The organism is Geodermatophilus sp. SYSU D00697 (genome assembly GCF_054050175.1).
The window spans coordinates 1-57,671 of record NZ_JBJGYV010000024.1 but is presented as its reverse complement, the minus strand read 5'-3'; the positions used below and the strand labels follow the sequence as shown (position 1 = coordinate 57,671).

Sequence of the window (57,671 nt, the reverse complement as noted above, 5' to 3'; positions counted from 1 at the left end):
TGCACTGGGACGACGTCCGGGACACGCTCTACCCGGACACCGCCGCCGCCGAGGACTTCTCCTACGAGCGGGTCTCCCGGCTGCTGCGGCTGGTCGCGGGCGAGCGGGCCAGCACCTTCTCCGGGCGCGAGGGCGTGGTCGAGGAGTTCTCCGCCCGGGTGCAGCCGCACTCCCCCGGGCTGCGCGCGCGGATGTGGTACGGCGGCGGCAGCCTGGCCTCGGCCCGCTGGGCCGGGGAGCAGGGGATGAACTTCCTGACCTCCAGCGTGGTCAAGGCCGAGGAGTCGGCAGACTTCGCCGCGATCCAGGCCGCGCACGTCCGCGCCTTCCGCGCCGCCAACCCCGGCGGGCGGGTCTCGCAGGGGCTGGTGGTCATCCCGACCGACAGCGCGACCGCCGCCCAGCGCGAGCGGTACGCCGAGTACGTGGCGGCCCGCACCCCGCGGACGGCGACCCCGCAGGGGCCGGCGCGGCTGCTGTTCGCCCGCGACCTGCTGGGCTCCTCCGAGCAGATCGCCGAGGCGCTGTACGCGCACGCCGGCTTCCGGGAGGTCAGCGAGGTGGTCTTCGCGCTGCCGTTCAGCTTCACCGACGAGGACTACGAGCAGATCCTCACCGACCTGGCCGCGCACCTGGGCCCGGCGCTTGGCTGGCGGCCGGCGACGCCCTAGTCGACGGGACCCGGGCCGGGGGCCACGGGTACGTCGAGCGCCACCTCGCCGGCCCGGTCGAAGGTGAAGGTCACCTGCACCGTGTCGGTGGGTGCGATCGACCCGGTCACGCCCTCCAGCTGCATCCGCACCGGGCCGGTGACCGCCTCGACCTGGCCTCCCGCCGGCAGCTCGACGCCGTCCGGGCTGGCCTGCCCGGACTCGTCGAGCAGCTGCACCGACTCCGCCGCCGGGGTGGTGACGCCGACGAGCCGGTCGGCCTCCTCGGCGTCGTTGGTGAGCACCCCCCGCAGCGGCACGGAGGCCCCCGCAGCGACGGTGTCCTCGGCGTCGAGGAAGACGTCGTCGAGCGAGACCTGGCCCACCGTGCTGTCGACACCGGCGACGTCCGGCGTCTCCTCCACGGTCTCGGCGTCGTTGCCCGCGTCGCAGCCGGCCACCGCCAGGACACCGGCGGCCCCCGCAGCCACCCAGCGGGCGCGGCGGGACGGGCGGGTGGGTCGGGGCTCTCGCACGGGGCTCTCCCTCCGCGGTCTCCGGCGGTCGACGGGACTGTCCCGCCGACGGCGCCCGGACGCCAGGGGCGGCGGTCCCTCGGTCAGCGGCCTCTGGCCCCGCTCCGGCCGGACCTGCACGATCGGGGGTCGGGCGCGGAGAGGGCGGGTGACGGCGTGGGCATCGAGGTGGAGCTCGTCCCGGTGCTGACCGGCCGCCGGGTCGTGGTCGCCTGGATGCTGGGCGCGTTCCTGATGACCTTCCTGGTCACGCGGTTCGTCACGAGGGCCATCCGGACCGGCCGTGGCCCGTTCCGCGACGCCAGCGTCGGTGGCGTCCACGTGCACCACGAGGTGTACGGCATCTTCCTGCTGCTGGGCACCGGCCTGGTCGAGCTCACCTACCGGCCCGACGGCGCGTGGCAGCACCTGCTCGCCGTCCTCTTCGGGATCGGCGCGGCGCTGACCCTCGACGAGTTCGCCCTGTGGCTGCACCTCGAGGACGTCTACTGGTCCCAGCAGGGGCGCAGCTCCATCGACGCGGTGCTCATCGCCGTGGTGGTGGGCCTGCTGCTGCTCGTCGGCGCGAACCCCTTCGACACCCAGGACGTCTCCGGCGAGCTGCCGATCGCGGTGACCGTCGTCCTGAACCTCGCCTTCGCCCTCGTCGCGATCCTCAAGGGCCGGACGGTGCTGGGCGTCGTGGGGGTCTTCGTGCCGGTCGTGGCCGCGGTGGCCGCGGTCCGGCTGGCACGCCCGCTCTCGTTCTGGGGTCGACGGTGGTACCCGGCCGGGTCGTCCCGGCGGCGGCGGGCGGAGGCCCGGTTCCCCCCGGGCCGGCGCACCCGCTGGGACGCGCTGGTCGACCTGTTCGCCGACGTGCCGCACGCGCAGGGGCACCGGGCCGTGGTCGGCGCGCCGCACGCGGAGCGATGAGCGCCCACCGAGCGCAGCGACCCACCGGGCTGCCGCGGGGGCCTTGCACCCCCGGTGCAGGCACGGCTCGCCTGTCTCCGGCCCGTCCCCATCATGGCCGCCATGGTTCCCGAGGCCGACGTCGCGGGCCGACGCGCCGACCAGCGGGCGCACCGCCTGGCGAAGCTCGAGGCGCTGCAGGCGCGGGGCGTGGCGGCCTACCCCTACCGCTATCCCACCGACGCCACCGTCGCGGACATCCGTGCGGCCCACCCCGGCCTCGGCCCCGACGTGCGGACGACCGACCGCGTGCGGATCGCCGGCCGGGTGGAGCTGATCCGCCGCCAGGGCTTCCTGACCTTCGCCACGCTGCGCGACCGCACCGGCGCCGTCCAGCTCTTCGTCGACAGCTCCGTGCTCGGCGCCGCCCGCCACGCCGAGTTCGACGACGTCGACCGCGGCGACTGGGTCGGCGCCGAGGGCACGGTGATGACCACCCGTCGCGGCGAGCTGTCGGTGTGCGTGGAGGACTTCGCCGTCCTCGGCAAGGCGCTGCTCGAGCCGCCCGACAAGCACCGCGGCCTGCCCGACGTCGAGACCCGCTACCGGCAGCGCTACGCCGACCTGGAGGTCAACGAGCGGACCCGGGAGGTCTTCCGGATCCGGCACACCGCGGTGCGGGCCATCCGCCGGCACCTGGAGGACCGCGGCTTCACCGAGGTCGAGGGGCCGGTGCTGCAGACCATCCAGGGCGGGGCCAGCGCGCGGCCCTTCGTCACCCACCACAACGCGCTCGACCTGGACCTGTACCTGCGGATCGCGCTCGAGCTGCACCTCAAGCGGCTGATCGTGGGCGGGCTGGAGCGGGTGTTCGAGATCGGCCGGGTGTTCCGCAACGAGGGCATCGACACCCGGCACAACCCCGAGTTCACGATGCTGGAGGCCTACGAGGCCTTCGCCGACTACACCGACATGATGGACCTGACCGAGGGCCTGGTCACCGCCGCGGCGCGGGCGGCGCTCGGGGACCGGCTCACCGTGCACCACGGCGGGCACGCCATCGACCTGGCCGCGACGCCGTGGCCGCGCACGCGCTTCGCGGACATGATCGCCGAGGCCACCGGCGCGACCATGCACCCGGACATGCCGGTCGCCGAGGCCCGGGCGGTGCTCGACCGGCTGGGGATCCCCTACGAGGCCGGCTGGGGCTCCGGGCGGCTGATGAAGGAGGTCTACGACGAGCGGGTCCAGCACTCGGTCGTCGGGCCGGTGTTCTGCGTGGACCACCCGCGCGAGGTGTCCCCGCTGGCCCGGGTGCACCGCGACGACCCCGCCTACGTCGAGCGCTTCGAGCTGATCGTCGCCGGCTTCGAGCTGTGCAACGCCTACTCGGAGCAGAACGACCCGGTCGCGCAGCTGGCCGCCTTCGAGGCCGAGGCCCGCGCCAAGGCCCACGGCGACCCCGAGGCCGGCGACGTCGACCTGGACTACGTGCGCGCGCTGGAGCGCGGGATGCCGTGCACCGGCGGGCTGGGCATCGGCATCGACCGGCTGGTCATGCTGCTGGCCAGCGTCGACTCCATCCGCGAGGTCATCCTGTTCCCGACCCTGCGACCGGAGACCCCCGCGCTCCCCGGCACCGGCCCCGGCGGCGCCGTCCGCCCGCTGGTGGCGCCCACGCCGATCCCCGCCGGCAGCGTGGCCGGGACCGGCACCCCCGTCCCCGACGACGGCGGCTCGGTCGTCGCGCTGCCCCGCATGGCGCCCTCGACCGGCCCGGTCCCGGCACCTCCCCCGGCGGCGGGCAGGCACCCGCTGGCCGTGCGGGGTGCTGCCGCGCTGACCGCGCTCAGCGGCGTCCTGCAGCTGCTGAGCGCGCTGCCGGTGGTGCACGACCGGCTGGGCCTGCCGGCGGCGGTCGGCCCGCTGTGGGTCCCGGTGACCGGCTGGGTCGGGTCGGTGGTGGTGGGGCTGCTGCTCCTGCTGCTGGCCGGCCAGCTCGCCCGCCGCAAGGTGCTGGCCTGGCGGCTGGCGGTCGTGCTGTTCGCCCTGGGGGCGGTGCTGCACGTGGTCAAGGGGCCGCACCCGGTGGCCGTGGCGATCTGCGTCGTCGGGCTGGGGGTGCTGGTCCGGTACCGGTCGGCGTTCCGCGCGCCGGCCGACCCGCCCTCGCTGCTGCGGCTGGCGCGCGTCGTCCCCCTGTACCTGGCAGCCGTGCTGCTGTTCGGGCTGGCCGCGCTCTGGGCCGAGCGCTCCCACATCGAGCCCGGACTCACCGTCGGCGGCGCACTGGAGACCGTCCTCGGCGGCCTGGTGGGGCTCGACGGGCCGTACACGTACTCGTCGCGCTCCTTCGCGGTCGCCTTCCCCGCCGCCCTCCTCGCGCTGGGCGTCACCGGGCTGGTCGTGCTCGCCGTGCTCCTCTTCCGGCCCCTGGTCGCCCGGCGTCCGCACACGGAGGACGACTGGGCCCACGCCGAGCGCCTGGTGCACACCTACGGCTGGGACACGCTGGCCTACTTCGCGCTGCGCGACGACAAGAGCTTCTTCTTCTCCGGCGACGGCGAGGCCTTCCTCGCCTACACCTACCTCGACGGCTACGCGCTGGTCTCCGGCGACCCGGTCGGCGCGCGGGAGTCGGTGGTGCGGGTCCTCGACGAGTTCCTCGCGATGTGCGACGAGCGCGCCTGGACCCCAGCCCTCCTCGCGGTGCGGGAGGCGAGCATGCCGCTGTACTCCTCGCGCGGCTTCACCGCGTTCTACCTCGGCGACGAGGCGATCATCGACTGCCGCCGGTTCACCCTGGAGGGCCCGGCGAAGAAGGGCCTGCGCGCCGCCGTCCGCCGAGTGGGGCGCACGCACCGCTTCCGGCTGCTCGCCGAGTCCGACGCGCCACCGGCCCTGGTCGACCAGCTCAACGCCATCAGCGCGCGCTGGCGCGGCAAGCACCCCGAGCGCGGTTTCACCATGGCGCTGTCCCAGGACGTCCGCGGCGCCGGCGCCAACCCGGAGTTCCTGCTCTGCGTCGCGCTGGACGCCGACGGCCGGCCCGGCGGCTTCCTGCGCCTGGTGCCCGCCTACGGCCCCTCGTTCGGCTACACGCTGGACCTGATGCGCCACGACCCCGACGCACCCAACGGGATGACCGAGTTCCTCATCGCGTCCGCCGCGAGCGCGCTGGGCGCCCGCGGCGTGGCCCGGCTGTCGATGAACTTCGCGATGTGGGGGCGGCTGTTCGCCGACGACGTCCCCTTCACCCCGGCGCAGCGCGCGGCCCGCTGGGCGGTCGGCCTGCTCAACCCGTTCTTCCAGATCCGCTCGCTGCGCGACTTCAACGCCCGGTTCGACCCCGAGTGGCTGCCGCGCGTGCTGGCCTACCGGCGCCGGTCCGACCTGCCCCGGGTGGGGCTGCGCTACGCCGGGGCGGAGGGGTTCCTGGCCCTGCCGGGCATCGGCGAGCTGCTGGTGCCCAAGGCGGTCGGGGGCGTCCCCTCCCCGTCGGCGCCGGAGGAACGGGCCGCGGCGTGAGGGAGGCGGGGCGGGCGGCCCTGGCCAGAGCCGTCGTCCTCGCCGCGCTGCTCGCCGTCCTCGGCCTCACACAGTGGGCCGGCCGGGAACGGGCACCGTTCGGGGACGCGGGCTTCCCGGAGGTGGAGGACGCCGTCGCCGGGGTGGGCCTGCAGGTCTGCGCGGTCGCCGACGAGCCCGACGGGCTGGCGGTCGGGGCGGTGGCCAGCCGCGCCTACGAGGTCGCGGTCGACTGCGGGGACGGCGCGGTCACCGTCGTGGTCGACCGGTTCGCCACGGCCGCCGACCGGGACGCCGCCGCCCGCCGCTTCGAGTCGCTGGTCCGCCCCCGGGGCAGCGGAGCGGTCACCACCCTCGGCAGCGCGACGGTGTTCCTCTGCGGCGGGGCCGACCCCGAGGCCGCCGGCCGGCTCGAGGCCGCGCTGCGCGCCGCCGGTGCGCGGTGACCGGCCCGGCGCGGACCGCCCGGCTGGGGGTCCTGGCGCTGGCGATGGTCAACGTCGCCTCGATCGTCAGCGCCCGCAACCTGCCGGTCATGGCCGAGTACGGCTGGTCGATGCTGGTGCTGTTCGCGCTGTCCATCGTGGTCTTCCTGGTGCCGATCTCCATGGCGGCGGCCGAGCTCGGCACCGCCTGGCCGCGGGACGGCGGGGTGTACGCCTGGGTGAAGGAGGCCTTCGGCGGGCGCACCGGAGCGCTGGCGGTGTGGTGCGACTACGCCGAGAACGTCGCCTGGTTCCCCACCGTGCTGTCGTTCATCGCGGCGTCCCTGGCCTATGCGATCGACCCCGCGCTGGCCAACGACAAGCTCTTCCTCGTCACGGTCATGCTGGTGTTCTTCTGGGGCACCACGGCGGCCGCGCTGCGCGGCGTGCGGACGTCGTCGCTGATCGGCTCGATCGGCACGGTGGCGGGTTCGATCCTGCCGGCGCTGCTGGTCGTCGTCCTCGGCGCGGCGTTCCTGCTGCGGGGTGACCCGTCGCAGATCCCGTTCTCCGCCGGCGCGCTGGTCCCCGACGTGCACCTGGACGACGTGGCCTTCCTCGGCGGCATCATCCTGCTGTTCACCGGCATGGAGATGGCCGGCTTCCACGCCCGGGAGACGCGCGACCCCGGCCGGACCGTGCCCCGCGCGATCGCGCTGGCCGTGGCGATCACGGTCGCGTTCTCCGTGCTCGGCTCGCTGTTCCTGGCCTTCGTGCTGCCGCGGCACGAGATCAGCCTGGTCTCGGGGACCATGGAGCTGTTCTCCAGCGTCCTCGACACCCTCTCCATGGGCTGGCTGCTGGCCCCGCTGGCGGTCGTGGTGGCGCTCGGCGGCGTCGCACACCTGACGCCGTGGGTGCTCGGTCCGGCCACGGGTGTCGCCGCCGTCGCGCGGGAGGGGCTCGCCCCGGAGCGGCTGGGCCGGGCCAACCGCCACGACGTCCCGGTCGGGTTGCTGCTCGTGCAGGGCGTCGCCGGCTCGCTGTTCGCCCTGCTGTTCGTGTTCGTGCCCAGCGTGAGCACGTCGTACTGGATGCTCTCGGCGGTCACCGCGCAGGTCATCGTGGTGATGTACGCGCTGGTGTTCGCCTCGGTGATCCGGCTGCGGCACACCCGGCCCGACGTCCCCCGGCCCTACCGGATCCCCGGCGGGCTGCCGGGCGTCTGGCTGGTCGGCGGGGTGGGGCTGGCCGGCTGCGCGGTGTCGTTCCTGCTCGGGTTCGTGCCGCCCAGCCAGCTGCAGACCGGCGACCCGGTCGTCTACGTGCTGCTGCTGGCGCTGGCCACGGTGGTGCTGTCCCTGCCGCCGTTCGTGTTCGCCCTGCTCTCCCGGCGCCGCGCCGCCCGGGAGCCGGTCCCCGCGCCGGCGGGCTGACCGCTCATCCCGCGACCTCGGCCGGTGTCCCGGACCGGGCCGACGAGCGCGCGAGCGCCGCGGTGCTCACCACCAGGACGACCACCAGCACCGCGATGAGCGCCCACTCGGCCCCGTCCGCCTGCAGCCGCTCCCCCAGCACGACCACGCCGAGCACCCCGGCCACCAGCGGCTCGCCGACGGTCACCGCCGGCAGCGAGGCCCCCAGCGCGCCGGCCTGGAAGGCCGACTGCTGCGCCAGCGTGCCCCCGGCCAGGGTCCCGGCGAGCAGGTAGGTCTCCCAGCTGCCGAGCAGGGCACCGATGCCGTCGTCGAGCAGGCTGACGACGCCCTTGGTCAGCACCGCCGCGACGCCGTAGGCCACGCCCGCGGTCACCGCCAGCAGGAGCGCCCGGGTCGTCCCCCGGCGGACCGCCGCACCCACCAGGCAGCCGGCGACCAGGAGGGCGAGCACGGCCCCGGTCGGCAGCCACGGCCGCCAACCGGCGCGGTCGGTACCGGCGGTCGGCTCGCCGGCCACGACGAAGACGGCCAGCGCGAGCACCAGCAGGGCCGCCCAGGTCCAGTCCGACCGGCTCAGCCGGCGGCCGGCCCACCGGGCGCCGAGCGGGAGGGCGAACAGCACGGTGGTGACCAGCAGCGGCTGCACCAGCAGCAGCGACCCGAGCCCGAGCGCCGCAGCCTGGGCGGCGTACCCGGCGGTGTCGCTGAGCGTCCCGCCCCACCACTGGGGACGGCGGACCAGGGAGCGCACCAGCAGCAGGCCGCGGGCCTCGTCGTCGGGGACCTCCGCCGCCGACTGCTGCTGCACGACCGAGGCGAGGGCGAACAGGACGGCCGCCACCAGCGCGAGCACCCCGGCCAGGCCGTCCACCGCGCCATGATGCTCGCGACGTCCCGGCCGGGGGACCCCACCTGCCCGGGGACCCACCGCCGTCGGGAGGACGAGGACGTTGGACGCCTACCGGCCCGAGGCCTGGTCGGACTTCGCCGTGGCCACCGTGGGCGCCTGCGCAGCGCTCGCCGGGCTGATCTTCGTGGCCGTCTCGCTCAACCTCGCGCGCATCCTCGAGTTCCCCCACCTCCCGGGCCGGGCCGCGCAGACCCTCGGCCTGCTCGTCGCCCTCCTGGCGGCCGGCGTGCTGGTGCTCGCCCCCGGTCAGCCCGGAGCGGCGCTCGGCGTCGAGATCGGCGCGATCGGGCTGCTGCTGGCCGCCGGCACGCTGCCGCCCCTGCTGCGGGTCCGCCCGGACGCCGCGTTCCCGGAGCGGCGCGTGGTCGGGGCCGCGGTCATCGTCCTGGTGCCGGCCGCGGCGCTGGTCGCCTGCGGGGCGACGCTGCTCGCGGGCAGCGGTGGCGGGCTGTACTGGCTGGCCGGCGCCGTGGTCCTCGGGATGGCCGGCGCCACGGCCAACGCGTGGGTGCTGCTCGTGGAGATCAACCGCTGAGCTCCCCTCACCCAGCCGGTCTCCGCGCTCGCTCGCTGCGGCGACGTGCGGGGGCCGGAGCCGGGAGGGGTGCTGCGCGGGCCGGGGGGACGGCATCGTCGTCCCCCCGGCACGAGGAGGCGGTCGCGGTGCGCGCGCTGTTCAAGGACGAGGACTTCGACTTCGCGACCCGCAACGTCCTCGGCGGGGTGTACGCCCGCGCCGCCGACGTCGGCGAGGTGCTCGGCACCGTGGCACGGATCTCCGACGGCCACGCCCGGTCCTGGGTGGACGAGTGGACCGCCACCGCCGACCGGCTCGCCGACGAGGCCCACAGCGCACGGCCGCACTCGGCGGCGGCCCGCTCCCTGCGCGCCGCCGCCTACTACGCCGCCGCCACGGAGATGGCCGACCGCACCGACGACGCCGGCCTGTTCGCCCGCCTCTGGGAGCGGCACCGCGAGGCCTGGGACGCGTTCGTCGACGCCACCGGCGAGGCCACCGGCGCCGCCACGGACATGGCCGTCGAGCGCCTGGAGATCCCCTACGAGGGGACCACGCTGCCCGGCTACCTGTTCCGCTCCGGGCCGGCCGGCGAGCCGCGGCGCACGCTGGTCTACAACAACGGCAGCGACGGCTCGGTGGTCGGCGCGTGGGTGCGCGGCATCGCCGACGCGCTGGCCCGCGGCTGGAACGCGATGACCTTCGACGGCCCCGGCCAGAACGCCGCCCTCGTCCGCCAGGGGCTGCACTTCCGGCCCGACTGGGAGCACGTCGTCACCCCGGTCGTCGACGCCCTCGCGGCCCGGCCGGACGTCGACCCGCGCCGGCTGGCGCTGGTCGGCGTCAGCCAGGGCGGCTACTGGGTGCCGCGAGCCGTCGCCTTCGAGCACCGGATCGCCGCCGCGGTGGCCGACCCCGGCGTCGTGGACGTCTCCGCCGCGATGCTCGCCCACCTGCCGCACCACCTGGTGGACCTGCTCGACACCGGCAACCGCGAGGTGTTCGACAAGGAGATGGCCTGGGGCTTGAAGGTCTCCCCGCGCACCCGGGCGCTCATGACCTGGCGGATGCGGCCCTACGGCACCACCTCCCCGTTCGACTTCTTCACCGCCGCCCGGGAGTACACGCTCGCCGAGGACGTCGTCGGCGCGATCACGTGTCCGCTGCTGGTCACCGACCCCGAGCACGAGCAGTTCTGGCCGGGCCAGTCTCAGCGGCTGTACGACCTGCTGCCCGGGCCGAAGGAGCTGGTCCGGTTCACCGCCGAGGAGGGCGCCGACGGGCACTGCGAGCCGGTCGCCGTCGGGCTGCGCGGCGAGCGGGTCCTCGACTGGCTCGACGAGCAGGTCCCGGCCTGACCCCGACGCCGCGGCCGACCCCTAGCCTCCCGACGGTGGCGACCGAACGCGGGCTCGACCGGCTGATCACCTTCCTCGACGCGGTGGTGGCGATCGCCATCACCCTGCTGGTGCTGCCGCTGGTCGAGGTCCTGGCCGACGCGTCCCCGGGGGACGACCTGGCCGAGGTCCTGCTCGCCGATGTCGGGCAGTTCGGCGCGTTCGTGCTGAGCTTCGTCGTCATCGCCCGGCTGTGGCTGGTGCACCACCGGCTGGTCGAGCAGGTCGGCGGCTACGACCGGCCGTTCATCGGGGTGAACCTCCTCTGGATCCTCACCGTCGTGCTGCTGCCCTTCGCCACGCAGGTCGTCGCCGTCTACGGGGCCGACCCGCTGGCGGTCGCGCTCTACATCGGCACGATGGCGGTCAGCTCGGCCTGTCTGACGGGGCTGAGCGTGCTGGTCTGGCGCCGCCCGTCACTGCGCCGTCCCGGGACCCGACCGGCGCCGCCCGTGGCGGGCCTGGTCACCACCGGGACCATCCTCGTGGCCCTCGTCCTCGGCCTGCTGTTCCCACGGGTCAACTACCTCGGGCTGTTCCTGCTGTTCCTCACCGACCCGCTGGAGCGCGCCCTGCTCGGCCGGCGCGCGCCGTCCTCCCGCTGACCGGGCCGGCCGGTCGAGGGCGACGGCGAGCGCCGGGAGCAGCAGGACGGTGAGCACGCCGGCCCCCACCAGCGCGGCCGCGTTCTCGCGGAGCATGGTCCCGTTGCGCAGGCCGATCTCGGCCAGCGCCACCAGGACCGGCAGCGCGGTCGCGGTGATCAGCGCGGTCTGGACGCGCTGCCGTCCGGTCAGCACGCCGCGGTAGACCACGAGCGCGGGCAGCCCCCGGACGGCGATCATCAGCGCGAGGAACAGCAGCACCCGCAGCGGCGCCCCGGCGATGGCCGACAGGTCCAGGCTCATCCCCGAGTACACGAAGAAGATCGGGATGAAGAACCCGTAGCCGACGGCGTCGAGCTTGGACTCCAGCGCCGGCGCCCCACCCCCGACCCAGTGCCGCAGGACGACGCCGGCGAGGAAGGCCCCGAGCACGGCGTCGAGGTGGAACTCGTCGGTGACGGCGATGAGCGCGATCAGCAGCAGGATCGTCGCCCGCAGGGTGATCTGGGCGGTCTCGTGCTGGCCGAGCAGCACCACGGTCGCCAGCCGTCCCCCCTCCCGCACCCCGCGGCGGGCCAGGGCCAGCAGCACCGCGAGCACGCCGACGGCGGCCAGCGAGGCCAGCGCCGTCCAGCGGTTCTGGCTGCCGAGGAACAGGGCGATCGCCAGCACCGGGAGCAACTCGCCCACCCCACCGGCCGCGAGCAGGTACCGCCCCAGCCGGCCGCTCAGCAGGCCGTGCTCGCGCAGCACGGGCAGCAGTGTGCCGAGCGCGGTCGTGGTCAGCCCCAGCGCCACCGGCACGAACGCGCGGACCAGGCCCGCGGCCGCGAGCAGGCCCACCACGCCGACGGCGAGGACGAGTGAGACCGACCAGGCGAGCACCGCCCGCCGCCCGGCGTCGGCCCGGAACAGCCGCAGGTCGACCTCGTAGCCGGCCAGGAGGAAGACGAACCCGAGGCCGACGTCGGCGAGCACCTGCACCCCGCCCGGCGTGCTCAGGCCGAGGACGTCGGGGCCGACCAGGATCCCCCCGGCCAGCAGGAGCACCACCTGCGGCACGGGCAGCCGCGGAAGCAGCCCGACGACGACCGGTGCGAGCAGTGCCACGACGAAGACGGCCACCAGGTCGTCGACGAGGAGGACAGCGTCCACGCGGGGGCCCTCCCGTCCAGCGCCCGGCCGGCGCCGCCCGGATCATGCCGCAGGCAGGTCCTCGACGGGGTTGTCGGCGCCCGCTCCCACCCAGGAGCTGCCCGGGGCGTCGTCACGGGCGAAGCCACGCCCCGGGCGGATCACCTCGACGGTCGCACCCCCGTCCACGACCCGGGCGGCCACCCGGCGTTCCCAGCGGCGTCCGGGCCGGTCGCCGTCCGCGGAGCCGCGCAGGTCCAGGCCCACCGCCAGCTCAGCGGGGGGCGCACCGGCGGGCAGCCGCACCGCGTCCGGCCCCGCCGCCGCCGCGGGTGCGGCCACGGTCCACGCCACCTCGTAGCTGCGGCCCCGCGACGAGTCGCGGTCGAGGACCTGTGCCCGCACCGTCTCCCCGTCGTCGAGGTAGGCCACGACGACCGGGCGGTCGGTGGGGTTGGTCAGCCGGGTCCGCAGGGTGACCGTCGGCCCGGACTCCACGGTGAGCCGCTCGATCGCCAGGTCCCCGCCGGTGAGCTCGCCGGGCGGCAGGTCCTCCACCAGCCGGGAGAAGGTCCGGTCTGGGAACCGGTCCAGCAGCGCGAAGACGCCGGGCCCCTGCTCCTCGGCGTAGAGCACCGGCTGGTCGAGCGCGGGGTCGTTCTCCAGGAACGGCGTGGTGCTGAGGAACCCCTGGTCCCCACGCCGGGGCAGCAGCAGGACGGCGTCGTGCAGGTCCTGCGCCGCCACGAACCGCTGCACCGCCCGGAGGTCGTCGCGCACCGCGGCGTTGGCGGCCACCTTGTCCGGGACGGCCAGGGCGGTCAGGGCCGCCATGGCCGCCACCGCCCCCGCGGTCAGCGCGCGCGGAGCCGCACCGGCCCGGCGTCCCAGCCAGGTGAGCCCCGCGGCGCCGAGCACGACCAGCGGCACCACGACCGGCAGGTGGTAGTACGGCCCGAACAGCTGCACGCCCTGCCACAGCACGCTCATCGCGTAGGGACCCCAGAACGGCAGGTAGCCCAGCGGGACGACGACGGCCAGCGCCGCCACCGGCCAGCGCTCCGGCCCCCTCGTGCGGGCCAGCCCGAGGACGGCGGCGGCGACCAGCACGATCCCGCCGAAGAGCCAGCTCGGCGTCCACCGCAGGTTCTCCACCAGGCCGGACAGGCCGTCGGCGGGCGTGAAGGGGACCGTCGACCCCGGGAAGACCCCGCGCTGCCCGAAGCCGAAGCCGTCCTGGGCCCCGGTGACGGTGAACGGCAGCCGGAGCGGCCCGCCAACGACGAGGGCGTTGTAGGCCAGCGACAGCGCCAGCAGCGGCGCGGCGCCGGCCCCGAGGCGGACGGCGCAGCCGATCCAGGTCCAGCCACCCTCGCCCGCGCGGCGCGCGCGCCCGGCGTCGACCAGGGCGTACAGCACGAACGGCACCGCGACCAGCAGCGCGTCGAAGGGCCGGGCGAACGCAGCCAGCCCCCACACCGCGCCCGCCGCGACCAGCCGGCCGGTCGACCGCCGGCGGACCCCGCTGAGCAGCAGGGCCGCGAAGCCCAGGCCGAGCGCGAGCTGGAACAGGTAGGGCAGGAACGTCCCGGCCTGCACGAGGAACACCGGCGACAGGAGCAGGAGCACCCCCGCCACCACCCCGGCGACCCGGTCCCGGAGCACCTGCGCGGCGAGGACCGCGGTGAGCACCACGGTGGCCGCGGCGGTCAGCGCCAGGGCCGCGCGCGGCGTGCCGGTGAGCAGGTCGGCGACCGCGATCACGGCGGGCCACGGCGGGCTGTACTTGAGGACGACCCGGTCCCCGAGCACGGCCGACGCCCAGGGCCGGAAGGGGTCGTCGGCGGCCGGGAGGGTGACCGAGCCGGACTCCAGCAGCCGGGCCATCGCGACGTAGACGGAGTCGTCGCGGTTGAGCGAGTACAGCGGGAACAGCTCGAGGTTGGTCAGGACGGCCGCGGCGCCGGCCAGGACGGCGAGGACGGCCAGCGCGGCGCGCCACCTCGCGTTCCCCATCCCGCCGGAGTCTAGGAGCGCGGGGACCGCTCCCCCACTCGGCCGCGGTCGCCGGTCAACGCCCCGGCGGGGTCAGCGGCCGCAGCAGGGCCCGCAGCCGCTCCACCCCCGCCTGGGCGGCGGCGGGGTCGTCGAGACAGACCTGCTGGAACACCAGCCCGTCGACGGCCGCGAAGACCAGGTGGACGAGGGCGTCGTCCGCGTCGATGCCGGCGGACTCCAGCTCGGCGCGCAGCGCTCCCCGGTAGGTCGCATAGACCTGCTCGACCTGCGGGCGCAGCTCCGGCCGCCGGCGCGCCTCGAGGATCAGCTCGTACTGGAAGGCCTGGTCATCGGGATTGGCCTCGACCATCTCCACGACCCCGGCGAACAGCGCATCGAGGTCGCCGCTGCCCGGCTCGGCACTGATGGAGCCCACGCTGTTGGCCAGGGAGAACTCCAGGGCCGCCTGCAGGAGCGCGTCACGGGTGCCGAAGTGGTGGGCCACCAGGCCGTGGGCGACGCCGGCCTCCTGGGCGACCGCGCGGTAGGTCAGGTGCCGCAGACCGCGGGTGGCCACCACGTGAACGGCGGCGGCCAGCAGCGCCCGCCGCCCCTCGCCGTAGCCCGGCGCCTGTCGCGCGCCGGCGGTCACGGTCACCGTCTCCGTCGCCGTCATGCTGCTCCGTTCCTCGATGGTCCGACCGTACGCAGGCCCCGGCCGGCGGACGGGGCCCCTCGCCGACCGAGCAGTGCAGTCGACCCCGGCACCTCCAGGATCCCGCAGAACTGACCACTTGACCAGTTTGCGCCGATGCGGCACCCTCTGTGCCGACGGTCACAATTGTCCACTTGACCAGTTCTCCCGGGCCGCGATCCGGTCCGCACTCCCCCGCCGTCGGTCTCCCACCGGCGGCGACCTCGCCGCACCGCCTCGCACGGACCCTCTGCCGCCGTCCCCCGGAGCGACCATGTCCCACGCCACGTCCGCCGCCGCGCCTCCCGTCGAGGAGCGGGGCGGCAACCGCCAGCTCAAGCGCGGCGCCATCGGCGTCGTCGGCATCCTGTTCTTCGTCCTGTCGGCACAGGCACCGCTGACCGGCATCGGCGGCGCCCTCCCGCTGGCCGTGGCGCTCGGCAACGGCGCCGGCGCCCCGGCGGCGTACCTCGTCGTCGGGCTGGTGATCGCGCTGTTCGCGGTGGGGTTCATCGCGATGAGCCGGCACGTCACGGCCGAGGGCGCCTTCTACGCCTACATCGGCGCGGGGCTCGGGCGCCGCCTGGGCACCGGGTCGGCGCTGCTGGCGCTGTGGTCCTACAACACGGTGCAGGCCTGCATGTACGGCCTCTACGGCGTGATCGTGTCCTCCCTGGCCGGCACGTACCTGGGGGTCGCTCCGCCGTGGTGGGCCTGCGCGCTGGTCACGATGGCGCTGGTCCAGGTGCTGGGGTCGATGGACATCGACCTGGGTGCCCGCTTCCTCGGCCTGCTGGTGGCCGCGGAGATGTCGATCCTGCTGGCCTTCGCGCTGGTCACCCTCGTCACCGGCGGCGGGCCCCAGGGGCTCGATGCCGGCGCCAGCTTCGCGCCGTCGGCACTCCTGGCCGGCGCCCCCGGCGTCGCGCTCACCTTCGGCATCGCATCGATGTTCGGCTTCGAGTCCACCGCGATCTACTCCGCCGAGGCGAAGGACCCCGCCCGCACCGTGCCGCGGGCCACCTACCTGGCCGTCGCGGTCATCGCGCTGTTCTTCGCCTTCGTCTCCTGGATGGTCGTCAGCTCCTACGGCGCCGACCGGGTCGTCGCCGCCGCCGGCAGCGCGCTGGAGTCCGGGGACGGCACCGTGCTGCTGTTCGCGGCCATCTCCGACGCCCTGGGCCCGTGGGCGGCCGAGGTCGGCGGCGTCCTGCTGGCGACGTCCCTGCTGGCCGGGATCCTCGCCTTCCACAACGCCTCCAACCGCTACGTGCACTCGCTCGGCGAGGGCGGGGCGCTGCCGCGGGTGGTCGCCCGGACCACCCGGCAGGGGGCCCCGTTCGTCGCCAGCGCCCTGCAGACCGCGCTCGCCCTCGTGCTGGTCATGCCGTTCGCCGTGCTGGGTCTGGACCCGGTGCTGACCCTGTTCGCCTGGTTCAGCGGCGTGGCGGTCCTGGGCCTGGTGGTCCTGTACTTCCTCACGTCGATCGCCGTGGTCGTCTTCTTCCGCCGCACCCGGCTGGACTCCCGACCGTGGCAGACGCTGGTCGCGCCGGTGTTGGCCGCCGTGCTGATCGCCGCGCTGGCCGCGCTGGTGCTGACCAACTTCACCCTGCTCATCGGTGGCTCGGTCGGCACCGCCGTCCCGCTGGTGCTCTCCGTCCCGCTGGTGCTGCTCCTCGGCGTCGCCCTGGACTCGCTCCGCCGGCGCCCGGCCTCCCCCCGCACCCCGGCCGCGCCCACGCCCACGCCCGGGCTCTCGCCCACCGCCTGACCGACTCCCCCGGATCCCACGAGGAGCTCCCATGCCCACCCCCCACGACACCGACGTGATCGTCGTCGGCGCCGGCTTCGCCGGCGTCACCGCCGCCCGCGAGCTGCGCCGGCAGGGACACCGCGTCCTGGTCCTCGAGGCACGCGACCGCATCGGCGGACGCACCTGGACCGACACCCGGCTCGGCCGCGACCTGGAGATGGGCGGGACCTGGGTCCACTGGATCCAGCCGCACACCTGGGCCGAGTTGAGCCGCTACGGCATCGGCGTCGTCCCCTCCCCGACGCCGGTCCGCGGGTACTGGATCGCGGGCGGCACGCGGCACAGCGGCACGGCCGAGGACCTGCTCGGCCTCCTCGACCGCGGCATGGCCGCCAGCACGGCCGAGGCGCTCGACCTCTTCCCCCAGCCCCACCAGCCGCTGCTGGCCGGGGACCGGCTCGCCGAGGTCGACGGCCTCACCGTCCGGCAGAAGCTGGAGCACAGCGGCCTGACCGAGGAGGAGTTCGACGCCGCCGAGGGCATGTGGGCGACCAACTTCAGCGGCCGGACCGAGGACGGCGCCTACACCCAGGCCCTGCGCTGGTGCGCCCTCGCGGGCGGCAGCTGGCAGCTGATGTTCGAGGCCTGCGCCACCTACAAGGTCGTCGGTGGCACCCGGAGCCTCGTCGAGGCGATCGCCGCGGACGCCGGCGTCGAGATCTGCCTGGACGCCCGGGTCGTCTCGGTGACGCAGGACGACGCCGCCGCCACCGTCGGGCTGGCCGACGGCTCGAGCCTGACGGCCGCAGCGGTCGTCGTGACCCTGCCGCTGAACGTGCTCGACTCGGTGACCTTCGACCCGCCGCTGTCGGAGGGCAAGCGCCGGGCCGCCCACCAGGGCCAGGCGTCCCAGGGGGTCAAGGTGTGGGCGCGGCTGCGCGGGGAGCACGAGCCGTTCGTCGCGCTCGCCCCCGGTTCGGCGCCCCTGACCCTGTGCCAGGTCGAGCACGTCGGGGACGGCGAGACGCTCGTCGTGGCGTTCGGCTCGGTGAGCGGGCGACTCGACGGGACCGACCGGGCCGCCGTCCAGGAGGCGCTGCGCGTCTGGCTGCCCGACGTCGAGGTCCTGGAGGTCGCCAGCCACGACTGGGTGGCCGACGAGCTCGCCGGCGAGACCTGGCCCATGCAGCGGGCCGGCCAGCTCACCGGAGCCCTCGCCGAACTGCAGCGCCCCGAGGGCCGCGTGGTGCTGGCCGGCTCGGACTACGCCAACGGCTGGGCCGGCTTCATCGACGGCGCCATCGAGAGCGGCCTGCGCGCCGGCCGCGACGTGCACGCGCTGCTGACCTCGGTCGACCCCCTCCCCGCCGTGGACCGCACCGCCCTCGCCCAGTCCTGACCGACCCACCATCGAGAGGAACCACCATGGAGCAGCACCTCGTCGAGTTCGTCCGCATCCGCGTGCACGACGGCCAGGAGGAGGAGTTCCTGGCCAGCCGTCCCGGCGCCGTCGCCGCCGTCGCCGCCGCCATCCCCGGCTTCGTCGCCGCGCCCGTCATCGCGAGGGGCGCGGACGGCCTGTGGACCGACGTCTGGGTCTACGACAGCGTCGAGCAGGCCGAGGCCGCCAACGCGAAGGCCGGCGACATGCCCGAGTTCGGGCGCATGGCCGCCGTGAGCGAGGTCGTCTCCATCGACATGGCCTGGATGCCCGTCGGCTGAACCGCGGCACACCCCGGCGCCCGGGCTCTCGACACGACCTCTCGGAGCCCGGGCGCCGGCACGTCCGGGTGCCACCTGCGCCAGCATGCGGGGGTGGCACGCACTCCGCTCCCCCGTCGGCTGCTCGGCGCGACGGGGATCGCCGCGTGCGCCGCCGGGGTGGCGGTCTCCGGCGAGTTGTCGACGGGTGCGCTGGTCGCGGTGGGCACCGCCGGCCTCGCCGTCTGCGCGCTGGCCGTGACGCGCCGGGCGGGGTCGGGCGCCGTCCCCGTCGGCCGGCGCGGGCTGCCGTGGCTGGCGTGGCTGGCCGCGGCCCTCGCGTGGGAGGCGGTCGCGCTCGCCGACGACGACCTGCCGACGGTCAGCGACCTGGCCGACCCGGTGCTGGCCCACCCGGGGGTCCGGGCCGCCGCGACCGCGGCCTGGCTGGTCGCCGGCCTCTGGCTGGCCCGCCGTCCGCGACGGCGCGCGTGACCGGGACCGCGGCCGGGGTCCTCGGCGTCGCCGTCCTGCTGGGTGCCGCGCTCGCGCTCGAGGTCGCCGGACGCCGGGGCCGGGTCGCGACCCCCGCCGCCGCGGCGGTCGGTGCGGCCATGCGGACGACGCCGGGGCGGGTCGCGGTCCTGCTGGTCTGGCTGTGGCTGGGCGTGCACTTCCTCGCCCGCTGACCCGCGAGGGCCGGCCGGTCGGGTGCGGCACCGGGAGGCCGGGGTACGGGCGGGACCGGACGCGGTCGCCCCGGCCGTCCCCCACGAAGCGAGGAGGGCCGACATGGCCAACCCCACGGTCGCCGCCCAGCTGGTGCAGATGCTCCGGGACGCCGGGGTGGAGCGGGTCTACGGGGTGGTGGGCGACAGCCTCAACCCCGTCGTCGACGCCGTCCGCCACACCCCCGGCATCGAGTGGGTGCACGTCAGCAACGAGGAGGGCGGGGCCTTCGCCGCCGCGGCCGAGGCCCAGGTGACCGGCCGGCTGGCCGCCTGCGCCGGCTCCTGCGGGCCGGGCAACACCCACCTGCTGCAGGGCCTGTACGACGCCCACCGCAGCGGTGCCCCGGTGCTCGCGATCGCCTCGCACATCCAGTCCCAGGAGATCGGGATGGCCTTCTTCCAGGAGACCCACCCCGAGCGCACCTTCCAGGACTGCTCCCACTGGTGCGAGGTGGTCACGCCCAAGCAGATGCCGCACACCCTCCGGGTGGCGATCCAGACCGCCGTCGGGAAGCGCGGGGTCGCCGTCGTCGTCCTGCCCGGCGACCTGGCGGCCGAGGAGTCCGGCGGCCCGACCGTGCCCACCGCGATGGTGTCGGAGCCCTCGCCGGTGGTGCCGGCCCCCGAGCAGGTGCAGCAGCTCGCCGACGCGCTCAACCGCGCCCGGACGGTGACCCTCTTCTGCGGCGCCGGCTGCCGCGGCGCCCACGGCGAGGTGATGGAGCTGGCGCAGCGGGTGCTGGCCCCGGTCGGGCACGCGCTGGGCGGCAAGGAGTGGATCCAGTACGACAACCCGTACGACGTCGGCATGAACGGCCTGCTGGGCTACGGAGCGGCGCACAAGGCGACCCACGAGGCCGACCTGCTCCTGCTGCTGGGCACCGACTTCCCCTACACCAACTTCCTGCCGCAGCGGCACACCGCCCAGGTCGACGCGGAGGCGGCGCACCTGGGCCGGCGCACCCCGCTGGAGGTCGCCGTCCACGGGGACGTCGGCGCGACGATCCGGGCGGTGCTCCCGCTGCTGGAGCAGAAGAGCGACCGCCGGTTCCTCGACTCGATGCTGCGGGCCCACGCCGAGGCGCTCGAGGAGGTCGTCGACGCCTACACGCACCGGGTCGAGCGGATGCGGCCCATCCACCCGGAGTACGTCGCCGCCCAGCTCGACGGACTCGCCGACGACGACGCGGTCTTCACCGTCGACACCGGCATGTGCAACGTGTGGGCCGCCCGGTACCTGACGCCCAACGGCCGGCGCCGGGTGATCGGCTCCTTCCGGCACGGCTCGATGGCCAACGCGCTCCCCCACGCCGTCGGGGCGTCGCTGGCCGCACCGGGCCGGCAGGTGGTGTCCATGTCCGGCGACGGCGGGCTGGCCATGCTGCTCGGCGAGCTGATCACCGTCCGGCTGCACCGCCTGCCGGTGAAGGTGGTGCTGTTCAACAACGCCTCGCTCGGCATGGTGAAGCTGGAGATGATGGTCGACGGCATCCCTGACTTCGAGACCGACCACGAGCCGACGGACTTCGCCGCGATCGCCGAGGGCGTCGGGATCCCCGCGCTGCGGGTGGAGGACCCGAAGGAGGTCCGGGACGCGCTGGCCGAGGGCCTCGCGCGGCCGGGCCCGGTGCTCATGGAGTTCGTGACCGACCCCAACGCCCTGTCCATCCCGCCGGCGATCACCGGGGAACAGGTCCGCGGTTTCGCGCTGTCGGCCAGCCGGATGGTGCTCGGCGGGAGCGTGGGCAAGATGGTCGACCTCGCCCGCAGCAACCTGCGGAACATCCCGCGGCCCTGACCGCCGCCCCGGCCGGCTGTGGGCGGACGCACACTTCCTCGTCCGTCGGGCACCCGCGATCCTGGGACCCCGCGCTACCGTCGGCGTGGAGAGTGACCCAGATCACACGGAGGTGCTCGTGGCCACCACCCACCCTGAGCGGACCGGCTCTCCCGGCGCCCGGCGCACCGAGGCCGGGCCACCCGTGCCCCGCACCGAGTCCGAGGCCCTCGGCTCGGTGGAGGGCGCCGAGGACGTCGGCCTGCCCTCGCCCCGCGGGATGGCCCGCAGCGTCCTGTCCGTGCTGACCCAGCCCGGACCGGTCGCCCGCGAGGCCGCCACCCTCGGCAAGGACGCGATCCGCATCCTCGCGGGGACCGACGCGATCACGCCGGCGCCGCGGGACAAGCGCTTCGCCGACCCCGCCTGGAGCGGCAACCCGGGCTACCGGCGGCTGGCGCAGGGCTACCTGGCCGCGACCGGGGCGCTCACCCGGCTGGTCGAGGCCTACGAGTCCGGGGGCGCGGACTGGCGCCAGGTGGAGCAGGCCCGGTTCGCCCTCACCGCGGTCACCAGCGCCATGGCGCCGACCAACACACTGCTGGGCAACCCCGCCGCCCTCAAGCGCGCCTTCGACACCGGCGGCCGCAGCGTGCTGCGCGGGATGCGGAACATGCTCACCGACCTGCGGCACAACGGCGGCCTGCCCCGGCAGGTGGACCGGGACGCCTACGTGGTCGGCAAGGACCTCGGGATCACGCCGGGCGCGGTCGTCCACCGCGACGAGGTGGTCGAGGTGATCCAGTACTCGCCGTCGACCGACCGGGTGCGGACGCGCCCACTGGTGATCGTCCCGCCGCCCATCGGCCGGTTCTACTTCCTGGACCTGCGGCCCGGGCGCAGCCTGGTCGAGTACGCGGTGAGCCGCGGCCTGCAGGTCTTCATGATCAGCTGGCGCAACCCCACGCCGGAGCAGGCCGACTGGGACCTGGACACCTACGCCGGCGCCGTCGTCCGCGCCGTCGACGTCGCCCGCGAGGTCACCGGCTCCCCGGACGTCACCACGCTGGGCCTCTGCGCCGGCGGGCAGGTCATGACCACGGCGCTGAACCACCTGGCCGCGGTCGGGGACGACCGCGTCTCCGCCGCCGGCTACGCGGTCACGCTGCTGGACTTCTCCCGCCGGGCCCCGCTCGGCGCGTTCTCCGGCCCGAAGCTGATCGAGCGGGCCCGGCGCGCCTCCCGCCGGCGCGGCGTGATCAGCGCCCGTGACATGGGGACGGTCTTCAGCTGGATGCGCCCGGACGACCTGATCTTCAACTACCTGGTCTCCGAGTGGCTGATGGGCGAGGACCCGCCGGCCTTCGACATCCTCTCGTGGAACGCCGACGGCACGAACCTGCCGGCGCGGCTGCACGAGCAGTTCCTCGAGGTCTTCGGGGACAACGCGCTGGTGCGGCCGGGCGCGCTGCGGGTGCTCGGCACCCCCGTGCACCTGAGCCGGATCACCATCCCGACGTTCGTCCAGGGTGCCCTGACCGACCACCTCACCCCGTGGGTCGGCTGCTACCGCACCACCCAGCTGCTCTCCGGGCCGAGCACGTTCGTGCTCAGCTACAGCGGCCACATCCAGAGCCTGGTCAACCCGCCCGGCAACCCCAAGGCCCACTACTGGACCGGGGGGGAACCCGGCCCGGACCCGCACGCCTGGCGGTCCACGGCGCAGCAGCACACCGGCAGCTGGTGGGAGGCCTGGGCCGACTGGGCGCTCGAGCGCTCCGGCGAGGAGACGCCCGCGCCGGAGGCCCTGGGCAGCGCGGCGCACCCGCCGCTGGAGCCCGCGCCCGGCTCCTACGTCCGCGACCGCCGTCCCGGCCCGGGCTGAGGCACCCCGGCCCGGGGCTCACGGCACGTCGATGGTGATGCCGGCGGGCCGGCCGTCAGCGCCGGCCAGCCCGCCGGTGCGCGCGCTGACGACCCGGGAGACGCAGCACTGCAGCCGGTCGCCGGCCTGGTGCTGGGCCTCGCTGAGGAACACGTCCCGGTGGTCGATGACCCCGTCGACCTCGAGCACCTTGACCTGACACAGTCCACACTCGCCGCGCCGGCAGTCGAACATCATGTCCGCGCCGCAGGCCTCCAGCGCCTCGAGCATGGACACGTCGTGCGGCACGACCGTCTCCAGGCCGAGCCGCGGGATCCGCACCGTGAACGCCTCGGGGGCGAAGCGGCCGCTGCTGCCGAAGGTCTCGAAGCGCAGGTCGGCCGGTCGCCGGCCGGCGGTGGCCCAGGCCGCCTTGATCGCGTCGAGCATCGGCGTGGGACCGCAGACGTAGAGCTCTCCCCCCGCGGGCACGCTCGCCACGAGCGCGTCGACGTCCAGGCCGGTGCCTTCGTCGTCGACGCGCAGCTCCAGCCGGTCGCCGTGCTCGGCCGCCAACTCGTCGGCGAAGGCCATGAGCCCGCGCGCACGGGCGCCGTAGACGAAGCGGTAGTCGGCGCCGCGGGTCCGGAGCGCCGTGCCCATCGCCACCAGGGCGGTGATGCCGATGCCGCCGGCGGCCAGCACGTAGCCGGGCTTGCCGTAGTTGAGCGGGAAGTTCTGCAGCGGCTGGGTGATCGACACCTCCTGGCCGCGGCGGAGCGCGTGCATGTACGCCGACCCGCCCCGGCTCTGCCGGGCCAGCTGCACCCCCAGGACGATCTCGGTGCCGTAGGCGCCCATCCCGACGACGGAGTAGGAGCGGACGTCGGCCCGCCCGTTGACGTACACGCCGATGTCGATGTGGCTGCCCGGCGGGGCCGGTGCCTCCAGGTGCTCGGGCTCCAGCACCACCTGGCGGACGTGCTGGGCGACCTCGCAGACGTCGAGCACCCGTGCCCTGCGCCACTTCTTGTGGCTGGTGGCGGCCATCGCGCGCGGCCGGCTACAGCCCGCGGCCCATGAGGCCCACGGTCGGCTGCTCCCGGTGTCCGGCGATCCCGCCGGCCACCTCGGCGGCCAACCCGGTGCCCTCCTCGCGATGGGCCTCACCGGCGTTGGCCGCACCGCTGACCGCGCCCATGGCCACCGCGGCGTCACCGGCGGTCTCGCTCGGCGGCTGCGCGTCCGAGCCGAGCTCGGCGTCGATCATGCGCTGGACGATCCGGCGGGTCCACATGCTGCCCGCGTCGATGTTGAGGTTGTAGAAGTCGTAACCGGGGTTGGCCTCGATGCCGCGTTGCTGCGCCTCGAGCATGACCTCGTCCTCGAAGAACACCCCGGAGACCCCCTCGCGCAGCCGCGTGGTGATGACCTGCTTGTCCAGGCACCAGTCGCGGGCGAAGGCCCACAGGTAGAAGCAGGTGCGGTCGGTCTCCGGCGTCATCGTGTTGATCACCGTGCCGGTGACCCCCTGGCTGCGGTCGCCCTCCGGGGCGCCGGTGCCGGCCTTGGCCACCCCCACGTCGATGGCCACGGTGGAGGGGGCCGTGTAGTGGATGATCTGCCACCGGTCGACGGGGCCCTCGTAGTCGGGGAAGCGGTCCTGCAGGTTGCGCTTCCAGAACGGCGGCGGGTCGATCCCCAGCATCCACTTGGTCACCGTGACCGTTCGGTCGTCGTGCGTGACCTCGAAGTCGGACTCCGACAGCGCGTCGTGGCCGATGCTCGACCCGTGCACGAACTGCTCGTGCGTGAGGTCCATGAGGTTGTCGACGATCAGCTGGTAGCTGCAGTTGACGTGGATCGTCTTGCCGTCCCCGGCCCAGTCGGGGTGGTCGTTCATGTGCAGGTCGGGGACGAGGTCCGGGTCGGCCAGCGCGGGGTCACCCGGCCAGACCCACACGTAGCGGTGCCGCTCGACCACCGGGTAGGAGTGCACCGTCGCGCTGGGGTTGATCGTCTCCTGCGCCGGCATGAACGTGGCGCGGCCGTCGGCGTCGTAGCAGATGCCGTGGTAGCCGCACATGATCTCGTCGTCGCCGCGCAGCTTCCCCATCGACAACGGTGCCAGCCGGTGCCAGCAGGCGTCGGCGAGGGCGACGGCGCGGCCGCCGGTGGTGCGGTAGAAGACGATCGGGCGGTTGGCGACGGTCTTGGCCAGCAGGTTCCGGCCGACCTCGTGGTCCCACGCCGCGGCGTACCAGGCGTTGGACGGGAAGTGCCGGAACTCGGCGTGGGCGGTCGCTGCTCCGGTCCGAGCGGGTTGCGACATCGGGTCCTCCGGGGAAGGGGGCCGGTCAGGCCGGGATGGGGTCCTCGTGGCGGGCCGGCGCCTCGCGCACCAGCGCGTACAGGAAGAAGCTGACGATCATGATCCCGGCGGCGACGTACACGCCGGCGGCCCAGCTGCCGGTCGCGTCGCGCAGGATGCCACTGACCACCGGGCTGAGCACCGCGCCGATCTCCGAGACCAGGTTGAGCATCCCGAAGGCCGCCCCGCGCTCGGCGGCAGGCACCATGTCGCCGGTCATGCCCTGCACGATCGGCTGCAGTGCGTTGAAGAAGACCCCGGAGGAGAAGAGGAGCAGGCCCAGCAGGAGCAGCGACGGTTCCCGCCCGCCGGAGATGCTCCAGCCGAAGACCAGGACGAGCACCGAGTAGACACCGGTGCACACCAGCGCCAGCGGCTTGCGCCCGCGGCCGGTGCGGACGGCCCGGTCGGCCAGCCAACCGCCGACGGGGAAGCCGAGGATCCCCGCGCCGGCGTTGAAGGCCGCGGTCAGCGCCGCTGCCACCAGGCTGCTCTGCGCCGCCTCCCGGACGATCTGCACCGACCAGAAACTGAAGAACCAGAGGTTCCACAGGATCGCGATGTAGGCGACGTAGATCAGCCACATGTCCCGGTTGAGCAGCGCCGCCCCTCGGCCGGACCGCTGGACGCCCCGCACGATGACGGCGATGTACACCAGCGCGATCACCGAGGCGATGGCCGCCGTGAGCCACTCGGGCCAGCCGAAGGTCTCCGCGAGCAGGAACAGCGCCACGATGACGACGAACGTCGGCGCGGAGAACAGCACCAGGCGCACGAACGGCGCCCCCAGCCGCAGCGCCCCGCCCAGCCGCGCCCTGAAGAACGCGAAGGCGATCGTGACCACCACGAACGTGGCGCTGGCGAAGACGAAGAACGGCATCCGCCAGGCGCCGTCCCCCATGCCGAGGGAGCTCCCCCAGTTGATGAGGACCGGCGTGAGGATGATGCCCAGGGTCAGGCCGATCGACAGGCCGGTGATCACGACCCCGAGGCCGAGCGTGCGCTGGGCCACCGGGGTGTGGTTGATGATCAGCGTGCGGTCGTTGGAGTAGAAGACGCCCTCGCCCAGACCGGTCAGCACGCGGGCGGCGACGAAGGCCACCAGGCCGGCCACCAGCCCGGACACCACCGTGAGCACGGCGGCGGCCAGCAGCGAGACGACGATCATCTCCCGGTGCCCGTACCGGTCCCCCAGCCGCCCGCCGGGGTACTGGGTCAGCATGTAGCCGAGGAAGAACATCGATCCGACGAGCCCGCCGACGGTCGCCGGGTTGCTCGCGTCCCCGATGAACCCGGACTCCGTCTCGATCATCCAGGCGATGACCGGGCCGGTGACCGTACGGTCGGCGTAGCTGACCACCCAGCCCAGCAGCAGGACCGCCCACAGCGCCCGGTAGGGCGCCCCGGGGTGGCCGTCCCGGTGCCCGTCCAGCAGCAGTTCGTTGTCGGCGGTGTCGCCCTCGGGGACGCGATCGTTCATGGTGTGCCCACCCGCTCGGCAGGACGGGCTCAGCCGAAGGCCTGCTGCACCTCGTCGGACCCCTGCGTCGCCTCACCCTGCGACGGCGCGGGGGTCTCCATGGTCCCCTCGTGGGCGACCGGCGGGCCCTGGACGGCGACGACCGCGGGGTCGACCCGCATGACCGCGTACCCCGCGACGGCCCCCGCACCGAACCCGGGGGCGAAGACCCGCAGCGGCTCGGTGATCACGCCGTCCCGGACCGCGTCGTGGATGGCCAGCGGGATGCTCGCCGACGACGTGTTGCCCACCTGCTCGATGTTGAAGTAGAGCTGGTCGGCGGAGAGCCCGGCCCGCTCGGCGAGCTGGATGACCATCGTCTTGTTCGCCTGGTGCGGCACGATGAGGTCGATGCTCTCCAGCAGGGACCCGGCCTTCCCGGTCGGGTCGGGCAGCTGGCCGATCTCCTCGATCATCTGCGACAGGTAGCGGCCGGCCAGCGCCTTCACCTGCGGGCCGAACACCGTGATGTTGTTGTCGAACTCGGGGTTGGGCCACAGGATCGAGTTGACCTCGCTGGCCGGCCCGCTGGCGTAGGTCTTCATGTGGTCGATGTCGGGGTCGGCGCCCTCCGGTGCCGGACCGATGACCAGTGCTGACGCCCCGTCGCCGAAGATCATCCGCGAGGTGCGCACGTTGCCGATCTTGTCGGAGAACTTCTCCACGCAGACGACCAGGACCGGCCGCTCCACCTCCTGCAGGAGGCGGGTGGCGTCGGCGACGCCGTAGGGCATGCCGGCGCAGGCGGCGATGAGGTCGTAGGCCGCGTACACCTGGTGCATGCCCAGCTGGCCGCACAGGTAGGTGGCCAGCGACGGGATCAGCCGCGAGCTGGTGCAGGTGCAGACCAGCACGCCGCCGATCTCCTCCGGCTCCCGCCCGGCCTTGGCCAGCGCCGCCTCGGCCGCCTGCAGCGCGAGGTCCTCGACGGGCAGCGAGGAGTACCGGCGCTGCTCGATGCCGGTCTTGGTCGAGATCTCCTCGGCGCTCATCGGCGACCAGTTGTAGGCGGTGTTGCGGATCAGGTCGTCGTTGCTGCAGACCTGGTCGCCGTGCACGGCCGCCAGCGCCTCGATCCGGGGCATCACCGTGAACCGGCTGCGCACGTCGATCGCGGGGTAGGGCCGCACCGGCGGCCGCGACTCCCGGGGCGGGGCCACCGCCCGGGCCGGCTCGGGGTCGCGCAGCCGGCGCAGGAACGCCCGCACCTCCTTGTCCCGCGGGTGGAAGGCCACGACGTAGTCGTCGTCCCGGAGGTCGCCGGCCTCGGCGAGCTCCAGCTTGGTCCGGTCCCAGGGGTACTGGTTGTGCAGCACCATGGCCCACCGGTGCAGCGCCTCGAGCTCGGGCACGTCCTCGGAGACGTCGAGGATGTCGGCGTAGTCGTAGACCGGGTAGTCCGGGTCGTAGTCGGGCAGCCGGAAGGTGAGGGCACCCGGCTGCTGGAGGAACTCCGCGACGGTCGGCTTGATCGCCGGCAGCGTGGTCGCGTGGTGCCTCCGGTTGGCGAAGACGTCGAACAGGATCCCGAAGATCCGGTCCTCGCAGGCGTCGTCCCACCGGGCCGGGAGGGTCGGGTAGGCCTCCTGGACGGCGGCGACCTTGGTCTCGCCCTCCTCCCACGGCTCCAGCACCGGCAGGAAGACGTCGGGGCGGTTGCGCGGGACGTCGGCCCAGCGGGTCGGCCGCTTGTCGTACATGGTGATGGAGAAGCGGTTGGCCCAGAACAGGTTCAGCGCGAGGTCGCGCATGAGCTCGTAGCGGCTGCCGTAGGCCCCGGTGCGGACCCGGTCGAGGATGTCGGTGCCGCTGGGGGCCTTCGTCTCGAAGTCGCGCCGGATGACGCTGTCGAGCTGCTCCAGCGACTCCACGGTCGAGAAGTCGAGCTCGGGCATGACGTTCGAGGGGAACACCATGCGACCGTGCCGGTTCAGGACGAAGGAGTTCATGCTGGTCCTCTCTGTCGACGGGGGCGTCAGCCGCCCACGCGTTGGATGCCGCGCTCGACGGCATCGATGAGGCGGGGCCGCAGTTCGGCGGCGGGGATGATCGCGTGCACCGAGCCCACCCGGCGGGCGCGCTCGATGTCGTGGATCGACTCGAACTCGTCGGCGACCTCGCCGAGCTTCTCCGAGCGCACGGTGCTGCGCAGCGTGGCCAGCTCGGCCCGCAGGTGGGCCTGTTCGACGCCCTCGGCCGCGGCCACGGCCGCCTCGAGGTCGCGCACCCGCGGGTCGGCGGCGGTGCGCTTGTCCACCTCGCGGGTGAAGACCACCGCGGCCGCGGGGGCACCGCCGAGGACCGAGGCGTAGGAGCCCTCGACCGCCAGCACCTCGAGGTTCTCGTTGAGGACGCCGGAGAAGACGACGAAGGCGCCGCCGTGGTAGCGGGAGACCACGCAGAAGACGATCGGGCCGTCGAAGTTGACCATCGCCCGGCCGATCTCGGCGCCGTACTCCAGCTGCAGGTTGCGCAGCGACTCCGGGGAGCCGTCGAAGCCGGACAGGTTGGCCAGCACGACCAGCGGCCGATTGCCGCTGGTGGCGTTGATCGCCCGCGCGGTCTTCTTCGACGAGCGGGGGAACAGCGTGCCCGCCGTCCACTGGTCCGGGCCGTCGGCCGGGTAGGCGCCGCGCCGCGGGATCGGCCGGGACTCGATGCCGAGGATGGTCACCGGGTGCCCGCCCAGGTGGGCGTCGAAGACGACGGAGGTGTCGGCGTCGGCCATGCCCGCCCAGCGCTCCAGCGTCGGGTGGTCGGCGTCGGCGACCGCGCGCATCACCGTGCGGATGTCGAAGGGCTTCTTGCGGTCGGGGTTGGTCTCGGCCGAGAAGATGTCGCCGACGGTGGTGAAGTCGCTGTCCGGGTGCTGGTGCGGGAACTCCCGGACGTCGCGGTCGCGGGGGTCCGCGGTGGGTGCCGGACGGGCCCAGCGCTCGCCCGGCGCCCGGTAGGTGTGCTCGTAGTGCTGCACCAGCAGGTCCATCGCGGCGGTCAGGTTCGGCGCCCAGTACTGCGCCTGCCCGTTGGGGCCCATGACCCGGTCGTAGCCGCCGATGCCGAAGTTGTCCTCCGCGGACACCCCGCCCGAGTAGTCCAGCGAGTGCTTGCCGGTGAGCACCATGGCGCTGTCCGGCGTCATCACCAGGATGCCCTTGGTGTGCATGAGCATCGTGGCCTCGGCGTTCCAGTACGGCTGGGCGCCGACGTTGATGCCCGCGACGACGACGTTGACCTCCCCGCCGGCCTGGGTGAACTCGATGATCCGGCGCAGCGCCCGGGAGACCCAGTCCATGTTCTCCGTGCCGCTGTCCATGGAGATGCGGGCCCCGGAGGACAGCGCGAACCACTCGACCGGGATGCCCCGCTCCTCGGCGAGGTCGAGCGCCGCGACCACCCGCGCGCACTCCGGCTCGGAGACGGTGCCGAGCTGCTTGGTCGGGTCGCCCATGAGCAGCACCCGGGTGACCCCCTCGGGATAGCGCTCCGTGGGGGTGCTGATCACCCCGGCGACGATGCCGGCCCGGTTCTGCCCCGGCGGGCGTTCCACGGGCACCAGCCGGCCGTGCTCGTCGAGGTCGTGCTCCACCCACGTCCCCTGTGGGCCGGCCAGCAGGCCGCTGAGCTCGTAGGGGTACACCGCGCCGCGGGCCCGGGAGCTGAGCACCTTGGCGGCGTAGTCGTCGAGCGGGCGCATGGGCTCGGTGGGGCGGTCGGTGACCTCCATGCGCACCCCGGTGCCGGGCCGGTAGGAGAAGCGCAGCGCCACGTCGCGGGGCGCCCGGCCCTCCTCCTCCTGCAGGCGGGCCAGCAGCACGATCTGGTCGATGCCCGCGCCGAGGGTCAGCGGCGCCGCCGTCCGGGCGAAGTCGGCGATCTGCGCCAGCGGCACCTCGATGGAGGGCCAGGCGTAGAGGTGGACCCGGTTGTGCTCCAGCGGGCGCCGCGAGCGCCGCCGCGACTGGGCCCGCCGCAGGCTGTCCAGGCAGGAGGTCAGCTGCCGCTCCACCGTCGGGAAGCCGACGACCTCGCCGGCCTCGTCGCGCAGCGGGGTCAGGTCGCGGACCTCGGCCATGGCGATGAACCGCTCGTCGTTCGGGTTCTCCTTGGCCGTGACGTGCAGCAGGTAGGTGTCCTCGGCCGACGGGACGCGCTCGCCGTCGAACTCCTTGAGCCGCCAGATCTGGAAGCGCTGGGCGGTCAGCGGGTGCAGGCCGCGGATGACCCGCTCCTCGGCGAGCCCGCCGCCGGGAGCCGGCCGGAAGGTGATGGTCTCGACCTCACCCGCGGGGGTGCACACCGTCACCGTCACCCGGCGGCCGGTGCCCAGCGCCGGGACGCCGTCGAGCAGCGCGCGCAGCCGCTCGGCTACCTCCTCGGCGTCGGCGGGGCGGTCCGGCCAGGAGAGGTAGAGGTCGACGACGAGCTGGGTGGGGTCCGGGACGTCGGCGAGCGCGCCGGCCAGCGACTCCAGCGCCGCGGGCAGGTCGGCCATCTCGGCCATGAGGGCGACCAGGTGCAGCCGGACCCCCTGGAGGTCGTAGTCCGCCCAGACCGTGGTCCGGCCGTCGAGCAGGCTCGACCGCACGTCCTCGAGGCTGCGGCTGCGGTAGTAGCGCCGCGTGAGCACCTCGAGGACCGGGTCGGGGACCGCCGTGGGCCGGCCGAACCGCTGTGCGAGCAGCCGGACCAGCGGCTCGGGGCTGGCGACGAGGGCCTCCATCCGGGCGATGCTCTCGCCGGTGTCGCCGCGCGCGGCGGCCTCGTCGAGCTCGTCGAGCAGCCGCGCGGCGCGGTCGAGCACCTCCTGGCGGCCCTGCTGGACGACCGGCTCCTCGAAGTACCGGTAGCGGACGGCGCGGGCGAGGTCGCCGACCGAGGGGTAGCGCAGCTGGGTGGCCACGACCAGCCGGTCGAGCACCTCGCCGACCTCCGCCCGGGCCGGGCCCTCGGGCACCCGGGCGCCGGTCAGCCAGCGGTCCAGCAACGCCTGCACGGCCGGCAGCTGCTCGGCGACCCGCTGCTGGGACAGGAAGATGCGGTGCACCGCCTCCTGCAGCGCCGGCCCCGGCTCCAGGTCGTCGACGTCGTAGTGCAGCAGCGCCCGGCGCAGGCGGGCCCGGAAGGCCTCCGGCAGCCCCTCGCGCTCGACGTCGAGGGAGTGCAAATAGGCGTGGAAGTACTCGCGCGGGCTGTGCACCTGCGCGTCGGCCTCCTCCTCGGCGCTGGCCGGGCGGTTCCGGGACAGCTCGCAGAGGTCGGCGAAGGTGGTGAGGACGGCGAGCTCGCCGTGCAGCAGTTCGTCGTCGTCCAGCGGCAGCGCGTCGCGGGCGGCGCCGTACTCGGCGACCAGCTGACGGGCGTGGGCGGCGCTGAGGTCGTAGCCGGTGATCAACGCCCGCAGCGCCCGCTGCAGGGCCAGCGCCCGCTCCCGCGGCTCGCCGTCGGGGACGTCGTCCCGCGTGGGCAGCACGACCCGCTCGCCGGTGGCCTCCTCGACCTCGCCGCCGGTCCGTTCCAGGCTCACCAGCGGGGCGCCGGCGTCGACCTGGGCGTTGACCGCGGCGCGCAGCTCGCGCACCCGCCCGGCGAACGGCGCGCGCACCGCCGTCTCCATCTTCATGCTCTCCAGGACGACGATCGCCTGGCCGGCCTCGACCTCCTCCCCCACCCCCGCACGGATGGCGACGACGACCGCCGGGGCCGGCGCCCGCACGACCCCGCCGACGTCGCGGTTCACGCGGTGGGTCTCCCCGTCGACCTCGACCAGGTGGGAGCCGGGGCCCTCCACCGACACCACCGAGAACCGCTGCCCGGCCGCGGTCAGCCGGCTCTCCAGCGGGCTGAGCCGGTCGATCTCGACGTCGACGACGGCGCCGTCGAGCCCCACCCGGTAGCGGCCGCGGTCGACCGTGGCGACGGTGGGCCGGTAGACCTGGCCCCGGTGGCCCAGCTCGAAGGTCCGTCCCACCTCGTGCGGAGCCCGGGGCCGGCCACCGCGGGCGGAGGCGAGGAAGGCCAGCCGCTCGCGCGCCTCCTCGGCCTCGGCCAGGTCGACGGCCACCTGGACCAGCGCCACCCACGCGGCGCCCACCGGGCGGGCGCCGCCGCCCACGCCGGTGCGGTCCAGCCACCCGGTGTCGGCGGTGCCGTCCACGACCTCCGGCCGGTCGAGCAGATCGAGCAGGAAGGACTTCGTCGTGGTGCCGCCGCGGAGCACGACGGTGGTCTCGCGCAGGGCGCAGCGCAGCCGGGCGAGGGACTCAGGCCGGTCCCGGCCCCACGCGATCACCTTGGCGATCATGGAGTCGTACTGGGGCGGGATGACGTCGCCGACGCTCATCCCCGTGTCGACGCGCACGCCGGGGCCGGTGGCCAGACGCATGAGCTCGACCCGGCCGGGGGCGGGGGCGAACCCCTGCTCGGCGTCCTCGGCGTTGAGCCGGGCCTCGACCGCGTGGCCGACGGCCTCGGGCGGGCCCTCGCCCAGGCGGCCACCGGCGGCCACGTGCAGCTGCAGCTTCACCAGGTCCAGCCCCGTGGTCATCTCCGTCACCGGGTGCTCGACCTGCAGCCGCGTGTTCACCTCGAGGAAGGTGGTCAGCTGCTCCTGCGGTTGGTGCAGGAACTCCACCGTGCCGGCCCCGACGTAGCCGGCGGCCTTGACCAGCGCGATCGCCGACTCCCGCAGGGCGGCGTCCTGGGCCGGGCTCAGCACCGGGGAGCTGGACTCCTCGATGATCTTCTGGTTGCGCCGCTGCACGGAGCAGTCCCGCACGCCCGGGGCCCACACGGTGCCGTGCTGGTCGGCGATGACCTGCACCTCGACGTGCCGGCCGCCCTCCACCAGCCGCTCCATGAACACGACCGGGTCGCCGAAGGTGCGCTCGGCCTCGGTCTGCGTGCGCTCGAGCGCGTCGGCGAGGTCGGCCTCCGAGCGGACGACGCGGATCCCCCGGCCACCGCCGCCGCTGCGGGCCTTGACGATCAACGGGTAGCCGATGGCCTCGGCGTGCCGGCGGCCGTCCTCGAGGCCCTCGACCGGGCCGCGGCTCCACGGCGCGACCGGGACGCCGGCCTTCTCCGCGAGGACCTTGGCCTCGATCTTGGCCCCGAGCAGCCGCATCGCCTCCGGCGACGGACCCACGAACACGATGCCGAGGTCGGCGCACAGCTCGGCGAAGGCCGGGTCCTCGGCCACGAACCCCCAGCCCACCCACGCGGCGTCGGCCCGGCTGGCGCGCAGCGCCCGGGCCAGCTCGTCGTGGTCGAGGTAGGGGGACGCGGCGCCGGTCTCGCGGAGCAGCACCGCCTCGTCGGCGGCGCGCACGAACGTCGCCCGCCGCTCGGCCTCGGTGTGCAGGGCGACGACCCGGGTCCGGGAACCGTGCTCGGCGTCGAGCTCCCGGACGGCGCGGATGAGCCGGACGGCCGGCTCCCCCCGGTTGACGACGGCGATGCGGTTGAACACCCGAGCCTCTCCTTGCGTCGGTGGTGCTGGGCGGACCCGGCGCGCGGGACTACATGTCCAACCCGCCGTTGACGCCCCAGACCTGCCCGGTGATGTAGCCCGACCCGTCGGCGGCCAGGAAGTGGACGACGCGGGCGATCTCCTCCGGCTGCCCGAGCCGGCCCAGCGGGATCTTGGCCTTGAGGCCCTCCAGCACCTTGTCGGGCACCGTCTCGAGCATCTCGGTGGCGATGTAGCCGGGGGTCACGGCGTTGACGGTCACCCCGATCCCGTCGGCCTGGCCGTTGCGCTGCAGCTGCATGGCGGCCTCCCGGGCGAGGGTCTTGGTCAGGCCGAACAGGCCGGACTTCGCCGACGCGTAGTTCACCTGACCGATGCCGCCGGTCTCCCCGATGACCGAGGAGATCATCACGATCCGCCCGCTGCCCCGCTCGAGCATGTGCTTGAGCGCCGCCTGGGACAGGTAGAACGCCCCGGAGAGGTTGACGTCGATGACCCGCCGCCAGTCGTCGTCGGTCATCTTCATCGCCGTCCGGTCGGCGGTGATGCCGGCGTTGTTCACGAGGATGTCGAGCCGGCCGTGCCGGTCGATCACCTCGCCGATGGTGCGGCGGCAGTCGTCGGGGTTGCCGATGTCGCCGCGGTGCACGCTCATGTGGCTGTCGGGGTAGGCCCCGGCGAAGTCCTGGGCGAACATCTCCGCCCGCTCGGTGTTGCCGCTGTAGCCCGCCGCGACGTCGGCACCCTGGGCGGCCAGGCTGCGGCAGATCGCCGCGCCGATCCCCCGGGTCCCGCCGGTCACGAAGGCCACCCGGCCCTGGAGCTTTCCGCCCGTCCGGGCCGTTCGTGCCTGTGTCGCCGTCACCGGGTCCTCCTCGGAGCAGGGGCGGGGCCGCCTCGTTCCAGGGCCGGAGTCGTCAGCGCCGACGACGCCGCCTGCTCCGGCTTCGTACGGGGCAGCATCCTGCCCTCGGAGCCCCCGCGCAATCGCAGGCGGAGCGGTCGACGAGCGTCCCGGGCGCGTCGCTCCCATCTCCCCTCAGGCCCGGAGCGCCCGTGACCGTTCCGGGCCGGAGGGTGACGGCGCGCTCGGTGCGTATCGGAACTCGACCTCTCCGCAAGCGGCGGCCGCACCGCCCGCGGTTCAATCTGCGCGACCACGCAGGCGGGTGCTCGACGCGGAGCGCCCCGTCCCCCAGAGGACCGGTGTCCCGCATGACGAGTCGTCGCTCTCCCGTTGCCGTCGGCGCCCTGGCCGCGCTGCTGGTGGGCTCCGCCCCCGCTGCCGCGCAGGCCGACGACGACACCCGCTCCGCCGCGGCGAGCGCGACGCCCACCCCCGTCACGCTCTCCTGGGCCGCGTGCGGCGCGACCCCGGAGGCGACCGCGGCCGGCGTCGAGTGCGCCACCGCGGCCCTGCCCATGGACTACGACGAGGCCGAGGGCGAGCAGGTGCAGATCGCCGTCGCCCGGGTGCCGGCCGCCGACCCGGCGCAGCGGATCGGCTCGCTCTTCTACAACTTCGGCGGCCCCGGCGGCCCGGCCGTGGACTACCTGCGGGCCCTGGGCCCGGGCATCTTCGCCACGCTGAACCAGCGCTTCGACATCGTCGCGGTCGACCCGCGCGGTGTCGGGCAGAGCACCCCGGCCGTCGACTGCCAGGTCGACGACGAGACCGCGGGGTACTCGCCCAACCCGTGGCCCACGCCCCTCGACGTCGACCCCGAGGCGCTCGTCGCCCGGGCCCAGGACTACGTCGACGCCTGCCTCGCGAACAACGGCGAGATCCTCGAGCACCTGTCCACGGCGAACGTGGCCCGCGACCTCGACGCGATCCGGGAGGGCCTCGGGGACGAGCAGCTGAACTACCTCGGCTTCTCCTACGGCACGTTCCTGGGCGCCACCTACGCCTCCCTCTTCCCCGACCGCTACCGGGCGATGGTCCTCGACAGCGCGCTCGACCCCGACCAGTGGATCAACGACCCGATCGCCGGCAGCCGCGACCAGCTGGCCAGCTTCGAGAACTCCCTCGACCGGTTCCTCGCCGCCTGCGCCGAGGACCAGACGGCGTGCTCCGGCTTCGGCGGCGAGGACCCCTCGACCGCCTACGACGACCTGACCGCGCGGGCCGACGAGGCGCCCATCCCGGCACCCAACTACCCGGAGAACCCGGCACCGGTGAGCGGCACCGACATCCGGCAGGTCACGGCCACGCTCCTGTACTCCAAGGACCTGTGGGGCCTGCTGGCCGCGGCCCTGGCCCAGGCCGAGACCGGCGACGCCTCCGTCTTCCGGGCGCTGGTCGACCTGGTCGTCTACCCGGAGAACGACGCCTCGCCCGACCGGTTCTTCGCCATCTCCGCCAGCGAGCAGCAGTGGCCGACCGACGTCGACGCCTACCTCGAGCGCGGCGCGGAGGAGTGGGCCGACTTCCCGCACTTCTGGGGCGGCTGGGCGTACTCCGAGATCCCCTGGGGCCTGTGGCCGGTGGAGGACGAGGACGCCTTCGGCGGCCCGTTCGTGGCCTCGGCCGACGCCGCCCCGGTGCTCGTCGTCCAGAGCACCAACGACCCGGCCACCCCGTACGAGGGCGCGGTCGCGATGACCGAGCAGCTGGGCAACGCCGTCCTGCTGACCATGGACGGTGACGGTCACGGCGTCTACGGCGGCAACTCCGCCTGCATCGACTCGGCGACCGACTCCTACCTGGTCGCCGGGACGCTGCCGGCCGAGGACACCGTCTGCCCGCAGGACGTGCCGTTCGCGGCGCCGGCGCCGGTGCCGGCCGGGGCGGCCACCGCGCGGACCGTCGAGGCCGCCCTGGCGCTGGTGGGCGGCACCGGCGCCGGCGCCCGCTGACCGGCGCTCAGGTGCCGATCTCGGTGCGGACGGCGTAGAGCTCCGGGAAGAAGGTGAGGTCCAGCGCCCGGCGCAGGAAGCCGACGCCGGACGAGCCGCCGGTGCCGGTCTTGGCCCCGATGGTCCGCTGCACGGTGCGCAGGTGCCGGAACCGCCACAGCTGCACGTTGTCCTCGATGTCCACCAGGCTCTCGCAGGCCTCGTAGACCCCCCACGGGGTGTCCTCCGACTCGTAGACCCGCCGGAACATCGGGAGCAGGTCGGCGCGGTAGGTCCAGGGCCGGCGCACGTCGCGCTCCAGCACCGCCGCCGGGACGGCGAGGCCCACCCGGGCCAGGTGGCGCAGGAACTCGTCGTAGAGGGACGGGCTCTCCAGCAGCTCGGCCAGCAGGTCCCGCGCGGGCGGGTCGCCCGCGAAGACCGCGAGCATCGCGGGGTCCTTGTTGCCGAGGACGAACTCGACGGCGCGGTACTGGGCGGACTGGAAGCCCGACGCGCTGCCGAGGGCGCCGCGGAACTGGGCGTACTCGCGCGGGGTCAGCGTGGCCAGGACCGACCACTGCTCGATCAGCGTGCGCTGGACGTGCTTCACGCGGGCCAGGCACTTCAGCGCCGGGGCCAGCGCGTCCGCGGCCAGGTACCGGCAGGCCGCCCGCAGCTCGTGCAGGACCAGCTTGAGCCACAGCTCGCTGGTCTGGTGCTGGACGATGAACAGCAGCTCGTCGTGGTGCTCGGGGTTGCTCCTCGGGTGCTGGGCGGCCAGCAGGTGGTCCAGGTCGAGGTAGTCGGCGTAGGTGGTGGCACCGGTGAGGTCGGTGCGGATCGAGCTCTCCAGCGGCCGCACCGACCGGGACTGGTCCTGCTCCGACGACGACACGGCGGCACCATAGCCCCGGCCGCCCCCGGTTCCGCGGTCCTCCTGCACCCGCCCCGGCGCGGGGGTCGCCTCAGAAGTCGTGGCTCTCGTCGTAGGCCAGGTCGCCGCCGGGGTCGGGCCCGCCCGGAGCCGGTGCCGGCCCGCGGGGCTCAGGCGCCGGCGCCGGCGCCGGCGCCGCCGCGGGGCGCGTGCCGAGCGCCTCGTGCGCCAGGTCGTAGCCGTAGTCGCCGTCGGGTTCCTGCGCGCGGTCCATCTCCCGCCCTCCTCGCGACGTCGCAACGCACCGACGGGGTCCCCTCCGGGGCGACGGTGGCGCCGATCGTTCCCCGGCGCCCCCGGCGCGGCAAGCCCCCGCGGACCGGCCCCGCTGCCGACGCGGCGGGTCCCCGCGGCACGCCGTCCGCACGTCCGCCCCTCCCCGTCCAGGGCGGGGGGTGACCGGTACCCTGCCACTCGCGCGTCACGCAGCCGGCGCGAGCGGGGGCTGGAGCCCTCCCCAGCGTGATCCTGGAACCCCCGGGGGTCGCGCATCCGCGTCCGGCGCCCAGCGGTTCCGGCAGCCCTGGCACACCGGAGTACCCCCGTGGACCGCCCCGACGACCGCGTGTCGACCGCCCTGGTCGCGCTCGCCCTCCTCCCCTTCCCGGAGCACTCCCTGCAGTCGGTCCTGCGGCACACCGCGGAGCTGGCCCGGGACCTGTTCGGCACACCGCCCGCGGCGTCGCTCACCGTGCTGCAGTCCGGGCGCGCGACGACGGTGGCGGCCACCGACGAGGTCGCCGAGGACCTCGACGAGGTGCAGTACCGCTCCCGGTCCGGGCCGTGCCTGGCCGCGGGGGTCACCGGCCGGGTCGTCGGCGTGCCCGACGTCCGCACCGACCGCCGCTGGCCGGAACTGGCCGGTGCGGCGGCGGCGCGCAGCTGCCGCGGCGTGCTGTCGGTCCCGGCCCCGGGACGCACGCCGGTGGCCGGGAGCCTCAACCTCTACCTCCCCGACGGCTCCGACCGGGGACGCGACCAGGCGCTGGCGCGGTTCTGCGTGCTGGCCGCCGTCCCCCTCTGGAACCGGTACTGCCACGACAGCGCGGTGCGGCACGCGGAGAACCTCGAGACCGCGCTGGCGACCCGGGCGGTCATCGACCAGGCCAAGGGGATCGTCATGGAGCGCTTCCGGCTCCCCGCCGACCAGGCCTTCGACGTCCTCGTGCGGATCTCCAACGACACCAACACCAAGCTGCGCGAGGTGGCCACACGCGTCACGCACACCGGCGAGATCCCCGGCCGCTGACCCGCCGGGCCGCCCGGCTGCCGGGCTGCCGGGCTGCCGTCCGCCCGGGCTCAGGCCGGCGCGACCGGCAGCCGCCCGGAGGCCCGCTCGACGGTGCCCACGACCACGACGCCCACCACGAGCACGGCCAGCCCACCGACGACGAACAGCGCCGGGAGGTCCAGGGTGGCGTCCAGGGCCGCGAGGACGGCGGCGGCCAGCGGCCACCACCAGCCGTGCCGCGCCCGGCGGGCCATACCGGCGTCGGTCACCGTCATGGTGACCAGGTAGACCGCGACCCCGCCGGCGAGCAGCAGCCGGGTCCCGGCCGGGACGTCGCCCCGCCCGCCCTCCACGACGGTCAGCTGGATCGCGGCCCCCACGGCGGCCAGCGCCAGGGTCAGCGGCAGCTGCCCGAAGACGTACACGTCGTGGGAGTGGTCGCTGCGCTCGCCGCCGACCTCGTCCAGCAGCCGCTTGGCCCGGGCCCCGGCCAGGTCGAACCAGCTCCACCACAGCGCGGCCGCGAGCACGAAGGACGCGACCGCCACCGGCAGCGCCTCCCCCGACCACCCCGACTCGTACAGCCCGTGGGCGACCCCGGCCACCGACTCGCCGAGCACGAGGATCACGAACAGCGCGAACCGCTCGGGCAGGTGCTCCACGTGCAGGGGGACGTCGGCCGGTGCCCGGGTGGCCAGCAGGGGGACCAGTGCCTCCACCCCCACCGCGGCCGCCCACAACCCGAACGCGACCGGCCGGGGGACGGCGAGCGAGACGGCCCACAGCAGCGCGCCCGCGGACGCACCCCAGAGGTAGAGCCGGGCGATCGGGCGGGCGTCGGCCACGTGCCGGTACGCGCGGTGGTACTGCAGCAGGAGCATGGCCCGCAGCAGGAGCTGGCAGCCGACGAAGACCCCGAAGCGCGCCCCCGTCGCCTCGCTCGCCGACGCGGCCAGACCGACGACGGCGGCCATGCTGCCGAGCTTGTAGAGCCGGTAGACGACGTCGTCGTGGTCGAACCGGTTGGCGTAGAGGGTGGAGCTCACCCACGACCACCAGACCGTGGCGAACAGCCCGGCGAAGACCAGGGCCCCGTGCCAGGTCACGTCCGCGCGCAGCGTGGTCGCGAGCTCGGCGACCACCAGGACGAAGGCCAGGTCGAAGAAGAGCTCCAGCCGGGAGGCCGACCGCTCGTCGCCGGTCCGCAGCTCCGGCCGGCGGACCGCGCCCGAACCGGTCAGCGTGTGCCGCAGTCGTGCCAGCAGTCCCCCCTCGGCCACGGCGTCCTCCCCGCTGCGACGAGGCGCCGACCCGCGCGCCCGGTCGTCCCTACCCGCCCACCGCCCCGTTCAGCCGCGGAGGGTCGCGTAGACCTCCTCGGCGTGGTCGAAGACGAAGAAGTGGCCCTCGCCGGCCGCCCAGTGCGGGGTGCAGTCGGGCAGCATCGCCGCGAGCACCCGGCCCAGGGTCACCGGGACCAGGCGGTCCCGCGTGCCGTGCCACAGGTGGACCGGCCGGCGCACCGCGGAGAGCGGGAAGCCCCACGGCCGGAACAGCAGCGCACGGTCGGCGGCCATCGCGGCCGCCCCGTTCCGCAGGCCCTCCGTGAAGGTCTCGTCGAGGACCCGCCGGACCCCCGGCCGCCCGATCACCCGCCGGTCGGCGGAGCTCAGCCGCACCTGCAGGTAGCGCGCGATCAGCCCCGGGCGCACGGCCACCGGTGCGAAGACCGGCTGGAGCAGCGCCGCGGCCGGCGAGGTGCGGTGGGCGGCGTCCACCAGCCGGCGGGGCACCCACTCCGGCCACGGCCACGGGACGTCCGGCGGCGGCGCGCCGCCGAGCACCCCGACGGCGCTCACGCGGTCCCCGAAGGCGGCGGCGCAGGCCAGCGCGTAGGCCGCACCACCGGAGAGGCTGAGGACGCCGAACCGGTCGACGTCCAGGGAATCGAGCAGCGCGGCGACATCGCCAGGCCAGTCGACCACCCGGCGCCCGGGCAGGGGGTCCGAGCGGCCGAAGCCCGGCCGGTCGGGGACGACGAACCGCACGCCCCAGCGCCGGTAGTCGGCGGGGTCCTCGACGTGCCGCTCCAGGCGGGAGCTGGGCGAGCCGTGGCAGCCGAGCACCGGCCGGCCGTCGGGGTCGCCGTACTCGGCGTAGGCGAGGGTCCGCCCGTCCCGGAGCCGGATGCGGCCCTCCCGCGGTCCGGCTCCGCTGCTCATGACCGGCGCGTACCCACCGGGCCCGCGCCGGCATGCGCGCCGCTCAGCCGGGCCCGTCGCCGGCCGCCGACGCCGGGCGCTCCCGGTCCTCGAACGAGACGTCGACGCGCTGGTGGCGGACGGCGCGCTGGGCGCGGGCCGACTCGGCGTAGACCCGCTCGTCCCCGCGGGTCAGCTCGACGTCGTCGGTGAACGGCGTGAGCAGGGCCCGGGGGTGCAGGCGGTCCACGCGGACGACGTTGACCTCCACGCAGAGGACGAGGACCACCGACGCCAGGTAGATGAAGGCGATCAGCCCCAGGACGAGGGCGAACACCGCGTCGACCGCGCTGGCGTTGGCGACGACGCGCGCCACGTAGACCCCGCCGAAGGACTGCAGCAGCTGCCAGGCGATCGCCGCCGCGAGCGCTCCCGGCGCGACCTGCCGGACGGTGAGACGGCGGGCCGTGGTCAGCCGGAAGCCGACCACGAACACCGCCGCGTTGGCCAGCACGGACGCCACCGTCACCAGCAGCTGCAGCCAGGTGCTGAAGACGCCGTAGGCGGCCGCGCCGGTCCCGGCCGCCGACAGCACCGTGCTGGCCAGGACCAGCAGGCCCAGGGTGCACAGGAGCAGGAGGCTGCGGCCGCGGGAGGTGATCGGGTCCGGCCGGCTGTGCCGCGGCACGGCCCAGGCGGTGTTCATCGTGTGCTGGATGGCCTGGCCGAGACCGAGGGCGCCGTAGAGGGCCACCAGCCCGCCGACCAGGAACGGGACGACGCCGCCGCCGAGGCGCTCCGGGGTGCCCAGCTGCGGCCCGATGACCGGGAACTCGGCCAGGGCGGAGTCGAGCAGGCGCTGCTGCAGCTCCGGGTTCCCGCTGAGGACCAGCCCGAGCACCGTCGCCAGGAGCAGCAGCATCGGGAACAGCGCGAGGAAGCCGTAGTAGGTGACGAGGGCCGCCATGAAGTGGCCGTCGTCGTCCAGGAACTTGTAGAGCACCGCGATCGGGAACCCCGCCCAGCGGTGCCGCCGCTGGAACCGGTCCAGGCGCTCGGCGATCGTCATGGCGCACCCCTGTCTGCTCCGGTGGCCGCAGCGATACCCCGCCGCGGCCGCGGGACGCGCGGGCCGTGTCGGGGGTGCCCGGTAGGAAGGACCCATGGCCGACGCCTTCCCCTCCCTCGCCGAGCTCGCCGCCGAGGCGCACGAGCTGCAGTTCGCCGGCTTCACCAACGACGACGCGTGGGACCTCGGTTCGGCGCTGGTGGCCGCCGCCCGCGCGCAGGAGGCGCCGGTGGCGATCGCGATCGAGCGCAACGGCCACCGGCTGTTCTCGGCCGCTCTCCCGGGCGCCACCCCCGACAACGACGCCTGGATCGCGCGCAAGCTGCGCGTGGTGCACCGGTTCGGCCACAGCAGCCTCTACGTCCGGCAGGCGTCGATCGAGCGCGGCACCACCTTCGAGGCGGAGTTCGGCCTGGACCCGGCACGGTTCGCCGCGCACGGGGGCGCCGTCCCGGTCGTGGTGCGGTCGGTGGGCCCGATCGGGGCGGTCGCGGTCTCCGGGCTGCCGCAGCTGGCCGACCACGCGATGGTCGTGGCCGCGATCCGCGCCCACCTCGGCCGCTGACCGGCGTGACCGCCCCGGCCCCGGCCCTCGCCCCGGCGCGGAGGGCCGGACGCACCGGACCGCTCCGCGCGCCCCCGTCGGGCACCATGCACCCGTGGACGGGACGCCGGGACGGCTCCGCGACGACCGCGGCGGGCGGCCGGCGGCCACGACCCCGCACGAGCTGGCGGCCGTGGCCCAGCGGCTGTTCCTGGACCGCGGCTTCGAGGAGACCAGCGTCGACGACATCGCCGCCGCGGCGGGGATCAGCCGCCGCACCTTCTTCCGCTACTTCCCCACCAAGGCCGACGTCCTCTTCGTCGAGTCGGCCGCTGAGCTGCGGCGGCTGCGCGACCACCTCGCCGGGGGCAGCGACGGGGAGTCCTACGAGGCGGTGGTGCAGCGCTCGGTGGCCGCGGCCCTGCGCTTCCCGCCCGACGAGGCCACCTGGGCCCGGCACCGCGCGCAGCTGCTGCTCACCGTGCCGGCCCTGCAGGGGCACGCCATGACCCGCTACCGCGACTGGCGGGACGCCGCGGCGGCCTTCGTGAGCGCGCGCTACGGACAGCCGGCCGACGCGGTGTTCCCGCTCGCGGTCGGGCACGCGGTGCTGGCGGCCACCCTCACCGCCCACGAGCACTGGCTCGCCCACCCCGGGTCGGACCTGTTCGAGACCGTCGGCGAGGTCCTGGCGCTGCTGCTGCCCGAGGCCCCCGCGCCGGCTACCCGGCGAACGCCCGGCTGAGCGCCGGGGCGACGTCGCGGTGGGTGCGGATGCGGGCCACCCGGCCACGCCCGGCCCGGGCCAGCTCCCGGCCCAGCTGGAGGTCGTGCTCCCCCGAGACGTCGAGCAGCACGTCGAGCCGGGGCAGCCGGGCGGCCTCCGGCCGGGGGTCGGGGCCGGCGTTGTGGACGCAGTCGGACAGCAGCACCACGCGCGCGTCCCGGGCCGGCGCGCGGGAGAGCTCGCGGGCGGCCTGCTGCAGCGGGAAGGCCACGTTGGTCAGCCCCTTGGCCGGGACGGCGAGCAGCTGGTCGAGCAGGGCCAGCGGCTGCACCGGCTGCCCGAGGTGCAGCAGGACGGCGGCGTCGGACCAGAAGGCGAGGACGGCGAGGTCGTCGCGCACCAGCTCCGCGGCCAGCGCCGCCACGGTGGCGGCCGCGGTGCGGACCCGCTCGCCGCGCATCGACCCGGAGACGTCGACGGCGAGCACCACGGAGCGCCGGGTGCGGACCCGTTCGCGGACGACGACGTCCTCCTCCTCGGGCACCGGCCGTTCGGCGAGGACCTCGATGGTGCGGTCGAGGTCGATGTCGTCGGACCCGCCGCGGTAGGGGACGCTGGCCAGCTCGCCGGTGCCACGGCGCGAGAGCATGTCGTGCCGCGGTCGCGGCACCGCCAGGCGCGCGGCGATCTGCCGGGCCCGGGCGCGCACCTCGGGGTCCGGGCCGGGGCCGTCGGCGGGCAGGGTCACCACCGACGCCGGATCCTCGGTGGTGCCCGGCGCGCTGCCCCCGCGGGGGCCGGGCGCGTGCCGGCCGCGGCCGGGCAGCGCGGTGAGCACGGTGCCGCCCGCCCCGGCCGGGGACGGGGCGAACAGGGTCGGGTCCTCGGTGAGCTGCTTGGGCCTGCGCCGCAGCGGAGGCCGGGTCGTCGCGCGCGGCGGCCCGGGGCGGCGCAGCGGGGAGTCCGCCTCGACCGGCCTTCAACCGGGGGCGGCCGCGGCGGGAGCGAGCACGAAGTGGTCCTCCCAGATCTCGCGGAGGACCTGCTCGGGGGTGGTCTCGGCGGCCTCGTCGAGGTGGATGCGCCCGGACAGGGCCACCACCATGGCGTCGAGGACCGTGCCGGCGTACCGCTCGTCGGCCGCGGTGCCGATGCCGCGCAGCTGCGCGAGCTGGGCGGCGACCAGGACGGTGTCGATGGCGCCGCGGACGCTGCTGCCCTGACGCACGTCGGCGTGCGCCCGGGTCGCCCGGGTCACGGCCACGCCGTCGGCGACGAGGCGGCCGCGCAGCGCGCCGTCGGTGGCCGCGCGGCCGCGCAGCGCGCCATCGGCCCCGCAGGCCCGCAGTGCCACGATGTCGCGCTCGGCGGCCTCGTCCTGGTAGCCGATCGCCAGCCGGCAGAGCCGGTCGTGGACGCTCGTGGACAGCCGGGTGGTGCCGACGTTGTCGTAGGGGTTCATCGAGGCGATGACCCGGAACGTCGGCCGGGCCGTCACGCTGCCCACCCGGGGGATGGCGATGGAGCGGTCGGCGATCGCGGTGAGCAGCGTGTTGAGCGTGTCCTCCGGCGCCCGGTTGAACTCCTCGATGTAGAGGAACCCGCCCTCCTGCATGGCCTGCACCAGCGGCCCGGGCACGAAGTTGTCGCTGCTGTAGTCCTCGTGCAGGACGCGGGCCGGGTTGTGGTGGCCGACGATCTTCGCGGGGGTCAGATCGGCGTTGCCCTCGACGAACAGCAGCGGGATCCCCCACTCCGCGGTGATCGCCTTGAGCATGGTCGTCTTGCTGGTCCCCGGCGGGCCCTCGAGCACGATGTCGCGGCCGGCGGCGACGGCCGCGAGCACGAGGTCGAGCTCGGACTCGCGGCCGACGATCCGGGCGGCGACCCGGGCACGGACGGCGGTGATGTCGTCGGGCACGCGGCCCGGGTCGGTGCTCAGGACGGCTCCTCGCTTCCTCGCGCGCTCACTTCTGGGTGGAGCCGGCATCGACCGGCAGGGTCACGCCGGTGATGTAGCGCGCCTCGTCGGAGGCGAGGAACAGCACGGCGTTGCTGATGTCCCGCGGCTCGACCCACTGGATGGGCAGGGCGTTGAGGGCGGCGAACCGCTCCCCCACCTGGTCACGGGTCGGGTGGTCCAGGTCCGGGGCGAACAGCCGGTAGGTCGCCTCGTTCTGGATCATGTCGGTGTCCACGCTGGTCGGGTGGACGCTGTTGACCCGGATCATGTGCGGCGCCAGCTCCAGCGCCAGGGTCCGCATCAGTCCCACGACACCGTGCTTGGGGGCGACGTAGTGGGCGAAGTTGGGGAAGCCCATGAGGCCGGCGGTGGAGCTGGTCAGCACGATCGACCCGCCGCGACCGCCCTCGACCATGTGCGGCACGCAGGCCTTGGTGGTGTGCCACACCCCGGTCAGGTTGACGTCGATCATGTCCCGCCACATGGGCTCGTCCAACTCCCCGGTCGTGAAGCTGAAGATGCCCGCGTTGGCGCACACGATGTCCAGCCGGCCGAGCTCCGCGACGCCCCGGTCGACGGCGCTCTTGAGCGCGCTGTAGTCGCGGACGTCGGCCCGGGTGGCCACGATCCGGCGGTCCAGCGCCTCGACGGCCGCCACCGTCTCGGCCAGGTCGTCGGGGGTGGCCATCCCGTAGGGCACCGTGTCGATCTGCGCGCACAGGTCGACGGCGATGATGTCGGCGCCCTCCTCGGCCAGCCGGATCGCGTGACTGCGACCCTGCCCGCGGGCGGCGCCGGTGACGAACGCGACCTTGCCCTCGACCCGTCCCATGCCCGGGCTCCCTCCTCGACGACGTGTGACGTGCGCCACAGGTTATGGCACTGGGTGTCAGCTGAGGAAGCCCCGGCACCGGGGTCAGGGGGTGGGCGACCCGACCGGTCGGCGACGGCGGAGGGCGCGCGGGGCGTGCTCGGGCAGCACCCCCAGCCCGACGACGCGGGCGGGCACCCCCTGCAGCCGCGGGTACCGCTGCAGCAGCCGCAGCAGACGCGGAGCGGTGACGGCGACGTCGCCGGCCAGGACGCGGGCGAGCAGCCGCTGCTGGACCTGCCGCTGCCCGAACTGGGTCAGCACGGTCGGCAGCAGACGGCGCCACCGCACGCGGGCCAGCACCGCGGTCCCGGGGCCGCCGTCGCGCAGCGGGGCGGCGAGCAGCCGGGCCGCGGCGGCGGCGTCCTGGATGGCGAGGTTGATGCCGACCCCGCCGACCGGCGACATGGCGTGCGCGGCGTCGCCGATGACCAGCAGCCCGGGCAGGTGCCACCGGGTGAGCCGGTCCACGCGGACCGACAGGACGCTGACCTGGTCCCAGTCGCGCAGCGTCGCCACGGCGGCGGGCATGGCGGGCAGCAGCCCGGCGAGGTCGGCGCGGAAGGCGTCGACGCCGCGCTCCCGGAGCGCCGCGTAGCCGTCCTTGGGCACCAGGTAGGCGGTCTGCCAGTAGTCGCCCCGGTCGATGGTCACCAGCATGCGGCGGCGGCCGATCCGCCCCATCCCGCCGAACGTGGGCCCGCGGTCCCCGGGGAGCTTGGGCAGCCGGAACCACAGCACGTCCATCGGCGCGCCGAACTCCCGCAGCCGCAGGCCCGACTGCGCGCGCAGCCGGGAGTTGCGGCCATCGGCGACCACGGTGAGCGCCGCCCGGATCTCCCCCTCCGTGCCGTCGGAGGTCCGGTACCGCAGGCCGACGACCCGGCCGTCCTCGCGGAGCAGGCCGACCGCCTCGGTCTCCATCCGCAGGGTGAAGGTGTCGTGGCCGCGCGCCTGGTCGGCGAGGAAGTCGAGGAAGTCCCACTGCGGCACGAAGGTGAGGAAGGGGAACCGGCCCGGCAGCCGGGTGAAGTCGGCGACGGCGAAGGTGCCCGCGTCGGTGGTGACCCCGATCCGCGGGACCTCCTGGTGCGGCAGCGCCAGGAACTCCTCGGCCAGGCCCAGTTCGTCGAGCAGCCGCAGCGTCGAGGGGTGGACGGTGTCGCCGCGGAAGTCGCGCAGGAAGTCGGGGTGCTTCTCCAGGACGACGACGTCGAGGCCCTGCATCGCCAGGAGCAACCCGAGCACCATGCCGGCGGGCCCGCCCCCGGCGATGCAGCAGGTGGTCGTGTCCGCGCTCACCACGTCCTCCTCACCGGCTGCGGTAGAGCCGGGTGGTGACCGGCAGGAACACCGCGGCGAGCCCGGCGGCCACCGCGAGCGAGACGACGATCGCGGTGCCGTCCGGGGCGCCGGCCATCAGGGAGCGGGACGCGGTCGCGAGCACCGAGATCGGGTTGACCTCGACGAAGGCCTCCAGCGGCCCGGGCAGCGTCCGCGGGTCGACGAACACGTTGGAGAGGAACGTCAACGGGAAGATCCCCATGAAGCCGGCGTTCATGACCGCGTTCGGCGAGCGCATCAGCAGGCCGAGCACCGAGAACACCCACGACAGCCCGAACGAGAAGGCCACCACCAGCGCCAGGGCCGCCACCGCACCGCCGGCGCCGCCGTCGGGCCGGTACCCGAGCAGCAGCCCCACACCGATGATCACCGTGCCGGCCACCACGTAGCGGACGCTGTCCCCGAGCAGTGACCCCAGCAGCGGCGCCGGCCGCCAGATCGGCAGCGAGCGGAACCGGTCGACCACGCCCTTGGTGAGATCGGTGTTGAGGGTGACCCCCGAGTAGACGGTCGTGAACAGCACCGACATGACCAGCAGGCCCGGCAGCGTGTAGTCGAGGTACGCGCTGGTGGAGCCGGCGATCGCGCCGCCGAACAGGTAGGTGAACAGGAGCAGGAACATCACCGGTGTGACGGTGACGTCGAGCAACTGCTCGGGGACGTGCTTGACCTTGAGCATCCCGCGCCAGCCGAAGGTCAGCGCGGTCGACAGCCGCCCGGGCCGCGGAGGCCGCGCGGTCGAGGCGATGGCCCGGCGGACGGCGGCGGCGTCGGCGCCCGGGGCCGCGGTGGTGGCGGTCATGAGGCCTGCTCCTCCAGGGTCGGTGCGTCGGTGGCGCCGTCCTCGGCGGGGTGGCCGGTGAGGGCCAGGAACACCTCGTCGAGGCTGGGCTGGTCGAGGGAGAAGTCGGCGATGCCGACCCCGGCGCGGGCCAGCTCGGCCAGCCCGAGGGCGGCCTTCTCCGCGTCGGCGCAGGCCGCCGAGAGCGCGGTCGGGTCCGCCGCGGGGACCACGGCACCGACGGCGCGCTCGAGGACGCGGACGGCGTCGGGGCGCCGCTCGGGGTCGAGCAGCCGGACGTGCAGCGAACCGGTGCCGACCGACGCCTTGAGCTGGCCGGGCGTGCCCTCGGCGATGACCCGGCCGCGGTCGATGACGGCGATCCCGTCGGCGAGCTGGTCGGCCTCCTCGAGGTACTGGGTGCAGAGCAGGATCGTCGTCCCCTCGGCGACCAGGGCCCGGGCGATCTCCCACACCTGGTTGCGCGACCGCGGGTCCAGCCCGGTGGTCGGCTCGTCGAGGAACACCACCTGGGGGGTGACGACCAGGCTCGCGGCGATGTCGAGCCGCCGCCGCATGCCCCCGGAGTAGTGCTTCACCAGCCGGCCGGAGGCGTCGGCGATGCCGAAGGCCTCCAGCAGCTCGTCGGCACGGGCCCGCGCGGCCGCCCGGCGGTGCCCGAGCAGCCGGCCGAGCAGCACGAGGTTCTCCCGCCCGGTGAGCTCCTCGTCGACCGAGGCCAGCTGGCCGGTCAGGCTCACCAGCCCGCGGACGGCATCGGCCTCGGTGACCACGTCGTGCCCGAGCACCCGGGCGCGGCCGGCGTCGGGCGCGATCAGCGTGGCCAGCATGCGGATCGTGGTCGTCTTCCCCGCGCCGTTGGGGCCGAGGACCCCGTAGATGGCCCCCGCCGGGACGACCAGGTCCACGCCGGCCACGGCGCGGGTCTCGCCGAAGGACTTCGTGAGGCCGGTCGCCTCGATGGCGAGTGCGGTCCGTTCGGTCATCGCGCTCCCTAGATCGGGTCCGCCGCAGCGTCTCTCGTCCCTCTGACGCAATCTGCGCCGCGGAGTCATCGGCCGCCAGCGGATTTCCCGGCGGCGCCGCCGATGCTCGGGGTTCGAGCGCACTCGAGGTCAAGCCCGCCAGCGGTACTCCATCTCCGGGCGCCCGGTGCCGCCGTACCGGGGGGCGCGGTCGACGAGGCCGGTGTCGGCCAGGTACTCCAGGTACCGGCGGGCGGTGATGCGGGAGGCGCCGATGCGCGCGCCGGTCTCGGCGGCCGACAGCCCCTCCCCCGCCGTCCGGACGGCGGCGACGACGGCGTCGAGGGTCTCCCGGCCCATCCCCTTGGGCAGGGGGGCCGGCCGGGTCGGCCGGACCGCGTCGAGCACCCGGTCCACCTCGTCCTGCCCGGTGGCGTCCCCGCCGGCCCGCAGCCGCGCGCGGTACTCGGCGTAGGCGGTCAGCCGGTCGCGCAGCGCCGGGTAGGTGAACGGCTTGAGCAGGTAGCCGACGACGCCGTGCGCGGCCGCGGCCCGCACCGTGGTCAGCTCCCGCGCCGAGGTGACCGCGAGGACGTCGACGTCCCGGCCCGCGGCCCGGATGCGACGGCACAGCTCGATGCCGGTGGTGTCGGGCAGGTTCATGTCCAGCAGCACGAGGTCGACCGGGACGCGGGCGAGGGCGTCCAGGGCGAGGGTGCCGGTCCCCGCCACGGCCGCGGTCGCGAAGCCCGGCGTCCGGTCGACGTAGGTGCGGTGCGCCTCGGCCGCGACCGGCTCGTCCTCGACCACGAGGACCGCGATCACCGGAGCGCCCCGGCGGTCACCGGCAGGGGCAGCGACACCCGGAACTCCGCGCCGGGGCCGGGCCGCACCGACAGCGTCCCGCCGTGCCGGCGCACCGCCGCCGCGACCAGGGCCAGGCCCAGCCCGCGGCCCAGCGGGGTGCCGCCGGGGTCCTTGGTCGACCAGCCGCGCTCGAACAGGTGCGGCAGGTCCTCCTCGGCCACGCCGGGACCGGTGTCCTCGACCCGGATCTCCAGCCGGCCGTCGACGACCTCGAGCGCGGCCTGCACCTCCCGCGGCGGGTCGCCGGCGAGCGCGGCGTCGATCGCGTTGTCCAGCAGGTTGCCGACGATCGTCACCAGGTCACCGCCGGGGATCCCGGTGCTGCCCACCGACGTGGCCGGGTCGATCTCCAGCAGGACGCCGCGCTCGTGCGCGGTCGCCGTCTTGCCCAGCAGCAGCGCGGCCAGCACCGGCTCGCCGACGGCGGCGACCACCCGGTCGGTGAGCTCCTGGGCGGCGGCCAGCTCGGCGGTGGCGAACTCGATGGCCTCCTGGGGCCGGCCCAGCTCGACCAGCGAGACGGTGGTGTGCAGCCGGTTGGCGGCCTCGTGGGCCTGCGAGCGCAGCGACTCGGCGAAGGACCGGACGCTGTCGAGCTCGCCGGTGAGCGCCTGCAGCTCGGTGTGGTCCCGCAGCGTCACGACCGTCCCCGCGGAGCGGCCCTCCGTCCGGGGCGGGGCCTGGTTGACCACCAGGACCCGGCTGCCGGTCACGTGCACCTCGTCGACGGCGGTCCGCTGCCTGCCGAGGACCTCGGTGAGCCCCGGAGGGAGGCCGAGCTCCCCGACGTGCCGGCCGGTCGGGTCCCCGTCGAGGTCGAGCAGGCGGCGCGCCTCGTCGTTGACCAGCTGCACCCGCTGCTCGGCGTCCACCAGGAGCAGCCCCTCGCGGACGGCGTGCAGGACGGCGGAGTGGTACTCGACCATCCGCGCCAGCGCCGCCGGGGACAGGTCGTGGGTCTGCCGCCCCACCCGCCGGCTCAGCGCCCAGCTGCCGAGCGCCCCGACCGCCAGGGTGGCCGCGCCGGTGCCGAGGATCCCCGGCACCGCCGCGGCGAGGTCCCGCCCGATGGCGTCGACGGTGATCCCGGCCGACACCAGGGCCACGACGGTCCCGTCCCCGTCGAACACCGGGCCGGTCGCGCGCACCGACGGGCCCAGGGTGCCGGTGTAGGTCTCGGTGAAGGTCTCGCCGGCCAGGGCCGGGGCGACGGTGCCCCGGAACGGCCGGCCGATCTGCTCCGGGTCGGGGTGGGTCCAGCGGGTCCGGTCGGGGGCCAGGACGGTGATGAAGGACGTCCCGGTGTCGACCCGCACCTGCTCCACGTAGGGCTGCAGCACCGCGGTCGGGTCCGGGCCGGTGACGGCGTCGCGGACCAGCGGTGAGTCGGCGAGGCTCTCCACGATCGCCGTGGTCCGCTGCTCGGCGGCGTCCCGCACCGCCTGCCGGGCGTCGGTCCAGGCGACGGCGGTGGCGGCGAGCACCACCACGCCGACGACCAGCGCCTGGAGCAGCAGCAGCCGGCGGGCGAGGCTGGTGTCGCCCCGCCCCAGCCGGGCGACGAAGGCGGGCACGTGCACGCCGCAGAGTGTGCCCCGCCGGCCGGGTCGCGACGTCCCCCCGGTGAACGCAATGAACACATGGGTGACCGCGGTCACCTCGCGGGGGACTGTGACTGCCGTCGCCCTCCCCGGGCCGACCCCACCCACGGGGCACCTCGCCCCGGCCGACCTCGCAGGAGCAGTCGATGGCCTCAGGCACCGAGCAGGAGACCGCGCCCCGGGCGCGGCGGGACCGCACCCACTGGCTCTACCTCGCCGTGATCGGTGCGGTCGTCGCCGGCATCGCCGTCGGCTTCCTCTTCCCGGGCTTCGCCACCGACCTCAAGTGGCTGGGCACCGCCTTCGTGGGCCTGATCAAGATGCTGATCGGCCCGGTCATCTTCTGCACGATCGTGCTGGGCATCGGCTCGATCCGGCAGGCGGCGAAGGTCGGCCGGGTCGGCGGGCTGGCGCTGGGCTACTTCCTGCTCATGTCGACCGTCGCCCTGGCGATCGGCCTGGTGGTGGGCAACGTGCTGCACCCGGGGGACGGTCTGCAGCTGAGCGACGCGCTGCGCGGGCAGGGCTCGGAGCTGGCGGAGACCGCCCACGAGAGCGGCGGGACGACCGACTTCATCCTCGGGCTGATCCCGACGACGCTGCTCTCGGCGCTGACCGACGGCTCGGTCCTGCAGGCGCTGCTCGTCGCGCTGCTGGTGGGCTTCGCCATCCAGGCCATGGGCCGCTCCGGTGAGCCGCTGCTGCGCGGCATCGGGCACCTGCAGAAGCTGGTGTTCCGGATCCTCGCCATGGTCATGTGGGTCGCGCCCATCGGTGCCTTCGGGGCGATCGCGGCCGTCGTCGGCGAGACCGGGATCGACGCGCTGAAGAGCCTCGCCGTGATCATGCTGGGCTTCTACGCCACCTGCGCGGTGTTCGTGTTCGTCGTCCTGGGTCTCCTGCTGCGCCTGGTGGCGAAGGTCAACGTCTTCAGCCTGCTGCGCTACCTGGGCCGGGAGTTCCTGCTGATCGTCTCCACGTCCTCGTCGGAGACGGCGCTGCCGCGGCTGATCGCCAAGATGGAGCACGCCGGCGTGAGCCAGCCGGTGGCCGGGATCGTCGTGCCGACCGGTTACTCGTTCAACCTCGACGGCACCGCCATCTACCTCACGATGGCCTCGCTGTTCATCGCCGAGGCACTGGGCGACCCGCTGTCGCTCGGCGAGCAGGTCGGCCTGCTCGCGTTCATGATCATCGCCTCGAAGGGTGCGGCCGGGGTCACCGGCGCCGGCCTGGCCACCCTGGCCGGCGGCCTCTCGGCGCACCGGCCGGAGCTGCTCGACGGCGTCGGGCTGATCGTCGGGATCGACCGGTTCATGTCCGAGGCGCGCGCCGTCACCAACTTCGCCGGCAACGCGGTCGCCACGGTGCTGGTCGCGACCTGGACCAGGGAACTCGACCGGGAGCAGCTCTCCGCGGCGCTGTCCGGCCGGAGCCCGTTCGACGAGGCGCGGATGATCGACGACCACGACGTCGAGCCGGCGTCGGGCACGAACGCCGGACCGGGCCAGGACGACGCCGGGGCCCGGCAGCGCGAGGTGGCGGCGGCCTCCGTGCACTGACCGGCTCCGGACGACACAGAGCCCCCGGCCCGACCCGGCCGGGGGCTCTGTGTCGTCCGCGGTGGGTCGTGCGGCCGAGCGTGCCGATCGAGGACGTGCCGCCCGAGACCCATGCGGTGCTCCGGCGCCGGGCAACGGCAGCGCACCGGTCCCTCCAGGAGCACCCGCGCGTTGGGGTGATCGAGGAGGCGGCGTCCCCGACGGTCGACGAGGTCCTGGAGCGGGCCGGCGGTTCCGCGCCCTTCGAGGCGGCGGTGGCCGCGCTGCGGGAGAACCGTGACCACCGTCGACGCCGGCGTCGCGATGGCCGCGCTCGTCGACGACGCGGAGGACGGCGACCCGGCCCGAGCACGCCTGCGGGGACGGACTCTGACCGGTCTGCGCTGCCGGATCGACCTCGTCGGCGCTCCGGGCGGCGCCGGGTAGCCCGGGACGGCCTCCTGACCGCCACGGATCCGGCCCGGTGCGAGAGTGACGGCATGCACCTGGTCCTGGAGTACACGCTGGCCGAGGACTACCTGGAGCGGAGGGCGGCGCTGCGCGACCAGCACCTGGCGCTCGCCCGGGCCGCGCACGAGCGCGGTGAGCTGCTGCTGGCCGGCGCGCTGCCCGACCCGTACGACCGGGCGCTGCTGGTGTGGACGGCGCCCCGCGAGGTCGTCGAGCGCTTCGCCGAGTCCGATCCCTACGTCGTCAACGGCCTGGTGACCGGGTGGACCGTCCGCCCCTGGAACGTGGTCGTCGGCGGATAGGACCGCCGCTCGTGCGGTGGCCCACCCGCTCCTGCGGTCGTGCAGGACCGCAGGATCGGGCAGGACACCGCACGAGTGGGGCGCGGCTCAGCGGCCGAGCACGCTCCGGAGAGCGCCCGACAGCCACTCCCGCGCCTGCTCGGCCGAGGACGGCGCGGCGAGCGAGCGGGCCGCCACGTAGAGGTCGGGACGCACCAGCAGCACGCCGCCGTCCTCGATCTCGCGCAGCTGCGCCCAGGTGCCGTACGGGTCCTCGACCGGCTGGCCGGGGCCGATGGACACCGGGGTGAGGGTCAGGCCCAGCTCGGGTCCGAGCTCGGCGGCGGCGGCCAGCCACGCCTCGCCGCCGATCCCGGTGACCACGGCGAAGCGGCCGTGCCCGACCAGGTCCAGGGTCGACGTCCGCCGCCCGCCGACGGTCACCCAGGTGTGCGGGGTCTTCGCGCCGGGCCAGGTGGTCGCCTGGGCGTAGAGCACCGGGTCGCGGCGGTACTCGGGCATCGGCGTCCCGTCGGGGACGACCGCCGAGGAGGCGTACCGCTGGTTGTGCTCGACCCCGTGGGCGTCGAACTCGTAGGCCTTGTAGGCGATGGCCTCGCGCAGCGCGGTGCGGATCTTCTCGCCCTCCGGGCCGGGCGCCCTCCACTTCGCCAGCTGCTCCTGCAGGTGGTCGGCCTCGGTGTGCTCCAGGTCGAGGGCGCTGAGGATCTTCCCGGTGTCGGCGATGCTCTGGTTGGCCCGCTCGACGATCTGCCGGGCGATCGGCGCGCGCTCGGCGTCGTAGCTCTCCAGCAGCGAGGGGGCCGCGGTGCCCGCGACGACGTGCGCGACCTTCCAGGCCAGGTTGTAGCTGTCCTGGATCGAGGTGTTCGACCCCAGCCCGTTGGTCGGCGGGTGCCGGTGGATCGCGTCACCGGCGCAGAACACCCGGCCCCGGGCGATCGTCGTCGCGAAGTGGTGGTTGACCGTCCACGGCGAGCGCGACTTCACGTGCATCTCGAAGTCGTCGGTGCCCACCAGCGCGACCGCCAGCTCCCGGACGACCTCGTCGCTGAGGTCCGGCGGGCCGCCGGCCACCTCGTAGCCCCACATGAGCATCCACTCGTCCCAGGGCTTGATCATGCGGAGGACGCCGAGGCCGACTCCCTCCTTCTCCGCGCCGGGCTGGAGCATCCAGTAGAGGACCGAGGGGCGGTGGGCGACGAAGCGGGACAGGTCGGCCTCGAAGACGATGCTCAGCGCGCCGGCGACCGCGCCGGGGCCCTCGTAGGGCAGGTCGAGGTCGGCGGCGACCTTGCTGCGGGCGCCGTCGGCGCCGATCAGGTACTTCGAGCGGATCGTGTACTCGGCGCCGGACAGCCGGTCCCGCACGGTCGTGGTGACGCCGTCGTCGTCCTGCTCGTGGGAGACGTACTCGGTGTCGAAGCGGATCCGCGCGCCGCGCTCCTGGGCGGCCTGGACCAGGATCGGCTCGGTGATCGTCTGCGGGGCGTCGAGCATCGTCGTCGGGCTGGCCAGCTCGTAGTCGGCGTGCCGCACCGTGTCGGTGCCCCACGACGGGATCCGGCCCAGCTCGTCACCGGCGAGGCTGGTGCAGAAGGTGGTGTTGCCCATGTACTCCCAGGGCGTCGCCTCGCGCATCAGGCGCTCCTCGACGCCCATGTCGCGCATCGCCTCCATCGTGCGCTGGTTGGTGATGTGCGCACGCGGGGTGTCGGAGAGCCGGCCGTACTTGGTCACCAGCAGCGTGGACGTGCCGTAGGTCGCCAGGAACAGCGCGGCCGAGGCCCCGGCCGGCCCGGAACCGACGACGAGGACGTCGACCGCGACGGCCGCTCCTCCCTCGGCGGTGGTCGTCGTCGCGGGAGAGCTCATCGAGGTCCTCTCGTCAGGGGGGTCGGGACGCGGACACCTGTCCGCACCGCAGCCGATCCCATCGCCGGACCGGCCGTGTGTCAACCGTCACGCGGGGTGGCAGCCGGGGAGCGGCCGGCCCTCCCGGAGGGTCCCGGCATGTGACGTGGGACATACTCGGGGTAGACGCAGCCCGCCGTCGCCGGTGACGGGTGGGTCGCCGGCGGGAGGTGGACGTGTCGAGCTCCGCCGTCCGGCCGCCGCGTACCCGTCCGCTGCCCGCCGGGCCGCCCGACTGAGCCCGCGCGCCCGCACACGACTGCGTCCCCTCGGTCCACCGTCGAACCCGGAGGAGAGCCCCGCCCGTGAGCACCATGCGCTTCGGCCTGTTCATGCCGCCGTTCAACAGCCCACCGACCCAGAACCCGACCACCTCGCTGCAGCGCGACATCGAGACGATCCAGCTGCTCGACCAGCTCGGCTACGACGAGGTCTGGGTCGGTGAGCACCACTCGGCGGCGACGGAGATCATCGCCGACCCGCTGACCTTCCTCGCCCACGTCGGGCCCCTCACCCGGCACATCAAGCTGGGCACGGGCGTGGTCTCCCTGCCGTACCACAACCCGCTGTGGGTGGCCGACCGCGCGATCCTCGTCGACCACCTGCTCCGCGGCCGCCTGATGGTCGGCGTCGGGCCCGGCTCCCTGCCCACGGACGCCGCGATGATCGGCCTCGAGCCCGCCCAGCTGCGCCCGGCGCTGCACGAGGACCTCGACGTGCTCATCCGGCTGCTCACCACCGACGAGCCGGTGTCGGTGAAGACCGACCGCTACGAGCTGGTCGAGGCCCGCTGCCAGCTGGCGCCCTACCAGTACCCGTGCTTCGAGATGGCCGTCGCGGCCACCGCCTCCCCCACCGGCCCGCGCCTGGCCGGCAAGTACGGCCTGGGCATGCTCTCGGTCGGCGCGACCACCAAGGAGGGCTTCGACGTCCTCGGCCACCACTGGACCGTGCTGGAGGCCGAGGCGGCCGCGGCCGGGCGGACGGCGGACCGGTCACGGTGGCGGCTGATGGGGCCCATGCACATCGCCGAGACGCGCGAGCAGGCCGTCGAGGACATCCGGTACGGCTTCGACGCGTTCGTCGACTACACGCAGAAGACCCTGGCGCTGCCCCCGGTGCGGATCCCCGGCGACACCTTCGACGAGCGGCTGGCCTGGCTCGACGACAGCGGGTGGGGGGTCATCGGCACGCCCGACGACGCGATCGCCCAGATCCAGCGGCTGGTCGACCAGTCCGACGGCGGCTTCGGCTGCTACATCCTGCTGCAGCACGACTGGGCCAACTGGCAGGCGACCCAGCGCAGCTTCGAGCTGTTCGCCCGCCACGTCATCCCGGCCTTCCAGCCCTCCCAGAGGCGGCTGCTGGCCGCGGAGTCCTGGGCGCGCAGCAAGCACGCCGAGCTCGACGCGAAGAACGGCGCGGCGATCCAGGCCGCGTCCGACCGCTACGCGCAGGAGAAGGCGGCCGCCGGCCAGTCCTGACCGTCCCGGGGGGGGGGCCGGGCGCGCCCGCGGGCCCCCCCCCCCCCCCCCCCCGCCGGCGCCCGCAGAGCGGGCCCGGCCC

At 74.8% G+C, this 57,671-nt stretch carries 47 protein-coding genes and 1 pseudogene (1 of these 48 running past the window's edge); 23 read left to right on the top strand and 25 right to left on the bottom strand.

All coding sequences use genetic code 11. The features are described 5' to 3' along the window. A protein-coding gene (locus ACI79C_RS18815) for an LLM class flavin-dependent oxidoreductase (RefSeq protein WP_456947208.1) crosses the window boundary here: on the top strand, window positions 1–671 show its 3' portion. It extends 346 nt beyond the left edge of the window; the window shows 671 of its 1,017 coding nt (coding positions 347–1,017); its start codon lies beyond the left edge, outside the window; its stop codon occupies window positions 669–671. Here ACI79C_RS18815 and ACI79C_RS18810 read toward each other — a convergent pair. After that, a complete protein-coding gene (locus ACI79C_RS18810) occupies window positions 668–1,186 on the bottom strand; it encodes a copper chaperone PCu(A)C (protein ID WP_456947207.1) in 519 nt (172 codons plus the stop codon). The two genes, ACI79C_RS18815 and ACI79C_RS18810, sit on opposite strands and share 4 nt — an antisense overlap. 156 nt (window positions 1,187–1,342) lie before the next feature. Here ACI79C_RS18810 and ACI79C_RS18805 point away from each other — a divergent pair, with 156 nt between their 5' ends. From ACI79C_RS18805 to ACI79C_RS18790, 4 genes are all read left to right on the top strand, one after another. Then, window positions 1,343–2,101, top strand: coding sequence for a hypothetical protein (locus ACI79C_RS18805; protein ID WP_456947206.1), 759 nt, complete (start codon window positions 1,343–1,345; stop codon window positions 2,099–2,101). A 93-nt stretch (window positions 2,102–2,194) separates the two neighbouring features. Further along, window positions 2,195–5,608 (top strand): lysine--tRNA ligase, encoded by a 3,414-nt coding sequence (gene lysS, locus ACI79C_RS18800; protein WP_456947205.1) that lies wholly within the window; start codon window positions 2,195–2,197, stop codon window positions 5,606–5,608. Continuing rightward, window positions 5,605–6,054, top strand: coding sequence for a hypothetical protein (locus tag ACI79C_RS18795; protein ID WP_456947204.1), 450 nt, complete (start codon window positions 5,605–5,607; stop codon window positions 6,052–6,054). Before lysS ends, ACI79C_RS18795 begins: the two co-directional genes overlap by 4 nt. Beyond that, window positions 6,051–7,469 carry an amino acid permease gene (locus tag ACI79C_RS18790; RefSeq protein WP_456947203.1) on the top strand — a complete coding sequence of 473 codons (1,419 nt, stop codon included), beginning with the start codon at window positions 6,051–6,053 and terminating at the stop codon, window positions 7,467–7,469. The genes ACI79C_RS18795 and ACI79C_RS18790 overlap by 4 nt, the downstream gene beginning before the upstream one ends. Window positions 7,470–7,473: 4 nt before the next feature. Here ACI79C_RS18790 and ACI79C_RS18785 read toward each other — a convergent pair whose 3' ends face one another. Continuing rightward, window positions 7,474–8,343 carry a DMT family transporter gene (locus ACI79C_RS18785; RefSeq protein WP_456947202.1) on the bottom strand — a complete coding sequence of 290 codons (870 nt, stop codon included), beginning with the start codon at window positions 8,341–8,343 and terminating at the stop codon, window positions 7,474–7,476. A 79-nt stretch (window positions 8,344–8,422) separates the two neighbouring features. Between ACI79C_RS18785 and ACI79C_RS18780 the strand changes: the two genes are divergently transcribed. The 3 genes from ACI79C_RS18780 (at window position 8,423) to ACI79C_RS18770 (ending at window position 10,901) form a co-directional block, all read left to right on the top strand. Then, a complete protein-coding gene (locus ACI79C_RS18780; protein WP_456947201.1) occupies window positions 8,423–8,917 on the top strand; it encodes a hypothetical protein in 495 nt (164 codons plus the stop codon). A 128-nt stretch (window positions 8,918–9,045) separates the two neighbouring features. Further along, window positions 9,046–10,257, top strand: a complete 1,212-nt coding sequence (locus tag ACI79C_RS18775) for an alpha/beta hydrolase family protein (protein ID WP_456947200.1) — start codon at window positions 9,046–9,048, stop codon at window positions 10,255–10,257. A gap of 35 nt (window positions 10,258–10,292) precedes the next feature. Then, entirely contained in the window at window positions 10,293–10,901 is a 609-nt protein-coding gene (locus tag ACI79C_RS18770; protein WP_456947199.1) for a TMEM175 family protein, read from the top strand. 51 nt (window positions 10,902–10,952) lie between these two features. On the opposite strand, the pseudogene ACI79C_RS18765 reads toward ACI79C_RS18770, so the two are convergent. The 3 genes and pseudogenes from ACI79C_RS18765 to ACI79C_RS18755 form a co-directional block, all read right to left on the bottom strand. Continuing rightward, window positions 10,953–12,011, bottom strand: a pseudogene (locus ACI79C_RS18765) (cation:proton antiporter); the annotation flags it as partial. An 87-nt stretch (window positions 12,012–12,098) separates the two neighbouring features. Then, window positions 12,099–14,051, bottom strand: a complete 1,953-nt coding sequence (locus ACI79C_RS18760; protein WP_456947198.1) for a hypothetical protein — start codon at window positions 14,049–14,051, stop codon at window positions 12,099–12,101. Between the two features lie 55 nt (window positions 14,052–14,106). Continuing rightward, window positions 14,107–14,709: a TetR/AcrR family transcriptional regulator gene (locus ACI79C_RS18755; protein ID WP_456947197.1), complete on the bottom strand. Its 603-nt coding sequence runs from the start codon at window positions 14,707–14,709 to the stop codon at window positions 14,107–14,109. Window positions 14,710–15,001: 292 nt separating this feature from the next. On the opposite strand from ACI79C_RS18755, the gene ACI79C_RS18750 reads away from it, so the two are divergent. The 7 genes from ACI79C_RS18750 (at window position 15,002) to ACI79C_RS18720 (ending at window position 22,577) form a co-directional block, all read left to right on the top strand. Further along, the gene (locus ACI79C_RS18750; protein ID WP_456947196.1) at window positions 15,002–16,501 is read left to right on the top strand and encodes an APC family permease; all 1,500 of its coding nucleotides are present in this window, start codon (window positions 15,002–15,004) and stop codon (window positions 16,499–16,501) included. A gap of 31 nt (window positions 16,502–16,532) precedes the next feature. Beyond that, window positions 16,533–17,882 carry a flavin monoamine oxidase family protein gene (locus ACI79C_RS18745; protein ID WP_456947195.1) on the top strand — a complete coding sequence of 450 codons (1,350 nt, stop codon included), beginning with the start codon at window positions 16,533–16,535 and terminating at the stop codon, window positions 17,880–17,882. Window positions 17,883–17,908: 26 nt separating this feature from the next. Beyond that, window positions 17,909–18,205 carry a hypothetical protein gene (locus ACI79C_RS18740; protein WP_456947194.1) on the top strand — a complete coding sequence of 99 codons (297 nt, stop codon included), beginning with the start codon at window positions 17,909–17,911 and terminating at the stop codon, window positions 18,203–18,205. A 93-nt stretch (window positions 18,206–18,298) separates the two neighbouring features. Beyond that, window positions 18,299–18,679, top strand: a complete 381-nt coding sequence (locus ACI79C_RS18735) for a hypothetical protein (protein ID WP_456947193.1) — start codon at window positions 18,299–18,301, stop codon at window positions 18,677–18,679. After that, window positions 18,676–18,873 carry a DUF6186 family protein gene (locus ACI79C_RS18730; RefSeq protein ID WP_456947192.1) on the top strand — a complete coding sequence of 66 codons (198 nt, stop codon included), beginning with the start codon at window positions 18,676–18,678 and terminating at the stop codon, window positions 18,871–18,873. The genes ACI79C_RS18735 and ACI79C_RS18730 overlap by 4 nt, the downstream gene beginning before the upstream one ends. 103 nt (window positions 18,874–18,976) lie before the next feature. After that, window positions 18,977–20,713, top strand: a complete 1,737-nt coding sequence (locus tag ACI79C_RS18725; RefSeq protein ID WP_456947191.1) for a pyruvate dehydrogenase — start codon at window positions 18,977–18,979, stop codon at window positions 20,711–20,713. A 118-nt stretch (window positions 20,714–20,831) separates the two neighbouring features. Next, entirely contained in the window at window positions 20,832–22,577 is a 1,746-nt protein-coding gene (locus ACI79C_RS18720) for a PHA/PHB synthase family protein (RefSeq protein ID WP_456947190.1), read from the top strand. Between the two features lie 18 nt (window positions 22,578–22,595). Here ACI79C_RS18720 and ACI79C_RS18715 read toward each other — a convergent pair whose 3' ends face one another. The 6 genes from ACI79C_RS18715 to ACI79C_RS18690 are packed head-to-tail and all read right to left on the bottom strand — an operon-like array spanning window position 22,596 to window position 34,782. Next, entirely contained in the window at window positions 22,596–23,606 is a 1,011-nt protein-coding gene (locus ACI79C_RS18715) for a PDR/VanB family oxidoreductase (RefSeq protein WP_456947189.1), read from the bottom strand. 13 nt (window positions 23,607–23,619) lie between these two features. Then, a complete protein-coding gene (locus ACI79C_RS18710; protein WP_456947188.1) occupies window positions 23,620–24,888 on the bottom strand; it encodes an aromatic ring-hydroxylating dioxygenase subunit alpha in 1,269 nt (422 codons plus the stop codon). Window positions 24,889–24,913: 25 nt separating this feature from the next. Beyond that, complete coding sequence (locus ACI79C_RS18705; RefSeq protein WP_456947187.1) at window positions 24,914–26,407, bottom strand: MFS transporter; 1,494 nt, start codon at window positions 26,405–26,407, stop codon at window positions 24,914–24,916. A gap of 29 nt (window positions 26,408–26,436) precedes the next feature. After that, a complete protein-coding gene (locus ACI79C_RS18700) occupies window positions 26,437–28,395 on the bottom strand; it encodes a 3-oxoacyl-ACP synthase III family protein (RefSeq protein ID WP_456947186.1) in 1,959 nt (652 codons plus the stop codon). 26 nt (window positions 28,396–28,421) lie between these two features. Next, a complete protein-coding gene (locus ACI79C_RS18695) occupies window positions 28,422–33,917 on the bottom strand; it encodes an ATP-binding protein (RefSeq protein ID WP_456947185.1) in 5,496 nt (1,831 codons plus the stop codon). A 49-nt stretch (window positions 33,918–33,966) separates the two neighbouring features. Further along, window positions 33,967–34,782 (bottom strand): beta-ketoacyl-ACP reductase, encoded by an 816-nt coding sequence (locus tag ACI79C_RS18690; RefSeq protein ID WP_456947184.1) that lies wholly within the window; start codon window positions 34,780–34,782, stop codon window positions 33,967–33,969. 350 nt (window positions 34,783–35,132) lie between these two features. Between ACI79C_RS18690 and ACI79C_RS18685 the strand changes: the two genes are divergently transcribed. After that, window positions 35,133–36,776: an alpha/beta hydrolase gene (locus tag ACI79C_RS18685; protein ID WP_456947183.1), complete on the top strand. Its 1,644-nt coding sequence runs from the start codon at window positions 35,133–35,135 to the stop codon at window positions 36,774–36,776. Window positions 36,777–36,783: 7 nt separating this feature from the next. Here the strand turns inward: ACI79C_RS18685 and ACI79C_RS18680 are convergent, their stop codons facing one another. Together ACI79C_RS18680 and ACI79C_RS18675 are read right to left on the bottom strand one after the other, a co-directional pair. Beyond that, window positions 36,784–37,653 carry a tryptophan 2,3-dioxygenase gene (locus tag ACI79C_RS18680; protein ID WP_456947182.1) on the bottom strand — a complete coding sequence of 290 codons (870 nt, stop codon included), beginning with the start codon at window positions 37,651–37,653 and terminating at the stop codon, window positions 36,784–36,786. A 70-nt stretch (window positions 37,654–37,723) separates the two neighbouring features. Next, window positions 37,724–37,906: a hypothetical protein gene (locus ACI79C_RS18675; protein ID WP_456947181.1), complete on the bottom strand. Its 183-nt coding sequence runs from the start codon at window positions 37,904–37,906 to the stop codon at window positions 37,724–37,726. Window positions 37,907–38,236: 330 nt separating this feature from the next. On the opposite strand from ACI79C_RS18675, the gene ACI79C_RS18670 reads away from it, so the two are divergent. Further along, entirely contained in the window at window positions 38,237–38,941 is a 705-nt protein-coding gene (locus tag ACI79C_RS18670; RefSeq protein ID WP_456947180.1) for a GAF and ANTAR domain-containing protein, read from the top strand. A 50-nt stretch (window positions 38,942–38,991) separates the two neighbouring features. On the opposite strand, the gene ACI79C_RS18665 is transcribed toward ACI79C_RS18670, so the two are convergent. From ACI79C_RS18665 to ACI79C_RS18655, 3 genes are all read right to left on the bottom strand, one after another. Further along, a complete protein-coding gene (locus tag ACI79C_RS18665) occupies window positions 38,992–40,203 on the bottom strand; it encodes a low temperature requirement protein A (RefSeq protein ID WP_456947179.1) in 1,212 nt (403 codons plus the stop codon). A 69-nt stretch (window positions 40,204–40,272) separates the two neighbouring features. Next, window positions 40,273–41,145 carry an alpha/beta fold hydrolase gene (locus ACI79C_RS18660; protein ID WP_456947178.1) on the bottom strand — a complete coding sequence of 291 codons (873 nt, stop codon included), beginning with the start codon at window positions 41,143–41,145 and terminating at the stop codon, window positions 40,273–40,275. A gap of 43 nt (window positions 41,146–41,188) precedes the next feature. Then, window positions 41,189–42,193: a YihY/virulence factor BrkB family protein gene (locus tag ACI79C_RS18655; protein WP_456947177.1), complete on the bottom strand. Its 1,005-nt coding sequence runs from the start codon at window positions 42,191–42,193 to the stop codon at window positions 41,189–41,191. A 94-nt stretch (window positions 42,194–42,287) separates the two neighbouring features. Between ACI79C_RS18655 and ACI79C_RS18650 the strand changes: the two genes are divergently transcribed. Both ACI79C_RS18650 and ACI79C_RS18645 read left to right on the top strand, forming a co-directional pair. Continuing rightward, entirely contained in the window at window positions 42,288–42,758 is a 471-nt protein-coding gene (locus tag ACI79C_RS18650; RefSeq protein ID WP_456947176.1) for a heme-degrading domain-containing protein, read from the top strand. 94 nt (window positions 42,759–42,852) lie between these two features. After that, window positions 42,853–43,482 carry an acyl-CoA-like ligand-binding transcription factor gene (locus tag ACI79C_RS18645; protein WP_456947175.1) on the top strand — a complete coding sequence of 210 codons (630 nt, stop codon included), beginning with the start codon at window positions 42,853–42,855 and terminating at the stop codon, window positions 43,480–43,482. Here the strand turns inward: ACI79C_RS18645 and ACI79C_RS18640 are convergent. From ACI79C_RS18640 to ACI79C_RS18605, 8 genes are all read right to left on the bottom strand, one after another. Continuing rightward, complete coding sequence (locus ACI79C_RS18640; RefSeq protein WP_456947174.1) at window positions 43,460–44,215, bottom strand: vWA domain-containing protein; 756 nt, start codon at window positions 44,213–44,215, stop codon at window positions 43,460–43,462. The two genes, ACI79C_RS18645 and ACI79C_RS18640, sit on opposite strands and share 23 nt — an antisense overlap. A gap of 228 nt (window positions 44,216–44,443) precedes the next feature. Further along, window positions 44,444–45,385, bottom strand: a complete 942-nt coding sequence (locus ACI79C_RS18635; RefSeq protein ID WP_456947173.1) for an AAA family ATPase — start codon at window positions 45,383–45,385, stop codon at window positions 44,444–44,446. Window positions 45,386–45,431: 46 nt separating this feature from the next. Continuing rightward, on the bottom strand, window positions 45,432–46,259 hold the full coding sequence (locus tag ACI79C_RS18630; RefSeq protein ID WP_456947172.1) for a mycofactocin-coupled SDR family oxidoreductase: 828 nt from the start codon (window positions 46,257–46,259) through the stop codon (window positions 45,432–45,434). Window positions 46,260–46,343: 84 nt separating this feature from the next. After that, on the bottom strand, window positions 46,344–47,600 hold the full coding sequence (locus tag ACI79C_RS18625) for an FAD-dependent oxidoreductase (RefSeq protein ID WP_456947171.1): 1,257 nt from the start codon (window positions 47,598–47,600) through the stop codon (window positions 46,344–46,346). A gap of 10 nt (window positions 47,601–47,610) precedes the next feature. Continuing rightward, window positions 47,611–48,444, bottom strand: coding sequence for an ABC transporter permease (locus ACI79C_RS18620; RefSeq protein WP_456947170.1), 834 nt, complete (start codon window positions 48,442–48,444; stop codon window positions 47,611–47,613). Then, entirely contained in the window at window positions 48,441–49,430 is a 990-nt protein-coding gene (locus tag ACI79C_RS18615; protein ID WP_456947169.1) for an ATP-binding cassette domain-containing protein, read from the bottom strand. Before ACI79C_RS18615 ends, ACI79C_RS18620 begins: the two co-directional genes overlap by 4 nt. A 129-nt stretch (window positions 49,431–49,559) precedes the next feature. Continuing rightward, a complete protein-coding gene (locus tag ACI79C_RS18610) occupies window positions 49,560–50,234 on the bottom strand; it encodes a response regulator (protein ID WP_456947168.1) in 675 nt (224 codons plus the stop codon). Further along, on the bottom strand, window positions 50,231–51,856 hold the full coding sequence (locus ACI79C_RS18605; protein WP_456947167.1) for a sensor histidine kinase: 1,626 nt from the start codon (window positions 51,854–51,856) through the stop codon (window positions 50,231–50,233). Before ACI79C_RS18605 ends, ACI79C_RS18610 begins: the two co-directional genes overlap by 4 nt. A gap of 167 nt (window positions 51,857–52,023) precedes the next feature. Between ACI79C_RS18605 and ACI79C_RS18600 the strand changes: the two genes are divergently transcribed. The 3 genes from ACI79C_RS18600 (at window position 52,024) to ACI79C_RS18590 (ending at window position 54,191) form a co-directional block, all read left to right on the top strand. Next, window positions 52,024–53,439, top strand: coding sequence for a cation:dicarboxylate symporter family transporter (locus ACI79C_RS18600; RefSeq protein WP_456947166.1), 1,416 nt, complete (start codon window positions 52,024–52,026; stop codon window positions 53,437–53,439). Between the two features lie 276 nt (window positions 53,440–53,715). Further along, entirely contained in the window at window positions 53,716–53,865 is a 150-nt protein-coding gene (locus ACI79C_RS18595) for a hypothetical protein (RefSeq protein WP_456947165.1), read from the top strand. A gap of 53 nt (window positions 53,866–53,918) precedes the next feature. Beyond that, a complete protein-coding gene (locus tag ACI79C_RS18590; RefSeq protein WP_456947164.1) occupies window positions 53,919–54,191 on the top strand; it encodes a YciI-like protein in 273 nt (90 codons plus the stop codon). A gap of 87 nt (window positions 54,192–54,278) precedes the next feature. On the opposite strand, the gene ACI79C_RS18585 is transcribed toward ACI79C_RS18590, so the two are convergent. Further along, window positions 54,279–56,066: an FAD-dependent oxidoreductase gene (locus ACI79C_RS18585; protein ID WP_456947163.1), complete on the bottom strand. Its 1,788-nt coding sequence runs from the start codon at window positions 56,064–56,066 to the stop codon at window positions 54,279–54,281. A 353-nt stretch (window positions 56,067–56,419) separates the two neighbouring features. Between ACI79C_RS18585 and ACI79C_RS18580 the strand changes: the two genes are divergently transcribed. Then, window positions 56,420–57,589 carry an LLM class flavin-dependent oxidoreductase gene (locus ACI79C_RS18580; RefSeq protein WP_456947217.1) on the top strand — a complete coding sequence of 390 codons (1,170 nt, stop codon included), beginning with the start codon at window positions 56,420–56,422 and terminating at the stop codon, window positions 57,587–57,589. Window positions 57,590–57,671 lie beyond the last annotated feature (82 nt).

Excerpts from the sequence above, each read along its gene's own strand:
- lysS (WP_456947205.1), top strand. The coding sequence starts at position 2,195 with ATGGCCGCCATGGTTCCCGAGGCCGACGTCGCGGGCCGACGCGCCGAC.
- ACI79C_RS18760 (WP_456947198.1), bottom strand. The coding sequence starts at position 14,051 with ATGGGGAACGCGAGGTGGCGCGCCGCGCTGGCCGTCCTCGCCGTCCTG.
- ACI79C_RS18755 (WP_456947197.1), bottom strand. The coding sequence starts at position 14,709 with ATGACGGCGACGGAGACGGTGACCGTGACCGCCGGCGCGCGACAGGCG.
- ACI79C_RS18750 (WP_456947196.1), top strand. The coding sequence starts at position 15,002 with ATGTCCCACGCCACGTCCGCCGCCGCGCCTCCCGTCGAGGAGCGGGGC.
- ACI79C_RS18745 (WP_456947195.1), top strand. The coding sequence starts at position 16,533 with ATGCCCACCCCCCACGACACCGACGTGATCGTCGTCGGCGCCGGCTTC.
- ACI79C_RS18740 (WP_456947194.1), top strand. The coding sequence starts at position 17,909 with ATGGAGCAGCACCTCGTCGAGTTCGTCCGCATCCGCGTGCACGACGGC.
- ACI79C_RS18725 (WP_456947191.1), top strand. The coding sequence starts at position 18,977 with ATGGCCAACCCCACGGTCGCCGCCCAGCTGGTGCAGATGCTCCGGGAC.
- ACI79C_RS18715 (WP_456947189.1), bottom strand. The coding sequence starts at position 23,606 with ATGGCCGCCACCAGCCACAAGAAGTGGCGCAGGGCACGGGTGCTCGAC.
- ACI79C_RS18710 (WP_456947188.1), bottom strand. The coding sequence starts at position 24,888 with ATGTCGCAACCCGCTCGGACCGGAGCAGCGACCGCCCACGCCGAGTTC.
- ACI79C_RS18705 (WP_456947187.1), bottom strand. The coding sequence starts at position 26,407 with ATGAACGATCGCGTCCCCGAGGGCGACACCGCCGACAACGAACTGCTG.
- ACI79C_RS18700 (WP_456947186.1), bottom strand. The coding sequence starts at position 28,395 with ATGAACTCCTTCGTCCTGAACCGGCACGGTCGCATGGTGTTCCCCTCG.
- ACI79C_RS18685 (WP_456947183.1), top strand. The coding sequence starts at position 35,133 with ATGACGAGTCGTCGCTCTCCCGTTGCCGTCGGCGCCCTGGCCGCGCTG.
- ACI79C_RS18675 (WP_456947181.1), bottom strand. The coding sequence starts at position 37,906 with ATGGACCGCGCGCAGGAACCCGACGGCGACTACGGCTACGACCTGGCG.
- ACI79C_RS18660 (WP_456947178.1), bottom strand. The coding sequence starts at position 41,145 with ATGAGCAGCGGAGCCGGACCGCGGGAGGGCCGCATCCGGCTCCGGGAC.
- ACI79C_RS18655 (WP_456947177.1), bottom strand. The coding sequence starts at position 42,193 with ATGACGATCGCCGAGCGCCTGGACCGGTTCCAGCGGCGGCACCGCTGG.
- ACI79C_RS18650 (WP_456947176.1), top strand. The coding sequence starts at position 42,288 with ATGGCCGACGCCTTCCCCTCCCTCGCCGAGCTCGCCGCCGAGGCGCAC.
- ACI79C_RS18630 (WP_456947172.1), bottom strand. The coding sequence starts at position 46,259 with ATGGGACGGGTCGAGGGCAAGGTCGCGTTCGTCACCGGCGCCGCCCGC.
- ACI79C_RS18620 (WP_456947170.1), bottom strand. The coding sequence starts at position 48,444 with ATGACCGCCACCACCGCGGCCCCGGGCGCCGACGCCGCCGCCGTCCGC.
- ACI79C_RS18615 (WP_456947169.1), bottom strand. The coding sequence starts at position 49,430 with ATGACCGAACGGACCGCACTCGCCATCGAGGCGACCGGCCTCACGAAG.
- ACI79C_RS18600 (WP_456947166.1), top strand. The coding sequence starts at position 52,024 with ATGGCCTCAGGCACCGAGCAGGAGACCGCGCCCCGGGCGCGGCGGGAC.
- ACI79C_RS18590 (WP_456947164.1), top strand. The coding sequence starts at position 53,919 with ATGCACCTGGTCCTGGAGTACACGCTGGCCGAGGACTACCTGGAGCGG.
- ACI79C_RS18585 (WP_456947163.1), bottom strand. The coding sequence starts at position 56,066 with ATGAGCTCTCCCGCGACGACGACCACCGCCGAGGGAGGAGCGGCCGTC.
- ACI79C_RS18580 (WP_456947217.1), top strand. The coding sequence starts at position 56,420 with ATGCGCTTCGGCCTGTTCATGCCGCCGTTCAACAGCCCACCGACCCAG.